At 57.4% G+C, this 57,671-nt stretch carries 50 protein-coding genes and 6 pseudogenes (1 of these 56 running past the window's edge); 31 read left to right on the top strand and 25 right to left on the bottom strand.

The features are described 5' to 3' along the window. The 4 genes and pseudogenes from TM5383_RS16755 to TM5383_RS16995 all read left to right on the top strand — a co-directional run. A protein-coding gene (locus TM5383_RS16755) for an aldo-keto reductase family protein (RefSeq protein WP_143570348.1) crosses the window boundary here: on the top strand, positions 1 to 30 show its end. 306 nt of this gene lie to the left of the window's left edge; 30 of the gene's 336 nt are visible here — the last part of the coding sequence; its start codon lies off the left edge, out of view; its stop codon occupies positions 28 to 30. A gap of 40 nt (positions 31 to 70) precedes the next feature. Further along, positions 71 to 1,744 (top strand): heparinase II/III family protein, encoded by a 1,674-nt coding sequence (locus TM5383_RS11160; protein WP_197407398.1) that lies wholly within the window; start codon positions 71 to 73, stop codon positions 1,742 to 1,744. 146 nt (positions 1,745 to 1,890) lie between these two features. After that, positions 1,891 to 2,004 (top strand): annotated as a pseudogene (locus tag TM5383_RS16745) (IS3 family transposase); the annotation flags it as partial. After that, positions 1,992 to 2,165 (top strand): annotated as a pseudogene (locus TM5383_RS16995) (transposase); the annotation flags it as partial. The pseudogenes TM5383_RS16745 and TM5383_RS16995, both read left to right, overlap by 13 nt. 337 nt (positions 2,166 to 2,502) lie before the next feature. On the opposite strand, the pseudogene TM5383_RS16610 reads toward TM5383_RS16995, so the two are convergent. Together TM5383_RS16610 and TM5383_RS16605 are read right to left on the bottom strand one after the other, a co-directional pair. After that, positions 2,503 to 3,631, bottom strand: a pseudogene (locus tag TM5383_RS16610) (IS3 family transposase). Positions 3,632 to 3,993: 362 nt separating this feature from the next. Then, entirely contained in the window at positions 3,994 to 5,004 is a 1,011-nt protein-coding gene (locus TM5383_RS16605) for an NAD-dependent epimerase/dehydratase family protein (RefSeq protein WP_231725135.1), read from the bottom strand. A gap of 188 nt (positions 5,005 to 5,192) precedes the next feature. Between TM5383_RS16605 and TM5383_RS16740 the strand changes: the two are divergent. Further along, positions 5,193 to 5,357, top strand: a pseudogene (locus tag TM5383_RS16740) (transposase); the annotation flags it as partial. 260 nt (positions 5,358 to 5,617) lie between these two features. On the opposite strand, the gene TM5383_RS16600 reads toward TM5383_RS16740, so the two are convergent. Further along, positions 5,618 to 5,707 carry a transposase gene (locus tag TM5383_RS16600; protein ID WP_082645467.1) on the bottom strand — a complete coding sequence of 30 codons (90 nt, stop codon included), beginning with the start codon at positions 5,705 to 5,707 and terminating at the stop codon, positions 5,618 to 5,620. 67 nt (positions 5,708 to 5,774) lie between these two features. On the opposite strand from TM5383_RS16600, the pseudogene TM5383_RS16990 reads away from it, so the two are divergent. Further along, a pseudogene (locus TM5383_RS16990) lies at positions 5,775 to 6,024 on the top strand (integrase core domain-containing protein); the annotation flags it as partial. Positions 6,025 to 6,238: 214 nt separating this feature from the next. Here TM5383_RS16990 and TM5383_RS11130 read toward each other — a convergent pair. From TM5383_RS11130 to uraH, 3 genes are all read right to left on the bottom strand, one after another. Further along, positions 6,239 to 6,877: a sugar transferase gene (locus tag TM5383_RS11130; protein ID WP_058319127.1), complete on the bottom strand. Its 639-nt coding sequence runs from the start codon at positions 6,875 to 6,877 to the stop codon at positions 6,239 to 6,241. A gap of 1,031 nt (positions 6,878 to 7,908) precedes the next feature. Further along, the gene (locus tag TM5383_RS11120; protein WP_058319119.1) at positions 7,909 to 9,150 is read right to left on the bottom strand and encodes a urate hydroxylase PuuD; all 1,242 of its coding nucleotides are present in this window, start codon (positions 9,148 to 9,150) and stop codon (positions 7,909 to 7,911) included. Positions 9,151 to 9,254: 104 nt separating this feature from the next. Beyond that, positions 9,255 to 9,611, bottom strand: a complete 357-nt coding sequence (uraH, locus tag TM5383_RS11115) for a hydroxyisourate hydrolase (RefSeq protein ID WP_058319118.1) — start codon at positions 9,609 to 9,611, stop codon at positions 9,255 to 9,257. A gap of 163 nt (positions 9,612 to 9,774) precedes the next feature. On the opposite strand from uraH, the gene puuE reads away from it, so the two are divergent. The 3 genes from puuE (at position 9,775) to TM5383_RS11100 (ending at position 13,052) form a co-directional block, all read left to right on the top strand. After that, entirely contained in the window at positions 9,775 to 11,190 is a 1,416-nt protein-coding gene (puuE, locus tag TM5383_RS11110) for an allantoinase PuuE (protein ID WP_058319117.1), read from the top strand. Then, positions 11,187 to 11,669, top strand: coding sequence for an ureidoglycolate lyase (locus TM5383_RS11105; protein WP_058319116.1), 483 nt, complete (start codon positions 11,187 to 11,189; stop codon positions 11,667 to 11,669). The genes puuE and TM5383_RS11105 overlap by 4 nt, the downstream gene beginning before the upstream one ends. A gap of 66 nt (positions 11,670 to 11,735) precedes the next feature. Continuing rightward, entirely contained in the window at positions 11,736 to 13,052 is a 1,317-nt protein-coding gene (locus TM5383_RS11100) for a uracil-xanthine permease family protein (RefSeq protein WP_058319115.1), read from the top strand. Positions 13,053 to 13,119: 67 nt separating this feature from the next. Here the strand turns inward: TM5383_RS11100 and TM5383_RS11095 are convergent, their stop codons facing one another. Continuing rightward, complete coding sequence (locus TM5383_RS11095; RefSeq protein WP_058319114.1) at positions 13,120 to 15,519, bottom strand: GcvT family protein; 2,400 nt, start codon at positions 15,517 to 15,519, stop codon at positions 13,120 to 13,122. Positions 15,520 to 15,610: 91 nt separating this feature from the next. On the opposite strand from TM5383_RS11095, the gene TM5383_RS11090 reads away from it, so the two are divergent. Next, a complete protein-coding gene (locus tag TM5383_RS11090; protein WP_058319113.1) occupies positions 15,611 to 16,510 on the top strand; it encodes a MurR/RpiR family transcriptional regulator in 900 nt (299 codons plus the stop codon). Between the two features lie 16 nt (positions 16,511 to 16,526). On the opposite strand, the gene TM5383_RS11085 is transcribed toward TM5383_RS11090, so the two are convergent. Beyond that, positions 16,527 to 17,366, bottom strand: a complete 840-nt coding sequence (locus tag TM5383_RS11085) for a bifunctional allantoicase/(S)-ureidoglycine aminohydrolase (RefSeq protein WP_058319112.1) — start codon at positions 17,364 to 17,366, stop codon at positions 16,527 to 16,529. A 227-nt stretch (positions 17,367 to 17,593) separates the two neighbouring features. After that, positions 17,594 to 18,628: a replication initiation protein gene (locus tag TM5383_RS11080; protein WP_058319111.1), complete on the bottom strand. Its 1,035-nt coding sequence runs from the start codon at positions 18,626 to 18,628 to the stop codon at positions 17,594 to 17,596. Between the two features lie 643 nt (positions 18,629 to 19,271). Here TM5383_RS11080 and TM5383_RS11075 point away from each other — a divergent pair. The 6 genes from TM5383_RS11075 (at position 19,272) to TM5383_RS11050 (ending at position 26,911) form a co-directional block, all read left to right on the top strand. After that, the gene (locus TM5383_RS11075) at positions 19,272 to 20,471 is read left to right on the top strand and encodes an AAA family ATPase (protein WP_058319110.1); all 1,200 of its coding nucleotides are present in this window, start codon (positions 19,272 to 19,274) and stop codon (positions 20,469 to 20,471) included. Next, positions 20,468 to 21,433, top strand: a complete 966-nt coding sequence (locus tag TM5383_RS11070) for a ParB/RepB/Spo0J family partition protein (RefSeq protein WP_058319109.1) — start codon at positions 20,468 to 20,470, stop codon at positions 21,431 to 21,433. Before TM5383_RS11075 ends, TM5383_RS11070 begins: the two co-directional genes overlap by 4 nt. Before the next feature lie 179 nt (positions 21,434 to 21,612). Beyond that, complete coding sequence (locus tag TM5383_RS11065) at positions 21,613 to 22,641, top strand: trans-3-hydroxy-L-proline dehydratase (protein ID WP_058319108.1); 1,029 nt, start codon at positions 21,613 to 21,615, stop codon at positions 22,639 to 22,641. A 51-nt stretch (positions 22,642 to 22,692) separates the two neighbouring features. After that, the gene (locus TM5383_RS11060; protein WP_058319107.1) at positions 22,693 to 23,970 is read left to right on the top strand and encodes a glycerate kinase type-2 family protein; all 1,278 of its coding nucleotides are present in this window, start codon (positions 22,693 to 22,695) and stop codon (positions 23,968 to 23,970) included. Positions 23,971 to 24,197: 227 nt separating this feature from the next. Then, the gene (gene ilvD / locus TM5383_RS11055) at positions 24,198 to 26,042 is read left to right on the top strand and encodes a dihydroxy-acid dehydratase (protein WP_058319106.1); all 1,845 of its coding nucleotides are present in this window, start codon (positions 24,198 to 24,200) and stop codon (positions 26,040 to 26,042) included. Positions 26,043 to 26,179: 137 nt separating this feature from the next. Continuing rightward, positions 26,180 to 26,911, top strand: coding sequence for a hypothetical protein (locus tag TM5383_RS11050; protein WP_058319105.1), 732 nt, complete (start codon positions 26,180 to 26,182; stop codon positions 26,909 to 26,911). A gap of 111 nt (positions 26,912 to 27,022) precedes the next feature. Here TM5383_RS11050 and TM5383_RS11045 read toward each other — a convergent pair whose 3' ends face one another. The 7 genes from TM5383_RS11045 to TM5383_RS11015 form a co-directional block, all read right to left on the bottom strand. Next, entirely contained in the window at positions 27,023 to 28,162 is a 1,140-nt protein-coding gene (locus TM5383_RS11045) for a polysaccharide biosynthesis/export family protein (RefSeq protein WP_076400298.1), read from the bottom strand. 145 nt (positions 28,163 to 28,307) lie between these two features. After that, positions 28,308 to 28,778 carry an SgcJ/EcaC family oxidoreductase gene (locus TM5383_RS11040; RefSeq protein WP_058319104.1) on the bottom strand — a complete coding sequence of 157 codons (471 nt, stop codon included), beginning with the start codon at positions 28,776 to 28,778 and terminating at the stop codon, positions 28,308 to 28,310. A 57-nt stretch (positions 28,779 to 28,835) separates the two neighbouring features. Next, positions 28,836 to 29,825 (bottom strand): UDP-glucose 4-epimerase GalE, encoded by a 990-nt coding sequence (galE, locus tag TM5383_RS11035; RefSeq protein WP_058319103.1) that lies wholly within the window; start codon positions 29,823 to 29,825, stop codon positions 28,836 to 28,838. 23 nt (positions 29,826 to 29,848) lie between these two features. Continuing rightward, positions 29,849 to 30,718 carry an aldose 1-epimerase family protein gene (locus TM5383_RS11030; protein WP_058319102.1) on the bottom strand — a complete coding sequence of 290 codons (870 nt, stop codon included), beginning with the start codon at positions 30,716 to 30,718 and terminating at the stop codon, positions 29,849 to 29,851. Between the two features lie 140 nt (positions 30,719 to 30,858). Next, positions 30,859 to 31,695 carry a 3-deoxy-8-phosphooctulonate synthase gene (kdsA, locus tag TM5383_RS11025; RefSeq protein ID WP_058319101.1) on the bottom strand — a complete coding sequence of 279 codons (837 nt, stop codon included), beginning with the start codon at positions 31,693 to 31,695 and terminating at the stop codon, positions 30,859 to 30,861. Between the two features lie 3 nt (positions 31,696 to 31,698). Further along, positions 31,699 to 32,490 carry a 3-deoxy-manno-octulosonate cytidylyltransferase gene (locus TM5383_RS11020; RefSeq protein ID WP_058319100.1) on the bottom strand — a complete coding sequence of 264 codons (792 nt, stop codon included), beginning with the start codon at positions 32,488 to 32,490 and terminating at the stop codon, positions 31,699 to 31,701. Between the two features lie 12 nt (positions 32,491 to 32,502). Further along, entirely contained in the window at positions 32,503 to 33,474 is a 972-nt protein-coding gene (locus TM5383_RS11015) for a KpsF/GutQ family sugar-phosphate isomerase (RefSeq protein WP_058319099.1), read from the bottom strand. Positions 33,475 to 33,692: 218 nt separating this feature from the next. Here TM5383_RS11015 and TM5383_RS11010 point away from each other — a divergent pair, with 218 nt between their 5' ends. Continuing rightward, positions 33,693 to 35,294, top strand: coding sequence for a methyl-accepting chemotaxis protein (locus TM5383_RS11010; RefSeq protein WP_058319098.1), 1,602 nt, complete (start codon positions 33,693 to 33,695; stop codon positions 35,292 to 35,294). A 193-nt stretch (positions 35,295 to 35,487) separates the two neighbouring features. Then, complete coding sequence (locus TM5383_RS11005; protein WP_058319097.1) at positions 35,488 to 35,778, top strand: hypothetical protein; 291 nt, start codon at positions 35,488 to 35,490, stop codon at positions 35,776 to 35,778. A gap of 59 nt (positions 35,779 to 35,837) precedes the next feature. Here the strand turns inward: TM5383_RS11005 and rfbA are convergent, their stop codons facing one another. The 4 genes from rfbA to rfbC are packed head-to-tail and all read right to left on the bottom strand — an operon-like array spanning position 35,838 to position 39,167. Further along, the gene (gene rfbA, locus TM5383_RS11000) at positions 35,838 to 36,716 is read right to left on the bottom strand and encodes a glucose-1-phosphate thymidylyltransferase RfbA (protein ID WP_058319096.1); all 879 of its coding nucleotides are present in this window, start codon (positions 36,714 to 36,716) and stop codon (positions 35,838 to 35,840) included. Continuing rightward, the gene (rfbD, locus tag TM5383_RS10995) at positions 36,713 to 37,558 is read right to left on the bottom strand and encodes a dTDP-4-dehydrorhamnose reductase (RefSeq protein WP_058319095.1); all 846 of its coding nucleotides are present in this window, start codon (positions 37,556 to 37,558) and stop codon (positions 36,713 to 36,715) included. The genes rfbA and rfbD overlap by 4 nt, the downstream gene beginning before the upstream one ends. Beyond that, the gene (gene rfbB, locus TM5383_RS10990; RefSeq protein WP_058319094.1) at positions 37,555 to 38,604 is read right to left on the bottom strand and encodes a dTDP-glucose 4,6-dehydratase; all 1,050 of its coding nucleotides are present in this window, start codon (positions 38,602 to 38,604) and stop codon (positions 37,555 to 37,557) included. Before rfbB ends, rfbD begins: the two co-directional genes overlap by 4 nt. Before the next feature lie 11 nt (positions 38,605 to 38,615). Next, positions 38,616 to 39,167, bottom strand: a complete 552-nt coding sequence (gene rfbC / locus TM5383_RS10985; RefSeq protein ID WP_058319093.1) for a dTDP-4-dehydrorhamnose 3,5-epimerase — start codon at positions 39,165 to 39,167, stop codon at positions 38,616 to 38,618. A 201-nt stretch (positions 39,168 to 39,368) separates the two neighbouring features. Between rfbC and TM5383_RS10980 the strand changes: the two genes are divergently transcribed. The 8 genes from TM5383_RS10980 (at position 39,369) to TM5383_RS10945 (ending at position 50,588) form a co-directional block, all read left to right on the top strand. Further along, a complete protein-coding gene (locus TM5383_RS10980) occupies positions 39,369 to 39,854 on the top strand; it encodes a MarR family winged helix-turn-helix transcriptional regulator (protein WP_058319092.1) in 486 nt (161 codons plus the stop codon). Continuing rightward, positions 39,851 to 40,963, top strand: coding sequence for an efflux RND transporter periplasmic adaptor subunit (locus TM5383_RS10975; RefSeq protein WP_231725133.1), 1,113 nt, complete (start codon positions 39,851 to 39,853; stop codon positions 40,961 to 40,963). The genes TM5383_RS10980 and TM5383_RS10975 overlap by 4 nt, the downstream gene beginning before the upstream one ends. A 10-nt stretch (positions 40,964 to 40,973) precedes the next feature. Next, positions 40,974 to 44,018: an efflux RND transporter permease subunit gene (locus tag TM5383_RS10970; RefSeq protein WP_058319091.1), complete on the top strand. Its 3,045-nt coding sequence runs from the start codon at positions 40,974 to 40,976 to the stop codon at positions 44,016 to 44,018. Between the two features lie 249 nt (positions 44,019 to 44,267). After that, positions 44,268 to 45,461 (top strand): acetyl-CoA C-acyltransferase, encoded by a 1,194-nt coding sequence (locus TM5383_RS10965; protein WP_058319090.1) that lies wholly within the window; start codon positions 44,268 to 44,270, stop codon positions 45,459 to 45,461. Positions 45,462 to 45,469: 8 nt separating this feature from the next. Beyond that, positions 45,470 to 46,216 carry an IclR family transcriptional regulator gene (locus TM5383_RS10960; RefSeq protein ID WP_143570335.1) on the top strand — a complete coding sequence of 249 codons (747 nt, stop codon included), beginning with the start codon at positions 45,470 to 45,472 and terminating at the stop codon, positions 46,214 to 46,216. Between the two features lie 45 nt (positions 46,217 to 46,261). Further along, positions 46,262 to 48,322 (top strand): 3-hydroxyacyl-CoA dehydrogenase NAD-binding domain-containing protein, encoded by a 2,061-nt coding sequence (locus TM5383_RS10955; protein WP_058319088.1) that lies wholly within the window; start codon positions 46,262 to 46,264, stop codon positions 48,320 to 48,322. Between the two features lie 16 nt (positions 48,323 to 48,338). Next, positions 48,339 to 49,526, top strand: a complete 1,188-nt coding sequence (locus TM5383_RS10950; RefSeq protein ID WP_058319087.1) for an acyl-CoA dehydrogenase family protein — start codon at positions 48,339 to 48,341, stop codon at positions 49,524 to 49,526. A 3-nt stretch (positions 49,527 to 49,529) separates the two neighbouring features. After that, positions 49,530 to 50,588, top strand: coding sequence for an acyl-CoA dehydrogenase family protein (locus tag TM5383_RS10945; protein ID WP_058319086.1), 1,059 nt, complete (start codon positions 49,530 to 49,532; stop codon positions 50,586 to 50,588). Positions 50,589 to 50,729: 141 nt separating this feature from the next. On the opposite strand, the pseudogene TM5383_RS10940 reads toward TM5383_RS10945, so the two are convergent. After that, positions 50,730 to 51,320: pseudogene (locus tag TM5383_RS10940) on the bottom strand (cytochrome b/b6 domain-containing protein); the annotation flags it as partial. Between the two features lie 208 nt (positions 51,321 to 51,528). Between TM5383_RS10940 and TM5383_RS10935 the strand changes: the two are divergent. The 5 genes from TM5383_RS10935 (at position 51,529) to TM5383_RS10915 (ending at position 56,177) form a co-directional block, all read left to right on the top strand. Continuing rightward, on the top strand, positions 51,529 to 52,974 hold the full coding sequence (locus TM5383_RS10935) for a coniferyl aldehyde dehydrogenase (protein ID WP_058319085.1): 1,446 nt from the start codon (positions 51,529 to 51,531) through the stop codon (positions 52,972 to 52,974). Positions 52,975 to 53,035: 61 nt separating this feature from the next. After that, complete coding sequence (locus TM5383_RS10930; protein WP_058319084.1) at positions 53,036 to 54,247, top strand: iron-containing alcohol dehydrogenase; 1,212 nt, start codon at positions 53,036 to 53,038, stop codon at positions 54,245 to 54,247. Between the two features lie 138 nt (positions 54,248 to 54,385). Then, on the top strand, positions 54,386 to 54,958 hold the full coding sequence (locus TM5383_RS10925) for a TetR/AcrR family transcriptional regulator (RefSeq protein WP_082645464.1): 573 nt from the start codon (positions 54,386 to 54,388) through the stop codon (positions 54,956 to 54,958). A gap of 9 nt (positions 54,959 to 54,967) precedes the next feature. After that, a complete protein-coding gene (locus tag TM5383_RS10920) occupies positions 54,968 to 55,588 on the top strand; it encodes a GDSL-type esterase/lipase family protein (RefSeq protein ID WP_058319082.1) in 621 nt (206 codons plus the stop codon). A 286-nt stretch (positions 55,589 to 55,874) separates the two neighbouring features. Next, positions 55,875 to 56,177: a hypothetical protein gene (locus TM5383_RS10915; RefSeq protein WP_058319081.1), complete on the top strand. Its 303-nt coding sequence runs from the start codon at positions 55,875 to 55,877 to the stop codon at positions 56,175 to 56,177. 65 nt (positions 56,178 to 56,242) lie between these two features. On the opposite strand, the gene TM5383_RS17100 is transcribed toward TM5383_RS10915, so the two are convergent. From TM5383_RS17100 to TM5383_RS16735, 4 genes are all read right to left on the bottom strand, one after another. Beyond that, positions 56,243 to 56,365, bottom strand: coding sequence for a hypothetical protein (locus tag TM5383_RS17100; protein WP_268807788.1), 123 nt, complete (start codon positions 56,363 to 56,365; stop codon positions 56,243 to 56,245). Between the two features lie 44 nt (positions 56,366 to 56,409). Next, positions 56,410 to 57,090 (bottom strand): hypothetical protein, encoded by a 681-nt coding sequence (locus tag TM5383_RS10910; RefSeq protein ID WP_058319080.1) that lies wholly within the window; start codon positions 57,088 to 57,090, stop codon positions 56,410 to 56,412. Positions 57,091 to 57,293: 203 nt separating this feature from the next. Further along, positions 57,294 to 57,461 carry a hypothetical protein gene (locus TM5383_RS10900; protein WP_156415729.1) on the bottom strand — a complete coding sequence of 56 codons (168 nt, stop codon included), beginning with the start codon at positions 57,459 to 57,461 and terminating at the stop codon, positions 57,294 to 57,296. A 110-nt stretch (positions 57,462 to 57,571) separates the two neighbouring features. Further along, positions 57,572 to 57,671 (bottom strand): ATP-binding protein (locus tag TM5383_RS16735; protein ID WP_231725137.1); only part of this gene is annotated, 100 nt, incomplete at its 5' end.

The following is a 57,671-nucleotide window of genomic DNA, read 5'->3' as shown; positions in this document are numbered from 1 at the left end:
ACAAAACGGGAAACTTCACCCCATGGTTGACAGAAACTTTATACGCGCTGCGTCTCGACTATCTCCGAAAATGGCTTTTTATCATTTAAAACGGATAGCACGAAACAAATTCGCTGTAAAAGCACCGAAAATCTACAAATACTATATCGATAGAAAAGTGGCATCGCTTCCGGAGTTTAAATTCACTGGGCGGGAAAACCTATGCCTCGCCAAGAAAGTTGCGGCTTTCTACGCACCTGAGTATCGTCCGCATGCAGCAGATGCCACAACAGGGGCATTCACTTTGTTCGGTCACCGCTTGGATTTTGGCGCACCTGAAAACATTGATTGGAATGCAAAAATTGAGGCTGAACAAGACTTTCATCTTTGGCGAATGAAACTCGGACATATGGGGGTTGTCTGCCCCATGCTAATAGATGGGAAGCCTGAACAACTTGATGCAGTAAGCAGACTAATTGACGGCTACCTCGAAAGCACTAGCTATCAGCAGCCCGGCGCTTTTACTTCATATCTATTCCCATATTCTGTGTCGCATCGCCTCTTGGCTTTAGTCAGCGGGTTTATCATTGCACATAATAACAACAGCATACCTAAAGACCTTGAAATCAAACTCAAAAACTTCTTACGTTGGAACGCTGGCTTTATATTAAATAACATTGAGCATGAACTAAAAAACAACCATGTTGAACGCAACTTAGCGGCACTTTGCCTTTATTTTGACGCGCTGGATAATGTATCTGCGGATCTGGTTTCTAGTCTCGATCGAAATATAAAGGAGATTATTGAGGCTTGTATTCTTCCTGATGGCCTGCTCGCTGAACGCTCGGCCATGTATCAAGGTCTATCGGTGATGGCATTGATGATTTTTTCAGAAAGCCAGATTTTAAGCCAAGCCACCCGCGCTACAGCCAAAGAGCGCTTAGAGAAAGCTATTCACGCCTGGGCAATAATGACCCATCCAGACGGCGAAATCAGCCTGTTCAATGACAGTTGGTGGGGTGAAGTCCCCCCTATTGATCATATCTTCCCCGACCGCCTTCCTATGAGAAGTCTTGAAATACTGGACTCAGCAGGGTATGCGCGCCTCGCAGGTGCGAAAATTTTCGCGATTTTTGATGCCGGTCCAATAGGCCCTTCTTGGAATCCTGGACACGGACACGGCGATTTTTTGTCGGCGGAAGTAGACTTAGATGGCAAACGCTTCATCGTAGATCCTGGCACCTACCAATATTCAACCGGAAAACGGCGGCTCCATGAACGTTCAGTTCAAAGTCACAATGGCCCCTGCTGGAGGGATGTTAACCCTGTACAATACAACGGCTGCTTCAAGGTCGGAAAGCTGGCAGCTGCTTCATTAGTATTTGATCCCGACAGTACAGCGCTGCAAATTGCAGGTAAACTAGAACTACAAGGAGGCATAGTTCAACGTGAAGTACAATTAACCAACAATGACACCCTTAAATTTTTCGACCGATGGTCAGACAAACCCAAAGCTGCGCAAGTAACTTTGATTATACAAGGTGAATGGGCTTTAGCCGAACGAACTTCAAGTTCTCTGAGTTTTCGAGCAGGTTCAAAACGTGGGATAATATCAGTTGAAACTGGTAGCATAGACAGTATCTATGCTGGGCAATGGGCACGCAATTATTTGAAAAGTGAAGCGGCTACCTACATAGTTTTGAAACCAGATCAGACCAGCTCATCGCGCGGTGGTAGCTTAAAGTGGACCGTTAGACATTTATAGAAATTGACCTGGCCCCTGCCGACCCCTCGTTCATTATGAGAGTCTGCAGGTTGGATTTGGGTATTCTGGTTTCCCGTCTGGCGCAAGCGTGCCGGGCGTGGAGCCCTCAAATTGCTCAAGCGCTTAGCGCGCTTGTTGCAGTGTCTGAGGCCCCGAACGAGGTGTGGTCGATGGATCTCATGGCGGACCAATTGGCCGATGATCGACCCTTCCGGACGCTGAACGTGCTGGATGACTTCAGTCGTGAGAGCGTGGCTATTCGGTCAAAGAGGTTGCTTAACGTCTCGGGATCAGCACCAAATCGCTCTACACTTGGATGGCACAATTCTCAAAGCCGCAAAGGCAGACGGACCAAGAAACGGAGGTTCGCCGCCTTAAGAAGGAACTGGCCCGCGTTACTGAGGAGCGCGATATCTTAAAAAACCGTTCTGGGCCGCTGCCCGCCTGTGCGCCGTACAAACAGCTTGTGTTACTTTTGTTACGAAGGGCAGTTGCCGATGGCTTATTGGTGGTTCTGACCCCGTTAAAAAACGTGGCACATGGGCTGATGCGTACTTGAGAGTGGTGACGGCGTAATCGCGACAATCCCGGTTAGGAAGATGACGAACTTGCATGGTCCACGCCCTTCGTCTGGAACGGAGAAAATGCCATGGTACAAGCTAAGACCGGAGACCACCCGGACCTGAAGATGGTCAATCCCAATGCGGCGGCAATTGATATTGGACCTGTCACGTTTTCGTGCCGCTCCGCTTGCTCACTTATGCAGCCTTTGCTTCGAAGGCCAAGGGGCTTTTCCAGCCGAGTGCTGAATGCCTGCGTCGCGGATTGTAGAAGCAATTGATGTATTCAAAGATGGCGATCTCAGCGTCTCGACGTGTGCGCCAGGAGCGTTGCCGCAGCAACTCAGCCTTGATCGTCTTGAAGAAAGTTTCGACCGCTGCGTTGTCGTAGCAATTGCCAGTCCCACTCATTGATGCCTGGAACCCATGCTGGCGCAGGATTTTCTGGTAGTCGTGAGAGCAATATTGGCTGCCGCGATCGGTATGGTGAATGCAGCCCTTCGGTGGCCGCCGCAACGCAATCGCCATGTTTAGTGCCCGGATGGCCAGATCGCGTTTCATCCGGTTGCTGACGGCCCAGCCAATGACGCGGCGTGAATGCAGGTCGAGGATGACGGCCAGGTAGAGCCAGCCTTCGCGGGTCCACACGTAGCTGATGTCGCCAGCCCATTTCTGATTAGGCGCATCTGCGTGGAAGTCCCGGTTCAACAGGTTCGGCGCGATGTTGAAAGCGTGATTGCTGTCCGTGATCGCTTTGAGCTTCTTGTTCCTCTTCACCTCAATGCCATTCTCGCTCATCAGCCTGCCGATACGGCGATGCCCCACATCAAGGCCCAGCTCCTTCAGTTCCTCTGTCATGCGGGGCGGCCATAGCTGCTCAAAGATAGGGCAAACTGCTCGCGAATATGCGCGAGGACCACCATGTCCTTCCGTTGACTCTGGCTCAGAGGGCGATTGCGGTAGGCGCGATATCCTCGTGGGCTGACACCCATGATCTGGCACAGCCGCTCGACAGGGAGCATGTCCGCGTTCTTTGCAATGAAAGCAAACCTCATTTGCTTCGCTCCGCAAAGAACTGGGTGGCCTTTTTTAACACTTCCCTCTCCTCCCGAAGCATGCGGTTCTCTTTGCGCAGCTCAGCAACCTCGCGTTCAAGATCGGATTGGGCAGAAGGCTTCTCTGGATTGCGCCGATCCTGCTGGATCCAACGGCTCAGTGTCGAGAAACCAACGCCAAAATCTGCAGCAACCTGCTTACGCGGCAGACCGCTCGTCAAAGCGAAGCGCACTGCCTCTGCGCGGAATTCCGGGGTAGGGTTCGATGCCATGATGGCTCTCCTTTGTGGCAAAATACCAAGTCAAAGGAGCGGAACAATTCAGGGACAGGTCCAGAATACGTCAGCGGTCGGCTCCAGACATGGGCTGAGAAAGCAGGGATCGGCTTAATCTACATCCAGCCCGGCAAGCCGCATCAGCGCGGAATTCGTCCGTCCGTTTCAGTCCCATAGTCGGTCTCCTCAATTGTAGAGCAGGCTACCCCCAAAGCGCGGGCATTTTAGGGTAGCAGGTCAATACCAGCCTACCGGACTGAGAGAAGGCGAAGAACTCAAGCACTCAGTAGCCTGAGGTTGGCCAGCAGAGTAAACAAGAACAGATTTTACATACGATCGGCCCGGATAGCGGGGCTGGGTCAAAAGAAACGTCCATCAGTAGAGGCTTTCCATTCTGTCAGCGCAATTTTAAGCCTATCTTTTGTGGCTAGTCCCCGCTCCTCAGCCCAACTTGGTAGAATATTAGTAGAAACCATTAACTTGTTCACTCGATCCGGGTGGATGCCTAAACCCACGATCGATAAAGGGCGAAGCGCGGTAGCCACAATCTTCAATACCTCAGCTGGTACCAGAAATGCGCGTGCTTTAGGAAATGCCACTTCACGAAATGTTTCTACGATTTCCTCTATTGTATAACGATTTGTGTAAGCGCCATTCAGAACCGTTTTCTTTTGATTTACTCGTTCAGCCTCTAATATCCACTCAATCAAGTCACCAACGAAGATGCAGGACTTAATTGTGTCCTTTCTTCCAGGATAAAAGAAAAAACCCTTTTCGAGCATACGCGCCAAACGAGTGAAATTGCCTCCTTCACCTTTCCCAAAAACAACAGCTGGACGTACAATGACCAACTGACCAGAAGCATTTTTATCAAGCCACGTCAGATGTACACTTTCAGCAATAAGCTTGGAATGCCCATAGTCTGAATTTGGTGTCGGCTTAGTGCTCTCATCTTTAGCCGTTTCATCGGGGCCATAAACAGAAATAGAACTAGTAAACGTTATATTGCTACAGCCCGCTTGATCGGCAAACTTAGTAATCTCCACCGCTCCGCGAACGTTGGTATCATAGTACTCCCATGGTTCGTGCCCCGGAGTCGTATGTACAGCAGCCAAATTGTAGATTTTGCTTACCGGCTGATCTACGCGAAACCCAGATAGATCACGAACATCTGCCAGAACATACTGGACACCCGGCAGACGTTCTGAGGGCTCTCGAATATCAGCGCAAATTAACGTCGCTTCTTCTTCCAAAAGCCGACGAAGGAGGTGCCCTCCAATAAAGCCCGCACCACCGAAAACTACAATCGTTTCTCGTGCCATATCGATAACCTCAAAAACACAAATGTATGAAAGTGGAATAACCGCCATTAGCCAGTATGCACATCATGATGTTAACCCACAGATGTGAGATGAGAACAAGCCCCAAATGCCTCCACCAGAACTGTTCGTAAGTTTTTGAGCCATTTGCAACATGAAACGGGCATTCACTTAATCTGAGGTTTCCCTAGATTTCTAGACGCTTTGCTTGATAATTTTGGAAGCAAAGGAAGATGCAAATGTCAGGGCAAATTCGTTACTCAGATGAGTTCAAGGCTAAGGTTGCACTTGAGGCGCTGAAGAATGAACAAACGGTCGTTGAGTTGGCGAGCCGGTTTGGCGTTCACCCGACGATGATCCACGGTTGGAAGCCTAAGCTCTTGGAAGGTGCGTCCGGTGTATTTGTGCGTGGCAGCAAGCAAGCCCCCTAAGATCGACCATGAACAGGTGAAGGAACTGCACGCCAAGATCGTGGGGGAAGCCCGTGAACGCCACCAGTTCGAGAGAACGGGCGTAAGCCGCGGCCAACGATTTTTTGTCCAGAAAGCTCAATCCGTGGAGCGGCAAGTGAGGTGGTAGTTGGTTAAGCCAAACAATCCGGAGCTTCCCATTGGCAAGTAATGCAAGTTACTGTCAATCTCGCGGTCGTCGTTCTATTGCACGCCTAGCGCCTGCACACGTCAGCCGTCTTCTCTCCAGCTTCCTGTTCCTTGATCATCTGAATGATCTGTTCGTCGGTAAATCTCGTCTTCATTTGTCCGTCCTTCAGTTGGACTGACTCTACTCAAAAATGGAGGAGATTAAGGGGCTCAGGTCACGGTCAGTTCACATCCTTTGCCTGGACCGACCGGCTGCGCCGAACCGGCGTGCGCATCTCGATGGATGGAAAGGGTGGGCTCCTCGACAACATCTTCGTGGAGCGGCTGTGGCGAAGCCTGAAATATGAATGCGCTTACCTAAATGCCTATGAGACAAGCTCGGAAATGCGCGGGCATCTGCGAGTGGCTAACTTACGACAATTCCGAACGCCCACACTCGACGCGCGGCTTGTTGCACCCCAATGAGAGCTATACCAGAAAACCTCCCACTGTCGTTCTTCGGTCAAACAAAGAAAAAATCCAACCCGATCAGCAGGAGACGAGCGTAGCCTAATTTTCACACGACCTTGGCAAAACTATTTTGACTTCCGACAACCATTTATGCAATGTCAAGCGCTGCCTAAGCAAGCTCTCGGGTAGAATATCCACTTACAGATTTTCGAAAACAGCTTATCAAACTCGACAAGTCAGTGACCGGAACAACCCACCACGACAGCCACAGTTGCAAACATCAGCTTCAGATCAGTGGCCAGCGATTGTTCGCGGGCATAGCCACTGTCAAATACAGCGCGATCAGAAAAACTGCTTTCATTGCGCACAGACACCTGCCAAGGTCCCGTGATACCAGGGCGCAGGTCATAATAGTCGCGACCGGGATACAGGTCCTGCTGACCATCCATCATCGGACGCGGCCCAACCAATGACATATCCCCCACCAACACGTTCAGCAGTTGCGGCAACTCATCCAAAGACGTTTTGCGCAGGATACGCCCTACCGGTGTAATGCGAGGATCTTTGCGCAGTTTTTGATAATGCTGCCATTCAGCGGCGGCTTCGGCGTTTTCTTCCAGATAGCGTTTCAATTGCACGTCTGCATCCTGCACCATCGTGCGGAATTTCCACATCTGGTACAGCTTGCCATTCCGACCGACACGCGCCTGTTTGTAAAACGGGCTGCCGCCATCCATCATGATCATCAGCGCCATTGGAATGCAGACCAACAACACCGCAGGCGCTGCGATCAAGACCAGGAAGATATCCAATACGCGCTTTCCGAAACGGGCATAAATGCCATGTACTATCTGCGCGTCAGCGGTTGACTGCATTCCGGCGCGGGAAAAAACCTGTACATTTTGTGGCGACACATCAATTTGTTTTTCTTTACCTTCGATAAAAGACATTTTACCACTCGAAGCGCAACTTAGGCGCATTAAATTTGCCAACCCACAAATATTAGCAGCGGATTAAAACGATGAATTTTTATACGGAGATTAGAACCGGCTTACGTTTCGCGCTGTGGTCCACTGCCAGAACGCCATGAGTGCCCCGACCAAAGGCCAGGCAATACAAGAGCATGCACCAATGAACGCGAAAAAAGGTGTAACGTGAACACTTTTCTTCTGCTCTTTGTACGTCATAACCAGAGCAAACAAAGCCGTCACAACATAGACTAAAAGTGCAATATGAAGCAGATCCATCACGTTCTCCAAAATCAACTTGCGAGAGCCAAACTCTGAAAAAAACCAAAAAATATTCTAAAATTTTACTCAACACAGTCGTAAAGCATTGATGAGTGACATTTCAAGCTGTGAATTTACTGAAAAGCAGTATTAATCGTTTCGCGTGCGCGCATAAATCGGCAATCTGATCAATACTCCGCCCGCAATCAGCCCACCATTAGCTTCAATCGGCGAACAACCGGAAGACGAGCAGTCGCCAAAACTCTCTTTGCAAGCTTTGCTGAAGGCGATCTGGCCCGCTGATCTACTACGACTAAGGAATCGAATTCACCAGCCATCAATAGACAGCCTTCCTGCGCGAACACAATCTGGAACATTTAATTAACCGCAGGGACAATCGCCATTCCAACGCTGTAGATTAGAGCATCTTTCTGTTTCTGAAGGACGAAAAGGTCAGGCGTACGAAACACCAGACGCGCGAGGAAGTCCAGCGAGATGTCTCTGGCTACCTACATGCTCTACATTACAAAGCGCTATCTACACACGAAACTACATGTTATCGCCCGTTGACTTTGAAAAACGACAGCTCTGATGAAAAATGCATTTGCCCAGAGAACAAGCGAAACCTCCCCCCATCTATAATGCACATTAGCTTGCTAAATTTGGAATGCGACGGCCTACATATCATGCAATTTACCCCCTCGGAACCATTGCACGATCAGACGGCGCTCTTCAGGTTCCATATAGGTGACGTTTGCCGGCGGCATGGCGTGGGTCACGCCCGCCTGCAGATAGATCTGTTTGGCGGCGGCGGCGACGTCTGCCTCTGTCTCCAGCAAAATACCCTTCGGCGCGCGGGCGATCCCGTCATAATAGGGTTCACGTGCATGGCACATGGCGCAGCGGCCAGGCACCACGTTCATCACATCCTCAAAATGCGTCGCCTCGGCATAGCGCAGTTCAGCGGCGCTTAACTCACGCGCCTCCGACTCTTCGTAGGTGTCCTGCATCAAGGGCGCAGTGGACAGCCACATCACACAAATGAACAGCACTGCCGTGACCAGCCATGTCCACCACTTGTAACCCCCACCCGCGTGCGAGGTGTTGAAGAAGTGGCGGATCGTCACCCCCATCAGGAACACCAGCGCCGCGATGATCCAGTTGTATTCCGTCGCAAAGGCCAGCGGGTAGTGGTTGGACAGCATCAGGAAAACTACCGGCAGAGTCAGGTAGTTGTTATGGGTCGATCGCAGCTTGGCAATCTTGCCATATTTGGCGTCCGGCGTACGGCCTGCCTGTAGATCCGCTACCACGATACGCTGGTTGGGCATGATGATGAAGAACACATTGGCGGTCATGATCGTCGCCGTAAACGCACCCAGATGCAGCATGGTCGCGCGACCGGTGAAGATCTGGTTATAACCCCAGCCCATAACCACCAACATCGCGAACAGTAGCAGCATCAACAGCGTCGGCGTGTTCCCCAGCGCGGATTTGCACAGCCGGTCATAGATCAACCAGCCCAGCGTCAGCGATCCGGCGGAAATCAGAATGCCCTGCCACAGCGCCAGATCGGCCTTGCCCGCGTCGATCAGGTACAACTCGCCGCCGACCCAATAGACCACCATCAACAGCGCCGCACCGCTGAGCCATGTGGTATAGCTTTCCCATTTGAACCAGATCAGATGCTCCGGCATGTTCGCCGGGGCCACCAGATATTTCTGGATGTGGTAGAAGCCGCCGCCATGCACCTGCCATTCCTCACCGTGCGCGCCGACGGGCAGGTTCGGGTGTTTGCGCAGGCCCAGATCCAGCGCGATGAAGTAAAACGATGACCCGATCCAGGCCATTGCAGTGATGACATGCAGCCACCGCACCGCGAACCCGATCCAATCCCACATGATCGCCAGATCTTGCATCTGTTGTCTCTCCCTGAGTGTTGCGGTCAGCCTAACGGGGCCGCATTTCCTTGGATAGATCTGCTATTGCCAAGCAGTTTCAAATATTTCCTGATAATCCGCGCTTACGATCCGCGATAGGTCGAATAGCCATAGGGGCTGAGCAGCAGCGGTACGTGGTAATGCGCCTCAGCGTCTGCCATGCCAAACCGGATCGGCACCTGATCCAGAAACAGCGGATCCTCGCCCGCCTGACCGGTGCTGCGCAGATAGTCACCGCAGAAAAAGATCAGCTCATAGGTGCCGGTTTTGAAGGCATCCGCAGGCAGGATTGGCGCGTCGGTGCGGCCATCTGCGTTGGTCACCGTATCGGCGATTTTCTTGTGCGAATTGCCCGACACACGGTAGAGCGCGATCTTGATCCCCTCGGCGGGGCAGCCACGGGCGGTGTCGAGGACGTGGGTTGTCAGATATCCGGCCATGATCAGCCTCCTTTTCGGGCAGTTTGTTCCGTTCCGCCTATTTTGCGGCTTTTGTCCTCTGTGCAACACAACAAATGCCCAAACAACAGTTTCAAAATAATTGAGAAAGTCTTTGCCCGCGCAACCTTTTATAAAGGTTTCCAAAGTAATCAGGAGATCCCGAATGACCCGCTACCCCCGCGACATGCGTGGCTACGGCCCCAATGCCCCCGACGCTCAATGGCCGGGTGGGGCCAAGGTCGCTGTGCAATTTGTCCTGAACTATGAGGAGGGAGGGGAAAATTGCCTGTTGCATGGCGATCAGGCGTCAGAGGCGTTCCTGTCCGATATCCCCGGTGCGGCGCAATGGCAGGGGCAGCGCCATTGGAACATGGAATCCATCTATGAATATGGCGCCCGCGCTGGGTTCTGGCGTCTGCACCGCCTGTTCACAGGGCGCGATATTCCGGTGACGATCTACGGTGTCGCGCAGGCATTGGCGCGCAATCCTGAACAGGTCGCCGCGATGAAGTCCGCAGGCTGGGAAATTGCATCGCACGGCCTGAAGTGGGTTGAGCATAAGGATATGCCCGAGGACGAAGAGCGCGCCGCCATCGCCGAAGCGATCCGCCTGCACACAGAGGTGGTGGGCGAGGCCCCGCGCGGTTGGTACACTGGACGCTGTAGCGCAAATACTGTGCGACTGGTGGCAGAAACCGGGCAGTTTGCATATGTCAGCGACACCTATGACGATGATCTACCCTACTGGCTGGAACTGGGCGATCAGAATCAACTGATCATCCCCTACACGCTGGAAGCTAACGACATGCGCTTCGCCACCGCGCCCGGTTGGATCACGGGCGAGGATTTCTTTCAATACCTGAAGGACAGTTTTGACACGCTCTATGCCGAAGGCGCGGCAGGCGCGCCGCGGATGATGTCGATCGGGTTGCATTGTCGTCTGATCGGTCGTCCGGGCAAGATCGCGGGGCTGATCCGCTTCCTCGACTATATCGCGGGCTTCGACGGTGTCTGGACCCCGACCCGTCTGGACGTCGCCGACCACTGGACCGCCACCCATCCGCATCAGCGGATCGAGCGCCCGTCCGAGATGTCGCGCGACCGGTTTGTTGAGGTCTACGGCGGTATCTTTGAACACTCGCCTTGGATTGCCGAACGGGCGCATGGGCTGGAACTGGGCAAGGCACATGATTGCGCCGCTGGGGTACATAACGCGCTGTGCCGGATGTTCCGCACCGCCAGCTATGATGAACGCCACGGTGTGCTGACCGCCCACCCCGATCTGGCCGGCAAACTAGCCGCCGCTGGTCGTCTGACGGCGGAAAGCACCTCGGAACAGGCCTCCGCAGGCCTCGACATGCTGACGGATGAAGAGCGCGAGGCGTTTACCGCGCTGAATGATGCCTATGTTGCCAAACACGGTTTCCCCTTCATCATCGCGGTGCGTGATCATGATAAGGCGTCGATCATGGCCAACTTCAAACGCCGCATCGACAACGCGACCGAGGTGGAATTTGACGAGGCCTGCAAACAGGTCGAACGCATTGCCGAGTTTCGTTTGATGGACCTGCTGCCATGACGACCCTGCACCTGCAACCACTGACAGCCGCCGCCTTCGCCCCCTTCGGCGATGTGATTGAGGTTGCGGGTGAGGCGGATAAGATCATCAATCAGGGCATGTGCGGCCGTCACCACGATCTGGCCGCCCTTGATTTCGGCCCCGGACGCGCAGGGATCAGCCTGTTTGACGCCAAGGCCCGCGCCCTGCCCTACACCCTCGATCTGATGGAACGCCACCCGCTGGGATCGCAGGCGTTTATCCCGCTGGATAATGTGCCGATGATTGTCACCGTCGCGCCGGATGCAGACGGGCAACCGGGCACGCCGCAGGCCTTCCTCAGCCAGCCGGGACAATCCATCAACATACACCGCAATGTTTGGCACGGTGTACTGGCGCCCCTTGGCGCCGCTGGTCGCTATGTGGTCGTCGATCACATCAGCGATTTGCCAAACCTCGAAGAGCATTGGTTTGAGGAGGGTTATACCATCCAAAACTAGTGCCCATTGGGCCCAGTCTGGCGTCAGATCGGACGGGCCACAGCCAATCAGTAGGGAGATTGCAAAATGGCTGAGACAACAGGGACATATAGTGACCCAAATACCACCCCCCCATTGGCGCAGGCCGTGCCGCTGGGGTTGCAACACGTTTTGGCAATGTTTGCCTCTAACGTGACCCCGTCGATCATCGTGGCCGGTGCGGCGGGTCTGGCCTTTGGTGGGCCGGAACAGATTTACCTGATCCAAATGGCGATGCTGTTTGCCGGTATCGCGACGCTGTTTCAAACCGTTGGCATTGGCCCCGTTGGTGCGCGTCTGCCGATCATGCAGGGCACCAGCTTTGCCTTCGTTGGGGTTTTGGCCGGTGTGGCCGCGACCCAAGGTCTGGGCGTGGCGCTGACTGCCTGTATCATCGGTGGTGTGATCCATTTTTGCCTTGGTGCGTTTATCGGCAAGCTGCGCTGGCTGTTCCCGCCGCTGGTCACCGGTCTGGTGATCCTGGCCATCGGTCTGTACCTGATCCCCGTGGCGATCAAATACGCCGCCGGTGGCGCCGCCAAATTCCAGATGGAGGCAGAAAGCTTCGGCTCGCTCATGCATTGGTCGGTGGCGCTGACTGTGGTGATCGTGGCACTGGGCGTGAAGTTTTTCACCAAAGGCATGCTGTCCAACGCCGCCATCCTGATTGGCCTGATCGCCGGTTATGTGGTCGCCTATGCCCAAGGTATGGTAAACTTCGGCGCGGTGGCCAAGGCGTCTTGGGTCACCTCCATCACCCCCCTGCCCTATGGGTTCGAGTTTAGCCTGGGCGCTGTGATCGCGGTGACGCTGGTATCGATCGTGTCTGCGATTGAAACCGTTGGCGACGCCTCTGCCACCGCCAAGGCGGGCGCAGGTCGTGACGCAACCGACGCCGAGATCCAAGGCGCGACCTACGCTGACGGTCTGGGCACCGCCGTTGCCGGTGTATTCGGCGGCCTGCCCAACACCTCGTTCAGCCAGAACGTCGGCATCGTCGGCATGACCGGCATCATGAGCCGCCACGTTGTGACCATCGCTGGTGTGATCATGATCATCTGTGGTCTGCTGCCCAAGATTGGTGCGGTGATCGCATCCATGCCGCTGCCGGTTCTGGGCGGTGGTGTGATCGTGATGTTCGGCATGGTGGCCTCTGCCGGTCTGAACGTCCTGACAGAGGTGAAGATGAACCGCCGCAACATGGTAATCATCGCCATTTCGCTGGCGGCAGGTCTGGGCCTGAACCTGGTACCGACCGCTGTGCAGTATCTGCCCGGTGTGGTGAAAACGCTGATGACCTCGGCCGTTGCACCGACCGCACTGTGCGCAATCGTGCTGAATCTGGTTCTGCCCGAAGAGGACTAAGCCCCTCAGAATAAACACCAAAGGGGGGCTAAATGCCCCCCTTTTCATTGCATGACGCGCTGTCAGATCACCCGCGCATGCGCTGTCCCTCTGGGTCAAAGGCCGGTGCAAACTGCACCCGCGCGCCATAGCGTACACCAGCGATATCTACCTCAACCTCAGCCCCGTGCGGCGCACCCCCATCAGGCCAATGCACATAGGCCAAGGCCACAGGCCGACCGATGCGATAGCCGAAACAGGCGGTTGTGGTATGGCCGATAATTTGATTGCCCAGCAGGATCGGTTCATGACCCAAAGGCACCGCCGCCGCGTCCTGCAAAATCACCGTCATCAAGCGGCGCTTTGCCTGCGCACGTCGTTCAGTCAGAGCTGCGGCACCGATGAAATCCTTGGTTTTCGCCACCATCGCATCCACCCCAACCTCAATCGGGCTGACATCACTGTCCAGCTCGTGGCCCATTGCGGCAAATCCCTTTTCCACCCGCATCGCTGTCTGTGCAAACATCCCTGCCGGTACAGCCCCCGCGCCAACCAGTGCTGCGTAGACCTGTCGCACATCACCCACACGCATCGTCAGTTCCCAACCCGCTTCGCCCACATAGGACATGCGCACGCCGCGAACCCGGCATCCGGCAATTTCGGCCACCCCATGTTTGAAGTAACCCAGATCCAACAGCCCCCCTGCCCCCAACTCCTCCGCAATCCGCACCGCATCTGGCCCCATCAGACCCAGAACGGCAAACTCTTCGGTCACATCGCTGATCGTGACATCAAATCCATCTGCATGACGCCGAAACCACGCCAGATCCCGCTTGATCGCATTGGTCCCGACAAACAGTCGATAATGATCCTCAGCAATCCGGTGGGCGGTGATATCGCTCTCATAGGTGCCGCGTTCGTTCAGGACAGCGGTGTAGATCGCGCTGCCCGGTGCCTTGGCCATGTTCATCGCACAGGTGTGCTGCAAAAACGCCTCGGCCTCCGTGCCACGCACCTCGATCTTGCCAAAGGGGGAGGCGTCAAAGATCGCCGCGCCTTCATGGGCGGCGCGCACCTCCTCAGCGACATTCTGGAACCAATCGGGCTGGCCAAAGGTCATGCGCGGCTCAGCGGTTTTGCCGAAATACAGTGGCCGTTCCCAGCCATAGACCTGCCCGAAATGCGCCCCCGCCGCCTGATATTCACCCGCCAACGGCAAGGCCCGCAGATTGCGCGCCGTCTTCAGCTGGCGCCCGGGGTAAGCAATTTCATAGTGGGTGCCCAAAATCTCGGGCGCGCGGGCCATCAGATGATCTAAGGAGTTGTAAACAGGCGCAAATCGCTTGGCGTCCGCCTCACCCAAATCATAGGCGGTGTGCCCATGCACAATCGCATGCGCCAGGTTCATCCCCGCCCCACCACCAGAGGCAAGACCGACCGAATTCATCCCGCACCCCAGAAACAAACCGCGCGTTTCGGCGGTTTCGCCCAACATGAACATACCATCCGGCGTGAAGCTTTCCGGCCCATTCAGCAGCATCTTCACCTCAGCCGTTTCCAACGCGGGCAAACGGTGCAGCGCGTTCATCATCATCGGCTCAAAGTGATCCCAATCCTCACCCAGCAGACCAAACTCGAAATTTTCGTCCAGAATGCCCGGTTTGATCGGCTTGCCCATCGGTTCGAAACAGCCCACCAGCAATCCACCGCTGTCATCACGAATGTAGAGGTGGTTATCGTGATCCGACAGCGTGGGCATGTTGCCACTGATCCCGTCTACCGGTTTGGTCAGCAGGTAGAAATGTTCGCAGGCCAGCGCCGGCACCTCGGCCCCCGCCATGGCCCCCACCTCGCGCGACCACAGGCCAGCACACAGCGCAATCGCATCACACATCACCGTGCCTTGGGTGGTTTCAACCCCCACCACCTTGCCCCGCTCCGTCAGGATGCCGGTCACACCGGTCTGTTCAAAAATCCGCGCGCCCAGACCCTTGGCCGCCTTCACCAATGCAGCGCAAACGTCCGATGGGGACACACGCCCATCATCCGGTGACCACACCGCACCAATGACGTCCTCCGCATTCATCAAGGGCCAACGCTCCTGCGCCTCCGCAGGAGAGATCGAGCGCGCCCGCACACCATAGGCATGCGCCAGTGCCTCTTGGCGTTTGATATGGGTCAGGCGATAGGGGTTGGTGGCAATGCTCAGACTGCCCTTTTGGATCCAGCCGACATTCTGCCCGGTTTCCCGTTCCAACTGCGCATATAGGTCCACGGAATACTGGATCATCCGCGTCAGGTTCTGCGAATGGCGCAGCGCCCGTACTTGCGCCGCCGAATGCCATGTTGTGCCACTGGTCAAGGTGTTGCGTTCGATCAGGATCGCATCGCTGACGCCCATCTTGGCCAGATGGTACAGGGTCGAACACCCCATAATGCCGCCACCGATGACGACCACGGATGCGTGTGAAGGAAGGGACATCTGCATATCTCTCTGAATGTCAAAGCTGCCACAGCATGTCTGAAAAAATCAGATGTCCTCAATTTACTTTTGTCAGAACATTTGTTCTTTTCACCTCATGGACCAGAACCACAAAACCCGCCTGCTGACCCGCCTAAGGGGTGAAATCGATACGCTGTCACCGCGGCTGAAGGCGGTGGCGAAATACATCCTCGATAACCCTAGCGATTTCGGCATGGATCCGATCCGCGTCACCGCAGACCGTATCGGGGTAAGCCCAAATTCACTGGTACGATTGGCAGAGCGTATGGGCTACCCGGGGTTTGAGGCGTTTCGCGCCCCCTTTCGCAGTGCCCTGATCACCGACGGCGCCGCGCAACAGGGCGAGGTATGGATCGACGCCCTGCAGGCCGGAACCGATCTGGCCCGCGCGCAGGCGCAGTTTGCCCAGAACGAAATCAACATCGTGACCCGTTCCCTGCGCCTGATGACCGAGGACAAGATCAACGCCGCCCTCACCCGCATGCTGTCCGCGCGGCAGGTGTTCGTCACCGCGACACGGGCCAGCTACGCAATGGCGCACTATTTTCACTATGTCGGACGCATGGCGCTGCCCTCATTGCAGCTGATCCCGCGCCATATGGGATCGGCGGTGGATGAATTGTTAGAGGTGAATGATCAAGATGTTCTGATTGCGATCACCTTTGCCCCCTATTCAGCGGACACCATTCAGGCGATGCGTTTCGCCCGCGACCGCGGCGCGCAGATTATTCTGATTTCCGACAGCGACGTGATCGCCCCCAACGTCGATCCCGATGTCACCTTCGCCATCGCCACCCAGTCGCAACACCAGTTCGGCTGCTACGGCGGCGCGATGGCGGTTTTGGAATGCCTGATCAGTCATCTGATTGCGGCGGGCGGCGATGACGCCCACCACGCAATTGAAACCTACGAGTCGCTGCGCGAAGACACGGGCGCCTACTGGCGCGCGCGGACAACGCCAAAACTACGACGCTGATCCGTCAAGCCGCAAATCAACGCGGCAGCGCCCCCGCTGCCAGCGGCATGTGACGGTTCACGTCTTTGTACAGCAGATAGCGGAACGGCCCCGGCCCACCCGCATAGCAAGCCTGCGGGCAAAAGGCGCGCAGCCACATGAAATCACCGGCCTCCACCTCGACCCAATCCTGGTTCAAACGGTAGACCGCCTTGCCCTCCAACACATAAAGCCCGTGCTCCATCACATGGGTTTCGGCAAAGGGAATGACGCCACCGGGTTGGAAGGTCACGATGGTCACATGCATATCGTGGCGCATGTCCGCCGGATCAACAAACCGCGTCGTCGCCCATGCCCCGTCGGTGTCGGGCATCGGGGTCGGCGCGATGTCTTTTTCATTGGTGACGATCACCTCAGGCCGGTCCAGTCCATCGACCGATTGATAGGCTTTGCGGATCCAATGGAAACGGGTGGGCGCGTCGCTGACGTTTTTCACCGACCAGTCGCAGCCCGCTGGGATATAGGCATAGCCACCTTCCGCCAGATCATGCGCCGCACCATCAAGGGTCAACTGCACCGTGCCATCCACCACAAAGATCACCGATTGCACGCCTGCATCCACCTCGGGCCGATCCGATCCGCCGCCTGGCTGAACCTCTGCGATATACTGGCTGAAGGTTTCAGCAAAACCGGACATCGGGCGCGCAATCACCCAAAACCGCGCCTCCCGCCAGAACGGCAGGAAAGAGGTGACGATATCGCTGAACGTGCCTTTTGGGATCACCGCATAGGCATCGGTGAACATCGCACGATCGGTCAAGATCTGGGTTTGCGGCGGCAGGCCACCGGTCGGGGCATAATAGCTGCGGTCAGTCATGCAACGGGTCCTTTGGAAACTCTTACCCCCCATAGAACCGCGCCGACGCCGCTGATCCAAGCGCTTTCCCATGAGGCAACGCCTGAAGCACTGCTAGGGCTTTTTTGATAATCCCCTGCCCTGTCAATTGCCACGGAACACGCGCGAAATTGCCAATTGGCAACTTTGATTTTTTATGCGCTTTTACAGTGTCTTAGTGAAATTTCATTTGCGCCGATTGCCACGCCTTAGATCGGATTAACCTCGGCAAACTTCTTGAAAAACGCCAGGAACGCACGATCCGGGTCTTTTGCCTCGCCCTTATCCTCGGCCCAGGCGCGCCATTCGCTTTCGACGAAGTAGATGTCATAGCCAGGATGGCGCAGACGTGCGGTTTCATAGGTTTCGGTTTTCAACGGCGCCCCCGCGATCCGTGCCGGGCGCGGTTTCAACGATGGCGCAGTTGGGGTGGCTGGCACCACCTGTTCCACACGTTCTTGCGCCCGCACCCGACGTCCGGTCGATGCAAACTGCAACGCCCGTTCCGCCGCACCCTGCCCTGCACCATCCTTGCGCCACCAGCGGATTTCCACATGGGTCACTGACCGCCCTGTTTTCACCGGCGCCACCTCAACCACGTAATCGCTCAACTCTGACACCTCGGCCACCGCCGGTTCAATCGCCCGCATCCGCAAGTTTGACCACGATGTCAGCTTGCCCTTGGGCACGCCCAAAATGCCGCGCAGCGCCTCAAGGGTGAATTTTTCCGACGATTTCCAACGCAGGTTTCCCCGTTTTTGCACCATCTCATAAAGCGTCAGCGCATATTTGGAGCTGAGCGCAAACATCACCTCGCGCTGCAGACGCGCAAAGATAGTGGAATTTCCGATGATCCGGCGCAGACGTGGCGGGATTTCGTATTCCAGCATCCCGTCCTTGCGCAGCCCCTCGACCGATCCACCCAGCAGCTGCACCCGTTCAATCGCCGGTTCGCCATCCCATTCGACCTGCACCTTCACAATCGCGGACATCAGCCGCTCAATCGACTCGCCCACGCGGTCATTGGAATTGTGCGACCCGCGCAGCGCGGATTTAGCGATCACATGGGTCACCGGTTTGTCGATCGCGTCCCACGCGTTTTCCAACAGCTGATTGTAAATGCGTCGATCCGTCAGCGTCAGCGGCGTGACCTCGACCAGATCCACCAGCTCACCGGGTTTGATCAGCGATTCCGCACTGGGACGGGCATCCATCGTGCGGTATTGTTTCGGGGGTTTTGCCATACTGCGCCTCAGACTCGCGCCCCGTTTGCCGGAGTCGCCTACATTGATTTCTTACTTATGTATCAGAAGTCACGTAAGCCGCCAAGAAGATCGTGCCAAAAGGGGATCACCCAATTTGTAAGCTTTAACGTCTCTACACGAATCATCAGTGATTCGCATCGCCTTCTAAATATGGCTTAAAATAGGGTCTATTTCAGCCCAAAGCGCACCCACCCAAAAGGTAAGTTTTCAGCGCCCCCAATCCGTAAGGCCAGCGATCCCGAAATGTAAGCTGAACCGCCCCAATATGTAACGCCAAACACCCGATCTGTAAGGGTTAAGGGTGTAGTGCGTTGAAAAATAACACTTTTCACTGACTGAACGATAGAATCCTAGAATCTTGAACCCTGGTTTTTTAAATTTGGATTTATGGGATATGGCGCATTCGGCCGCGGTTTCGCTGAAATACTCCACGACAGTGCATTTTGCCCCCGATTTATCCCAACCTTCCCCCCTCGAACGTACGAACCTGACGTGGCAGATCTGCAAGGTTCGGTTTTTTCAGGGGTTTGCCTCAAACTTCGCACTTGAGCGTAGACGCCCCAGCATTCACAATAGCTGCAAAACATAATTGAGGCACCCAAAGGGTAGGCAGGAGGGTAACATGACTAACCCTGATTTTCCCATCACCTTAGACGAAATCGAAGCACTGGCCAGCCGCGCAGACGTAGTGATCGACCGGTTGCGCGAACGTCTCTTTGCACCTGACGCGGAAAAACGGCTGGATGTACGTTTCAACGTCCGCACCGCCAGCGAAATGGTTGGTCGTACGGAAAAAGCAATCCGCGACGCCGAAGCAGACGGGCGCCTGCCCGAGCCGGAGAAGGATCCAAACACCGGACGTCGCACAGGCTATTCGCTGGCAGAGGTCAATCGTATGCGCGAGGTGTTCGGCACCCTGCCCCACCGCGCACCGGGTGATCCGGCAACCGTGCTGGCGGTCCAAAACTTCAAGGGTGGGGTTGGCAAATCCACCGTCACCGTACATCTGGCGCAATATCTGGCACTGAAAGGCTATCGCGTCTGCGTCATCGATTGCGACAGTCAGGCCTCCACCACGTCGATGTTTGGTCTGAACCCCGACGTTGATGTGAACGAAAACGAGGATACGCTTTACCCGTTCTTCCAACATGGCGGTCCGGCGTCGCTGCATTACGCGTTGCGGGCGACCTATTGGCCGGGCGTTGCGCTGATCCCGGCGAACCTTGGCCTCTATGATGCGGAATATGAATTTGCCGCGCGGATCATGCGCGAAGAAGGCTTCGTTCTTGATAGACTACGGGCCGGAATAGAGTCTATTTCGGATCAATTCGACGTCATCCTTCTGGACCCGCCACCGGCGCTTGGCATGATCTCTCTGTCGGTGTTGCGCGCGGCGAATGCACTGGTTGTTCCCGCACCGCCCAACAACATCGACTTTGGCTCTACCGCGCACTTCCTGCGGATGATGAGCGCAACATTGCAAGAGCTGGCCGAACACGGGGGTGCGCGGGGCTATCATTTTGTTAAGGTTTTGGCGACCAAGATGAACGACCAAAAAGGCGCTCATCAGGTGATCAAGCGGATGATGGACGCGGTATTCCCGCAGGACATGCTGCAGGCCGTCCTGAAAGATTCCGCCGAAATCGACAACGCCGCCGCCAACCTGCAGAGCGTTTATGAAATCACCGGGCCAGCGGCGCGCACCGAAACGCATAAACGCTGCCGCACCTATCTGGATGCGGTCGGCCGCGAGATTGAGGTGCTGATCCGCAAAACCTGGCCCAGCCATCACGCCGCCCTGCGCAAGGAGGGGATCCTATGAGCAAGAGACACGACGCCGTTTTTGATGATGTCCTCAGCGGACTGCCCACCGGCAAAAAGGCCGAAGATCGCGCCAGCGCACGGTTCCTGAAACGATCCAACACCATGGCCGAACAGGCCAGCGGGGAACGTCAGGAAAAGGTGCTGCGGCTGGTCGATCCGGCGGATTGCCAGATGTGGGATCGCCACAACCGCGCCTATGAATTGCTGACGCCGGAAAACTGCGCCGATCTGATTGACGGGATCAAATCGCAGGGCCAGCAGGAGTTCCCCGCCATCGTGCGCCGTCTGCCTGCGGGGCAGGGGGCGACCTATGAGGTGATCTGTGGTGCGCGCCGTCATTTCGCTATCAGCTGGCTGCGGGCCAACAACTATCCGCAGTTCAAATACCTGATCGAAGAGCGCGAGCTGACCGACGAAGAGGCGTTCCGTCTGGCAGATATCGAAAACCGCGATCGTGAAGATATCTCGGATTTTGAACGGGCGCGGGACTATGCGCAGGCCATAGCGCTCTACTATGGTGGTACGCAGAAGGTGATGGCCGAACGGCTAGAGGTGTCGGCCGGTTGGTTGTCGCGCTATCTGGATCTGGCGCGGTTACCGCGTGAGGTGGTTGGCGCTTTCCCGACAATCCGCGATTTGAAAGAGCTGCATGCGCGGCAGTTGAAACCGATCCTGAAAACCCACCGCGCCGAGGTGTTGGAAGAGGCGGTGCGCATCTCCGCCGACCGTGTCGCTGGGGCCAGTATTGATGCGGCGGCGGTTCTGAAACGTCTGAAAGCGGTGGCCGCAGAACCCAAAGGCGCCAAGAAGCCGGCGCGGATTTTCTGCGGTGATCGCTACGATCAGGGCGTCAAGATGAAGCGCGCGGGCCGCAAAGTGGTGTTGGAGTTTGACGCCAACATGTCCGATCTGGCCCTGCAGGCGGCGCTGGCGCATTTCATCAAGCATTGGCGCGAGTGACGCGGGGCGTTTTGGCAAGTTGCCAATTGGCAATTCTGCTAAAATATACGGCAAAACAGTTGCTTACCTCGGAAATGTGTAGAAAACGGATTGGCAATTGCCAGTCCGTTTTTCTTTGGCCTCGACCTATGGGATCGGACGGGGCATGATTATTCCCAACGCAGGAGAGGGGGCAGGCCGTGCGATCGAGCAAGACAATTCACGTGATTTCCTGCCATGCAGAGGGAGAGGTTGGCGATGTGATCGTCGGCGGTGTGCTGCCGCCGCCCGGTGACACCTTGTGGGAACAGCGCAACTGGATCGCACGGGATCAGACATTGCGGAACTTTGTCCTGAATGAACCGCGCGGCGGGGTGTTTCGTCATGTGAACCTGTTGGTGCCGCCCAAACATCCCGATGCCGACGCGGCGTTCATTATCATGGAGCCGGAAGACACGCCGCCGATGTCAGGGTCCAATTCCATCTGCGTGGCGACTGTGCTGCTGGATGGTGGTTTGGTCCCGATGGTGGAGCCAGAGACGACCCTGACCCTAGAGGCGCCGGGGGGATTGGTGAAGGTGCGCGTGGCCTGCAAGGGTGGCAAGGCAGAACGGATTACCGTGCAGAACTTGCCCAGCTTTGCTGACCGCCTGGATGCCGCCTTGGAGGTGCCGGGCGTTGGCACGTTGCGCGTGGATACCGCCTATGGCGGGGACAGTTTTGTGATCGTGGATGCGGATGCGCTTGGCTTCACAATTGCCGAGGATGAGGCGGCGGATATCGCGCGTTTGGGGGTGCAGATCACCAATGCGGCGAATGCGCAGTTGGGGTTCCGGCATCCTGAGAATACCGAGTGGGATCATATCTCTTTCTGCCTGTTCGCCGGTGCGTTGCGCGAAACGGCGGAGGGTTACAGCGCGGCGTCGGCGGTGGCGATCCAGCCGGGTAAGGTGGACCGGTCGCCAACTGGCACTGCCGTTTCGGCGCGAATGGCGGTTTTGGCGGCGCGTGGGCAAATGAAGGTGGGGCAGGGGCTGACGGCGCGATCAATCATCGGGTCAGAATTTCAGGGGCGTATTGCCGCCACCACACAGGTGGGCGGTAAACCCGCGATTGTGCCAGAGATTTCCGGTCGTGGCTGGGTGACGGGGGTGCATCAGCATATGTTGGACCCTGCCGACCCGTGGCCGCAGGGGTATCGCCTGCGCGATACCTGGGGCGTGTCATAGGGCAGAAATAGAGTCTATCGGCTGGATTAGAGACTGATTTGAGGGTGTGATATGAGTGATGAGAACGACCGCGCGCTGTTGACCGCGTTGTTTGATGCGGCTGTGGCGGCGGCGGATCCGGTGCAGGCGTTGCGCCCTTATATGCCCGCGCGACCCAAGGGGCGCACGGTGGTGATTGGCGCTGGCAAAGGGGCCGCGCAACTGGCCGCCGCGTTTGAGGATCTGTGGGATTCTGCCGATCATGGCCCCCTAAGCGGCGTGGTGGTCACGCGCTATGGCTACGCTGCGCCCTGTCGGCATGTCGATGTGGTGGAGGCGGCGCATCCTGTGCCGGACGCGGCGGGGCTGGCGGCCAGCGCGGCGTTGCTGGGTGCCGTGTCCGATCTGGGGTCGGATGATCTGGTGGTGGCCTTGGTCTGTGGCGGCGGATCGTCGCTATTGCCCTGCCCGCCGGACGGGCTGAGCTTGGCAGATGAACAGGCGCTGAACGCGGCGCTCTTGGCATCCGGCGCGCCGATTTCGGTGATGAATGCGATCCGCAAACATGTCAGCGGCATCAAGGGTGGGCGTCTGGCCGCTGCTTGCGCGCCCGCGCGGGTGGTGACGCTGGTGGTGTCGGATGTGCCCGGTGACGATCCGGCGCAGGTGGCGTCGGGTCCGACCGTGCCGGATGCGGTCAGCCGCGCCGATGCGCTGCGCCTGATTGAGAGCCACCGGATCGACCTGCCACAGGCGATCATGGACCACCTGAACAGTTCGGCGGCGGATGCACCTTTGCCGGCGGATCCGGTTTTTGCGGGTAACGAGGTGACGGTGGTTGCCTCCGCCTGCCTATCACTCGAAGCAGCTGCGCGCGCGGCAGAGGCGGCGGGCGTGCCTGCGGTGATCCTGTCTGACGCGATCGAGGGCGAGGCGCGCGATGTGGCGCGGGTGCATGGCGCCATCGCTCGGGAGGTGCAGGGCAGGGACCGCCCCTTTGCCAAGCCGGTGGTGATCCTGTCGGGCGGTGAAACCACGGTGACCCTGCGCGGGCAGGGGCGGGGTGGGCGCAATACGGAATTTCTGCTGGCCTTGGCACAAGAGGTTGCGGGGGCCACGGGGATCACCGCGCTGGCCGCAGACACCGACGGCATCGACGGGTCAGAGTACAACGCCGGTGCCTTTGTCGACGCAAACACAGTGGCGCGACTGCGGGCGGCGGGGCGGGATCCGGCGGCGGATCTGGCAAACAATGATGCCTTCAGCGCGTTCGAGGCGTTGGGCGATCTGTTTTCCCCCGGTCCCACGGGCACCAACGTTAATGATTTCCGCGCGATCCTTATCCGCTAATGGGTATTTTGGGCTCAACCATACGGTAGCGTATGGTTTTGGGCAGGGACCGCAAACGTCGCTCTGGCCCACCCGTGGGTTTCAAAACATCCGCCGGGCGGGGCGTTTGGGTTATTTTCGTGCGTTTCCTCCATTGTTTCTGTCGCAGATTCTGCGCTACACCACCTTGAAATGCCCCGGGAGGGGGCGCATTTGCACTAACAAACGCAGTCCAGAGGAAGACCAAGATGCCGCATTATCGTTCCAGGCGTTCCACCCACGGCCGCAACATGGCGGGGGCCCGTGGCCTCTGGCGTGCGACGGGTATGACGGATGATGATTTCGGCAAACCGATCATCGCGGTTGTGAACTCGTTCACCCAATTTGTGCCCGGTCACGTCCACCTGAAGGATCTGGGCCAGATGGTCGCCCGTGAGATCGAGGCGGCAGGCGGCGTTGCCAAGGAATTCAACACCATCGCCGTGGATGACGGCATCGCGATGGGCCATGACGGCATGCTCTACTCGCTGCCCTCGCGCGAAGTGATTGCAGACAGTGTTGAATATATGGTCAACGCCCACTGTGCCGACGCGATGGTCTGTATCTCCAACTGTGACAAGATCACCCCCGGCATGATGATGGCGGCAATGCGCCTGAACATTCCGGTGATCTTCGTGTCTGGCGGTCCGATGGAAGCGGGTAAAATTGACCTCGCCGATCTGGACATGAAAAAGGTCGATCTAGTCGACGCTATGGTCGCCGCCGCGGATGACAAGTTCACCGACGAACAGGTGAAACACATCGAAGAGAACGCCTGCCCGACCTGTGGGTCGTGTTCGGGTATGTTCACCGCCAACTCGATGAACTGTCTGGCAGAGGCGCTGGGTCTGGCACTGCCGGGCAACGGCTCCACGCTGGCGACCCACGCCGACCGCAAGCGTCTGTTCCTTGAGGCGGGTCGTCGCATCGTCGACATCACCAAGCGCCACTATGAGGGTGAGGAAAAGGGCCTGCTGCCGCGTGAAATCGCGACCTTCGAGGCCTTTGAAAACGCCATGTCGCTGGACATTGCCATGGGCGGGTCGACGAACACCGTTTTGCACCTTTTGGCGATTGCCTATGAGGGCAAGGTGGATTTCACCATGGAAGACATGGACCGCCTCAGCCGTCAGGTGCCCTGCCTGTGTAAGGTCGCGCCGAACATTCACAATGTCCATATGGAAGACGTGCATCGCGCGGGCGGCATCTTCTCCATCCTTGGTGAGCTGTCGCGCGGTGGTCTGCTGCACAATGATGTGGCGACTGTGCATTCCTCGACCATGGGCGAAGCGATTGCCCATTGGGACATCAAGGTTGCCAACAACCCCGAAGCGTCTGAACTGTTCAAAGCCGCCCCTGGTGGCGTGCGCACCACACAGGCGTTTAGTCAGGCGAACCGTTACAAAGAACTGGACACTGACCGCGAAGGTGGCGTGATCCGTTCGGTCGAACATGCGTTTTCCAAGGATGGCGGTCTGGCGGTTCTGTTCGGCAATATCGCGCTGGACGGCTGCATCGTGAAAACCGCTGGTGTGGATGAATCGATCCTCAAATTCTCGGGTCCTGCGAAAGTGTTCGAGAGTCAGGATGATGCGGTCAACGGCATCCTCACCGGCAAGGTTGCCGAAGGTGAGGTGGTGATCATCCGCTACGAGGGTCCGCAGGGCGGTCCGGGCATGCAGGAAATGCTCTACCCGACCAGCTATCTGAAATCCAAAGGTCTGGGCAAGAAATGCGCGCTGCTGACCGATGGTCGCTTCTCTGGCGGTACGTCTGGTCTGTCAATCGGCCACGCCTCGCCCGAGGCGGCGGAGGGGGGGGCAATCGGTCTGGTGGAAACCGGCGATCTGATCGAGATTGATATTCCGAACCGGACCATCAACCTTGCCGTTGCTGATGACGTGCTGGAGGCGCGCCGCGCCGCCAAAGGCCCGCTGCCGTGGGGCCCCGCCGAAGAGCGCCCCCGCGCGGTGTCCAAAGCGCTGAAGGCTTACGCCGCCTTCGCCTCCTCCGCTGCAAAAGGTGCGGTCCGCATCCTGCCCGGTGGAGAATAAGCGCTACGTGATATGATGAGCGAAAGCCCCGCCAGATTGGCGGGGCTTTTGTTTTTTGGGGAATGTGGTTGAAAAATGTATCGTAGATTAATGCGTATTTAGGCATTCTAAAAAACACCAAGGACAGGCTGATAGAAATGACGCAATTTTTGGCGAAACAGCTTTCATGGGCATTTATCGCCCTGCTCATCGCATTCCACGGCGCGCTTTCTGCTCAACCGCAAGGCGATTGGTCCTGTGGCGAGGATGAGAAATTTTCCCCAGCAGGAAAAATTATTACCTTAGGCCAACGGAGTTTTCGGTTGTGTGCCGGTGATTTTTCTTCTGACGGAGAAGGCGGCTGGGTATCTCTCGCCATAGAGGATGAAAAACGTATCGACGATCATTTCGCCATAACCCAACCCAATGTGCGCTATCGTGGAAATATTCGTCATCATATTTATGAGGCAGGGCGACCTTATGGCGTAGAGTATGAGGAGCTCACGACCATTCACGTTGACGACGTCATATATGTGGTCCGAGTGCAATCGTATGAAGCGGAGCGAGCGCGCCAAGAATACGCGAATGGAGAGATTCCAAATTCGGCCATTTACTACGCCGCACCAGTGCAGGGCACGCCCGAACATTACCTTGATTGTAACCGTCGACCAGTCGCGCCTTTTGCTGATGACTTATTCTGTCGGCTGAAAGTGATTTACCGGCCGGGTGAGAACCTTTATATTAATCAAATCTTCACCAGTAGTCCTGACTTTGATCCTGACTTTGGCAATGCAGAATTTGGATTGCAGAACCTGCCCAGCCACGTGCGCACTGTCCATGAAGCGTTTGGGCTTATTGACATCACTGGCGTTGAACAACTGAGTGAATGATTTCTGACGTCTATTGTGCGTAGGAGGATGAGAGGTCACTGCGACCGTTTACCCCCGACAATACAGCCCCGCCAATCTGGCGGGGCTTTTGCGTTTCAGAATTAGTTTAGATCAGTTCGCCAGACGGTCTAGCGCATTGCCCAGACCAACAGCGGATCCAATCACACCCAGCACTGTGCGAGCAGAGGTCAGTGTAGTTTCCGTTCCCAAAACGGTGTCTTTGGGATTGATCTGGAATTTGCGCGCGGCAAACAGTCCCTCGGCAGAGGTAAGATCGAACGCAAACACCACTTGTTCTTGCAGTGGCCCGTTGGGTGAATAGGGGGTGTCGGGCGTTTGTTTGATTAGCTGTGTCTTGTCATAGTCCCGCAGGACCAACACGGCCTTTAGATCGGCGCGGGTGTCGGACAGGCCGCCAACCGTTGACAGCGCCTCTATCGCGGTCAGGTTTTCACGTGTGAAGGGAACCAGCTCTTCGCGGCCGGTGGCGCCTAGGGCGGTGAAATACCGATCATCTTCTTGAATGATGATCTTGTCGCCACCGCGTACCGTGGTGTTGAGGCTGGGTTGCGTCATCAGTTTGTCAGCCCGGATTTCGTAGGACTGCCCGCCGCGTTGCAAACGCACCAGCGGGTTTTCCAGACTGTCACGAATGCCACCCCCTGCGGCGATCAGGTTGAGAACCGTTGTATTGCGGTTGGGTAGTGGGTAGCTGCCGGGCTGCGCGACGCCGCCCACCAGATCAGCGGCATTGTTGGCGCCCTGATCGACGGACAGTTGGATCTGTGCGGACGGTGAAATCTGCACCAGAGCATCCTGAACCTTGGTCCGTGCCTCGGTCTGGGTCAGATTGCGCAGGGAAACGTCGCCAGCGTAGGGCAGAAAGATGCTGCCATTGGCCGCCACAGGTATCGCGGGCAGGGTGACTTGATTGCTGGCTGGGCCCGTCAGCAGGGAGTTTTCTTGTGAATCCCAGATGGTCAGTGTGACGCGGTCGCCTGTGCGGATGACCTGACTTTGTGGGCCGCGGGGATTTGAGAGCCAAGTATAGTTGCCAGACCAGCCCGTCACAGGCCAGTTGTGAAAATCACTGACATTGGCGCGGGTGACGGTGATCACTTGGTAGCTGGGGGCGGTTTCTGTTTGTTCGGTCAGGATATCGCTGCTGAGTGCGGCGCCACGAGGCACCGAACAGGCGCTAAGCGCCAGCGCCGATAGGCTGAGAGCCGTCCATGTGACAATTTTGTTCAAACCGATTCCCCTCCACAGTTTGCTTGGCGATAGTCTTAACGGGTGTCGCTGTAGACCGACAGGGGGCAGGGGGTAGGTTGGGTTGGCGACGCGGTGAACGTGGCGCATTGGCCATAGGTTTGGGGCGTTCTTGCGTCGACCGCTGTCACTCGCGGTAGTCCAATGGCGTCATAGTGGCATTGCGAACGCTATTGGTTTCTGCACCTGGGACCACATCAGTGTTATGTGCGGCCAGCACCATCCAGCCAGTGCTGCGCTTTTCGGTGACAAACACCATGACCGCTGTACGGCTGTCCAGCGGGGCACCCTGCGGATCAATCTGGCCGGTCAGCCGCCAGCGGGTATGCACAATCGCCACCGTGTCGCTGACACGGCGCACTTTGACGCCGCGGGCTGAAATCTGGCTGTCTTTGAAAAAGGTGGTGAGGCCATAGTGATGCGCGCGCTGAATGTCCGCGCGGTTGTGCCACCACAGGCCAACGACGTTTACAAAATCCGCATCCTCTACAAACAGCGCGGCCAACGCCTGCGCATCCCGCGCCATCCATGCGGCGGCGAATAGGCGGGGGATGTCTTCGGGCGTCTCAGCGTGTGTTGGTGCGGTTGTGTCTGTCATAGCGGCGTGGCCCCTTTGGGATGGGATACCTTAAGGGGCCAACGCTGCGTGATGCAATCAGCGTTCGTAATGCGCGGCGGTGTTTTGGTGCCAGCGCCAGGCGTCGCGGATCATGTCAGAGAGGTTGGAACGGCTGGGTTTCCACCCCAGTTCGCTGATCGCGCGGGTCGAACCCGACACCAATTTGGTGCAATCGCCCGGACGGCGGTCACCCTCGGTGTAAGGCACCGCTTTGTTGGTGACAGATTGCGAATGTTCGATCACCTCACGCACCGAAAACCCATCGCCGGTGCCGAGGTTGAAGACACGGTTGCCCTTGCCATCCTGCAGCCATTTCAGGCCTAGAACGTGAGCTTCGACCAGATCCATCACATGCACGTAGTCGCGGATGCAGGTGCCGTCGGGCGTATCGTAATCGGTGCCAAAAACGGTCAGCGCGGCGCGTTTGCCCTCAATCGCGTCCAGCATCAGCGGGATCAGGTGGGTTTCGGGCTGGTGGAACTCGCCCACCTCTGCCTCTGGATCGGCACCGGCGACGTTGAAATAGCGGAAGATCACATGGTTCAGCCCGTCACTGGCGGCGAAGTCCTGCAACATCTGCTCAATCGCCAGTTTCGATCCGCCATAGGCGTTGATCGGCATTTGCGGCGTGTCTTCGTTCAGGACCACGTTGTCCTGATCGCCATAGGTCGCGCAGGTGGAGGAGAAGACGAAGTTTTTGCACTCAGCCGCCACCGCCGCCTCAATCAGGTTCAGCGCACCGGTGACGTTTTCGCGCCAGTAACGACCGGGCAGTTGCATCGACTCGCCCACTTGGGACAGTGCGGCGAAGTGCATGACGGCAACGGGTTGATATTCGGCGAACACCTCATCCAGACGGGCGCAGTCCAACAGGTCGCCCTTGGCCAGCGGGCCGAACTTTACCGCCTGCTCCCAGCCGGTCGAACAGTTGTCGAAGGTCACGGGGGTAAAGCCGTTGGCCGCCAGCACCTTGCAGGCGTGCGATCCGATGTAGCCTGCGCCACCTGTTACCAGAACATTGGTCATTCAAAACTCTCCACTTCTTAAATTCACTTGCCCGTAATCGTGACGGTATAGGCAAAACGGGCGCTTTGTCCGGCGTCCAGTGTGATGGTGTCGGGGCGGTCGATCATCGCCGAACCTTGACCTGCTATTGCCGCAGTTCCGTGCCAAGGTTCAAGGCAGATATAGGGCGCACCCGGTTTTTGCCACAGCGCGAAATTGGGTAGGTTTTGCCACTGAAACCGCAGGCTGGCACCTGCCGCGCTGAGGGTCAGACCGGTGCCTGCACCAGCGGGAAACAGCATCGCATCGTCTGCGTATTGCGCCGGGTCCAGCGTCAGGCGGCCATCGCGGAAGGGCGAGGGCAGGGGGGCATCGACCAGCAGCCCGTCTGCGTTGATCCGGTAAAGCGCTGGTTCACCCTGATTGTCCAACTGCACCTCATGCGTGCCGTTCGCGCCGGGCAGGGGCCATGCGAAGGCGGGGTGAAACCCAAAGCCGAAAGGCATCGCGCGGTTGCTGTGATTTTCCACCTCTGCCGTGACAGACAGGGTGGGGCCGTCAAGTTGGTGGGTTAGGCGCAGGGCGAATTCAAACGGGTAGTTCGCGCGGGTGTCTGCGCTGTCGGTCAGTTGGTGGGTGCAGTGTGTTTCGCTGGCCGCAATCAGTGCGAATTTTGACCGACGGGCAAATCCGTGTTGGTTCATCGGGGCGGTGAATGCCCCGATAGAAATCTGGCCATCCGGTGCGGCCCCAACGATCGGGAATAGGATCGGTGACCGTCCCGCCCACCATGTCGGATCCCCATGCCACAACCAGTCGCGGTTTTGATCATCGCGCAAATATTGCGTTTCTGCACCGAGGGGGCTGACGCCCACGCGGATGTGGTCATTCTGGATCTGGGTCACGTCGGTCATCTGCACTGTCCTTGTTGAAACAGATCATTATGCGGCGTCTTGTGCAGCATTCTCATGCTTCAGTCCCATACCGCAGGGTGTCGTTCAACCAAAAAGGGCCGCGATCAACGCGGCCCTTTGGTATTGGTATTTTCGAGATATTACAGGCCCTTCGCCAGCGCATCAAAATCACGCAGACGTTTGATCAGGTCAGCCATTTGATCGACGGGGATCATGTTGGGGCCATCACTGGGCGCGTTATCGGGATCCTCGTGCGTTTCAATGAACAGCGCCGAAACGCCAACCGCACAGGCCGCGCGGGCCAGAACGGGGGCAAATTCACGCTGGCCGCCCGATGTGGTGCCCTGACCGCCCGGTTGCTGCACCGAATGGGTGGCATCAAACACAGTCGGATAGCCGGTCGCCGCCATGGTTGGCAGGCCACGGAAATCGCTGACCAGCGTGTTATAGCCAAACGAAGTGCCGCGATCGCAGAGCATGATCCGTTCATTACCGGTGGAAGCGATCTTTTCCGCCACATTGCCCATGTCCCAAGGTGCCAGAAACTGACCCTTTTTCACATTGATCGCCGCGCCGGTTTTGCCCGCCGCCAGCAACAGGTCGGTCTGACGGCACAGGAAGGCGGGGATTTGCAGGATATCGCACACCTCAGCCGCAGGGGCACATTGGGCCGCGTCATGCACATCGGTCAGGATCGGCACGCCGAACTCTTCTTTGATCTGGCCAAGGATTTTCAGCCCCTCTTCCATGCCCAGCCCCCGCTTGGTCGAGATCGACGAGCGGTTGGCCTTGTCGTAGCTGGCCTTGAAGATGAACTGGGTGCCGGTGGGCGCGCAGGCCTCGGCGATTTTTTCCGCCATCATGCGGGCGTGATCGAGGCTTTCCAGCTGGCAGGGACCGGTGATGAAGGCCACCGGATTGCTGCCGCCAATATTGATGTCACCCACGGTGACGGTTTTGGTCTGGGTTACGTCCATGACTTACAGATCCTTCAGCACAGAATTGATACGGTCCACATCTTCGGGATTGTTCAGCTCCCAGAAGACGCGGCCTTTGCCCTCGACCTCGACGCAGCGCATCTTGGTGTCATTCACGAGGAAGCGCAGCTGCTCCAGCCCCTCCAGCACTTCCAGCTGGCTGATGCCCCAGGAGGTATAGGCCGCCAGTGCTGCCGGACGGTAGGCGTAGCAGCCGACGTGGTGATAGACAGGAATGTCGCTGTCGGGCACCTTGTCGGGGTCAATATAGGGCAGCACTTCCTTGGAGAAGTAGAGCGCGTGGCCCTTGGCGTTGAACACGGCGGTGGTGCCGCCGACGCGGCCGGCTTTGCGGTCTTCGACGAAATGGCTGTAGGTCAGCGGATCGCATTGCAGCACCGGCGTGGCGACCTGCGCCTCTGCGTCCTGTTTCATCGCCGCGATCAGGTCTTCGACGAACCATTCGGGCGTCAGCGGCGCGTCGCCCTGCAGGTTGACAATCAGGTCCGCCTCTACCTGCCCATTGCGCAGCGCCTCGGCGCAGCGCGCGGTGCCATTTTCCGCCTCTGGCGAGGTCATGATGACAGAGGCGCCAAACGCCTTGGCGTGATCCGCGATGCGGTCATCATCGGTGACAACATGCACCTCGGCCACGCCATTGACCCGCTGGGCCGCTTCCCAGCTGAGGCGGATCAGCGATTTCTTTTCGCCCGACGGCAGGGTCAGTTCTGCCAGCGGCTTGCCCGGATAGCGGGTCGAGGCATAGCGCGCGGGGATCAGGATCACGGTTTTCATCAGGGGATCTCCTTAAGCAACGCCAGCGCGCAGCAGATCATGCAGGTGCAGGATGCCGACGGGGCGGTTTGCCTCATCAACGGCAAAGAGCGTGGTGATCTTACGCTCGTTCATCAGGGCCAGCGCCTGAGCGGCCAACATATCCGGCGCGGCGGTCACGGGCGACAATGTGGCCACCTCACCCGCTGTGGCGGACATCAGATGCGCCATATTACGGCGCAGGTCACCGTCCGAGACGATCCCGATCAGCGCCTCACCCTCAACGACGCCGGTGGTGCCAAATCCCTTGGAGGTCATTTCGATCAAAACCTCCTCCATCGCGGTGTCCTTGCTGACGAGCGGCAGGGCGTCCACACCATGCATCAGCTGCGCTACGGTGGACAGCTGCGCGCCCAGTTTGCCGCCGGGATGGAAGGTGGCGAAGTTTTCCGCCTTGAAATCACGTGCCTCCATCAGGGCAACCGCCAGCGCATCGCCGATCGCCAGGGTCAGCGTGGTCGATGTGGTGGGGGCCATGCCCATCGGGCAGGCCTCAGGCGCGGGGGGCAAGAGCAGCTGATAATCCGCCGCCGCCATCAGGGTGGAGCCGGGGCGCGAAGAAATCCCGATCAGCGGGATCGAGAAGCGGCGCGTATGCGCCAGCACATCCGACAATTCGCGCGTTTCGCCAGAGTTGGAGATCAGCACAACGATATCGTCATTGGTGATCATGCCCAGATCGCCATGGCTGGCCTCAGAGGCATGCACAAAAGAGCTGGGCGTGCCGGTGGAGGCGAGGGTGGCGGCGATCTTGTTGCCGATATGGCCGGATTTGCCGATGCCAGAGATGATCACCCGACCCTTGGTGTTGAGGATCAAGGTCACCACCGCCTCAAAATCGGCGGGCAGATGATCGGACAGCAGACGCAGCGCGTCTGCCTCAATGCCCAGCACACGCTTGGCTGCGCTGACCATTTTCGACGGAGAAGAAGCTTGGTTTTCCATGAAGTTTCCAATGTCACAAGCGGCTGAGGCGATCAATGGAAAACGGCTGTGGCCCAGCGTGGGTGGTGGAAGGCTGCTACAACTTGACGTCGTTTGGTCGTTGTTCATTGCAGTAATAGGCTGTGATCCGCTGTGGGTTGCAGAATTTGGTGACCCCCATGCCTCTGTTGCAACCCATCCGCGACAGGGGCGTGACCAACTATGAAGGTGCTGTTTAGATGTTTCAGACAATCCGGTCGCGGCTGATTGCGACGTTCTCTTTCCTTGGGCTGGTTCTGGTGGCGATCGCGCTGTTTGCGGTGGTGGAACTGCAAAATGTAACGGCGCGGGGCGATCAGATGGTCGAGGTCCATTTCGCCGATACCCTGAGCGCTGAGGCGTTGTACAGCCACCAACTGCAGATTCAGACGCAGATGCGGGACTATCTGATGATTGAACGTGGTGATTCCAAAGCGCGGTCGAAGATTTGGCGCAAGATGGAGGCACTGACTGCTGCGCAGGCTGCAGAATTCGAATCCTTGCAGGTCCGTGGCAGTGCTGGGCTGGCCCCTTATTTGGAGCGCTATAGCTATGAAAACGCACGGATGCAGAAACTGCGCGCGGATATTGCTCAGCAGATGATGTTCGGGGTGTCGGATCGTTCAAGCGATGTGTTGCTGCGCAAGGTGGCCCCCCTGTCTGAAGCGATGGAGGCCCTGTTTCACGATATCGAAACGCATCTGAGTGCGGAAATGACCGCCGCTGCCGCGGAGGCGCAGGCGATCTACGACGGGATTGTCACCCGTCTGGCAGTTGTGATTGCGGTTGCTCTGGTGTTTGGAATCGCAGCCGCATGGGGGATCACGCGATCCCTGCGTCTGGGACTGCACAAAGCAAATGTGTTGAGCAGCGATGTCGCACAGGGTCGGCTGCATGTGTGCGATGAACCACGCCCCGGCCACGAGATTGGTGCCCTACTTGGTAATCTTGATCAGATGTCACGTCAGTTGAATGGCGTTGTCGGATCCGTGGTGACCGGCGCAGATGTTGTGTCCAGCAGTGCGCAGTCGATGTCTGAAACAGCCGGTCAGCTGAATGAGACATCGCTGGAACAGGCGCGGTCATCCGAGGCGTTGGCGCAATCTGTGGGGGATGTCACGCAGTCGGTGGATCAGACCGCCCAGCATGCCCGCGAAACCGAAGTGATGGCCCAGAAGTCGGTGGCGCAGGTGCAGCAATCCGAAACGGCCGTTGTTTCGGCGCTGGAGGCGACAGAGGCGATGCTGGAGCAGATCAGCGTGGTGCAGGAAATTGCCCGTCAGACAGACCTGTTGGCGCTGAATGCTGCAGTTGAAGCTTCGCGCGCTGGCGAAAATGGCAAAGGGTTCAGTGTGGTTGCGGGCGAAGTGCGCAAGCTGGCAGAACGCTCTCAGGCTGCATCGGGCGTTATTCAGGGGTTGAGCCAACGCACGATTTCGGCGGCCGAAGGTGCCCGTGAAAGCCTGTCAGAACTGGGGCCAAGCATTCAGCGCACGGCGGATTTGGTTGGTCAGATCAGTCATTCCAATGCCGATATCGCCCAGACGATGATTGAACTGCGTACATCGGTTGTGGGTTTGGATCAGTTATCCCAGCGTACCAGTGCCAATTCCGAAGAAATGAGTGTTACCGCTGAAGAGCTGGCGCAGCAGGTCACTGTGTTGAACGATGCGGTCGGTTTCTTCGATGTGCAGGGCTGTGATAGCGGTTCAGGGGGGATGTCAGCGATCAGTGCGCGACTGCCCGCTGATCAGGGGGCCGATATGGGCGTTTCAGGTGTTGCCGACGCCAAAGCGGCCTAAAGAGTGCTGATCCGGTGCGGGCGTCTTCGTCCGCACCGACCTAGAGAATCGGGGCGATTTCCGGTAAGGTAAGGGCATTCTTTCATTGCTTTTGCTCAACGGACTATGAAACGGTCTTGATATACAGCGTCCTGCCCGCTTCGGTTGCGCGGCCTCGCGCCTCTCAAACTAACAGCTAAGGGACACTAAGCCCATGAAATGGATTGATGTCCTGGACCATGTTTCCACCGCCATGCTTGTTGGAACATTCTTTTGGTTTTGGGGCTGTCTTTTACTTTTGCAAATCAGGGTGATGAGAACGACCAAAGTTCCGTTATGGCGAGTGTATGTGCCATTGGCTGAACGAATGAACGTAGCAAATGAGTTGTTTGTATCAGACAAATGTAAGCGAGAGCGGGCGTGGGTGGGTCGCGCATTAATATGGTTTGTTGTCGCGTTGATCGCTTGGGGTGGCGTGTCTGCAATGAAGGCTGTTTTAGGATGACCGACCCAAAGCGTCTGATCATTGTCCCGTGGTGGCGGAGTTTCGGATCTGACGGGAATTTACCCGTCGGGCAACAGACCGCGCAGGTATGCGCCGTAGGCGGTTTTGCCGTAGGTTTCGACGTGTTTGCGCATCAGCGCAGCGTCGATCCAGCCTTGTTGATAGGCGATTTCCTCGGGGCAGCCTGACTGCATGCCTTGGCGTTCTGACAGCGTGCGGACAAAATTGCCGGCATCCAGTAGAGAGCCGTGGGTGCCGGTATCCAGCCAGGCATAGCCACGCCCCATGCGCTCAACCGAGAGGGTTCCATCGTTCAGGTAGCTTTGCAGCAGGGTGACGATTTCCAGTTCACCACGGTTTGATGGGCGCACGGCGCGGGCGCGTTCCGGCGCGTTGCCGTCCAGAAAATAGAGGCCGGTGACCGCGTAGTTTGACGGTGGCACGGCGGGCTTTTCGATAATCTCTTGCGCGTTGAATTCACTGTCAAAGCGCACCACGCCATAGCGTTCAGGATCCGCGACGTGATAGCCGAACACGGTGCCGCCTGTGGTCTTGGCATTGGCGGCGGCCAGCATTTCTGGCAGGCCATGGCCAAAGAAGATGTTGTCACCCAGCACCATCGCAGAAGGTGCGCCGTCCAGAAAATCCTCGGCCAGAATATAGGCCTGCGCCAATCCGTCGGGGCTGGGCTGTTCGATATAGGTCAACGACATGCCCCATTGGCTGCCATCGCCCAGCAGACGCTGGAATTGCGCCTGATCCTGCGGCGTGGTGATGACCGCCACCTCGCGGATACCCGACAGCATCAACACGCTAAGGGGGTAGTAGATCATCGGTTTGTCATAGATTGGCATCAGCTGTTTCGATACCGCCAGGGTCAGCGGGTAAAGCCGCGTGCCGGACCCGCCGGCCAGAATAATACCTTTGCGCTGTGTCATCGGGTCAGGTCCTCAATCACCTTTTCCAACCCACTCTGCCAGTCAGGGGGCTGGATTGAAAAATCATTTGTTAAATCGTTGCAATGTAATTGCGAATTTAGCGGTCGCGTTGCTGGGGTGGGGTAGGCGCTGGTGGCGATATCCACAACCCGTGTTGTCAGGTTCGCTTTGGCAAAGATCGCGCGGGCAAAATCGGCCCAGTTGACCGCGGGCTGGCCGCTGAAATGATAGATCCCACGGCTGCGGGTGCCCGCCTGCATCTGCGCTGCGATGGACAGCAGCGCCGCCGCGATGGCACGTGCTGGCGTCGGGCTGCCGATCTGGTCGGCCACAACGCTCAACTGATCACGGGTTGCTGCCAGACGCAGCATGGTTTTGACAAAGTTGCCGCCATGGGCGGAAAAGACCCAAGACGTGCGCAGAATCGCATAGTTCGCGCCACTGGCTGCAACCGCCTGTTCCCCCGCCAGTTTGGACCGCCCATAGGCATTGATCGGCGCCACGGGATCATCCGGTCGCCACGGCTGATCGCCGCTGCCGTCAAACACATAGTCGGTCGACAGATGCAGGAACGGCACCTTTCGTTCAGCGCAGGCACGCGCCATGGCGGCGGGGGCATCTGCGTTGATCACGGTGGCCAGCGCCTCTTCTTCCTCGGCCTTATCAACGGCGGTGTAGGCGGCGGCGTTGATCACCGCATCCGGTTTTAATGCCAAGATCTGCGCGGCGCAGGCGGCAGGGTCGGACAGATCCGCGGTATCCCGCCCCAGAAACCGCGCCTCAGGAGCAAGGAGCGCCAACTCACTTGCCACCTGACCGGTTTTACCAAAGACAAGGATCATGAAGCCTTACCCAAACGTTCACCGACACCATCTCGGTTCTGCAACGCACGCCACCACTGTTCGTTGTTCAGATACCATTCTACCGTCAAAGCCAGACCTTCTTCGACAGTCACAGAGGGACGCCAACCCAGTTCATTGCGAATGCGGTTGGGGTCAATTGCATAACGCGCATCATGTCCCGGACGATCGGTAACAAAGGTGATCTGATCTTTATACGATCCCGTGGCCTTAGGGCGCTTTTCATCCAAAATAGCACAAAGCGTTTGCACCAGTTCCAGATTGGTGCGCTCATTCTCGCCACCGATATTGTAGCTGCGCCCCAGCTGCCCCTTTTCCAGCACTGTCAGCAGCGCGTCAGCATGGTCTTCGACATATAGCCAGTCGCGAATATTGCTACCATCCCCGTAGATCGGCAGGGGTTTCCCAGCGAGCGCATTCAAGATCACCACCGGGATCAGCTTTTCGGGGAAGTGGTAGGGACCATAGTTGTTGGAACAATTGGTCAGCAGCACCGGTAACCCGTAAGTTTCCCCCCAGGCGCGCACCAGATGGTCACTGGCCGCCTTAGACGCAGAATAGGGGCTGCGGGGATCGTAGGCCGTTTCTTCGGTAAACATCACCGACGGGTCGGCGGGCAGGGAGCCGTAAACCTCATCCGTCGAGATATGTTGGAAACGGAAATTGTCGGGGCGGCCCTTTGCTTCCCACATCCGACGGGCGGATTGCAGCAGATTGAAAGTGCCCATGACATTGGTTTCCATGAACACCGCAGGCCCGTCGATGGAGCGGTCAACGTGACTCTCGGCGGCCAGGTGCAACACCGCGTCGGGCTGGTGTTGATCAAAACACGCCTCAACCGCAGCGGCGTCGCGGATATCCACCTGCGCAAAGGTGTAAAGCGGGCTGTCCGCCACCTCGGACACGTTATCAAGGCAGGCGGCGTAGGTCAGCGCGTCCAGATTGATCACCTGATGCCCTGCTTTCACTGCTTGACGTACAACTGCGGATCCGATGAAGCCGGCGCCGCCGGTGATGAGCAGTTTCATTGAGTGTCCTGTCATTGATATGGGGTGGTGAAATCGGCCAATGCTGGTGCGGAGGCATCTTTTTCCGACAAAATGGGTGTTACGCCTTCTAATGGCCAGTCAATGCCGCAGCTGTCCCAGGCAACTGCGCGGTCACATTCCGGGGCGTAGTGGTCGGTGCATTTGTAAATAATTTCTGTGTCTGGTTCCAAGGTCATGAAACCATGCAGGAAGCCTGCGGGAATCCATAATTGGCGGCCATTCTTATAACTCAGCTCTTCGCCAACCCACTGCCCATAGGTCGGCGATCCGGCGCGGATGTCCACTGCGACATCAAACATTGCGCCGCGGCCACACCGCACCAGTTTGCCCTGCGCATGAGGCGGGGCCTGAAAGTGTAGGCCGCGGACAGTGCCGCGGTCGTGTGATAGCGAGTGGTTGTCTTGCACGAAGTCGGGCAGTGTCAGCCCAGCATCCGCAAGTGTGGTGCGATTCCAGCTTTCGCTAAAGAATCCCCGATGGTCGCCGAAACGGGCGGGCGTCAGGATCTTTACGTCGGCAATGGCGGTTTCCGAGATCTGCACGAGGCGCTCCGGCTGGTGAAGTCTTTGCAATCTATAGCCTTCCTGCGGGGGCCATCGAAACCCCCTAGTGGTGTAAATGACCGGTAATTGTTGCCTGTTTACTGCGCAGTCGCTGCGGATGAGTGGGAAAATATGCTTTTGAGATTGAATAGTTCAATTTCTGAAGTAAGTAGGGCGCGTGTTAACAAACAGTAGAGTCTCATGGGTTGCGAACAAATTCCCAGCTATGATCCGACCGAGGATCAGACCCTCAGTCCAGAAATTCGGGCCTTGCTAGGGGTCGATGCGATTTACAATCAGGTGTTGGCTGTGGTCGAGCAGATGAGTTTCGCCAAGGACCTGCCCGATCCGGCAAAGCGTCTGGTGATCCGTTTGGATGCGCCTATGCGGCTGGGGGATCTGGCACGGGTGTCTAATGTGTTGCCCTCGACGCTGACGGCGCTGGTCGACCTATTGGAGGCCGAAGGTCTGGCAGAAAGAAAACGCGATCCCAGTGATCGGCGCGCCTGGCTTTTGACCCTGACAGAAAAAGGCCACGCCAGACGGGCCGAAATGGCGCAGAAGGCTGCCGAAGTCTTTCACGCGATCACCGGCTTTGATGCCGCAGAAACCGCCGCTTTTGCCGATTTGACGGACAAAGCGCGCAGAAACTTGCACGAAACGCTCTCGAACAGGAGTCGCAAATGATGTCCCTTTCTCATGTTGTCCCCCTGCGCAAAGGGCGCGCAGCCGCTGCCTTTGGTGTGGCGATGGCCGCATTGTTGATGACACCCGCAGCACAGGCGCAGGAAACGCCCGCCGAAATCATCCGTCCGGTCAAGCTGATGGAACTGGAACGGGGTGACAGTAAGATCACACGCCAGTTCTTTGGTCAGGTAGTGGCGCGTCAAACCGTGGACCTTGCGTTTCAGGTTGGTGGGCAGATTGTCGAATTTCCCGTGATCGAAGGCCAGATCGTGCCGAAAGGTGGATTGATCGCCAAGCTGGACGAGGAGTTGTTTTCCCTGCAGTTGGATCAGGCGACTCTGCAGTATGATCAAGCCAAACGCCGGTTGGATCGTTTCAATCGACTGACGGGGTCTGCCGTTGTGTCCGAGGTGACGGTACAGGACACTGAAACGCAGGTCGGGCTGGCACGGATTGCACGCCGTAATGCGGAATATGCGCTGGAACACGCCACCCTGTCGGCACCGTTTGATGCCTTGGTCGCAACCCGCAATGTTGCGAATTTCACCACTGTCGGCGCGGGAGCGCCAATCGTGCGTTTGCATGACATGTCTGATCTGCGGATTGAAATTGATGTGCCGGAAGTGCTGTTTCAGCGCGCCAGCACGGATACCAACGTCACTTTGTTCGCGCGTTTCCCGACAGGTGACACGCTGTACCCATTGGCGATCCGTGAATATGTCGCCGAGGCGTCTACCATCGGGCAAACCTTTCAGCTGACGCTAGGGTTGGAACGTCCGGTTGGTCTGACTGTTTTGCCGGGTTCGTCGGTGACCGTTCTGGCAACGGTGGACCAAGACGGTGGCAATCCGATTTTGCCAACCACCGCGATTGATCTGGCCAATGATGGCGGCCCGCAGGTGATGGTCTTTACGCTATCCGAAGATAGCGAAGAGTCCGCCGATGGGCTTGGCACTGTTGCGTTGCGTCGGGTTGAGGTCAGAACCTCTCGTGATGGCGAGATCGTTCTGGTGTCCGGTGTGGAACCGGGTGAATTGATCGTACGCTCTGGCCTGCCATCGCTGACGGATGGTCAGCGTGTCCGCCGTTTCGTCGGTTTCCCGGACTAAGGGGCGCGTCATGAACATCGCACGCTTTTCGATTAACGCTCCGGTCACGACATGGATCGTGATGCTGGTCTGCCTGTTTGGCGGAATCTGGGGCTTCTTCTCGCTCGGTCGGCTCGAAGATCCGGCCTTCACGATCAAGACCGCGGTTGTGGTCACCCATTACCCGGGCGCCAGCGCTGATCAGGTGATGATCGAGGTGACGGAACCGCTGGAGGCCGCCATTCAGGGCATGGGGCAGGTTGAACGTATTACGTCATCCAGTCGCCCGGGTGTGTCGCGCATCGATGTGGAAATCCGTCCGACATATGACGGCACCGAACTGCCTGAGGTTTGGGCCGAACTGCGCAACAAGGTGGAAGACGCGCAATTGCGCCTGCCGCAGGGGGCCAGAACACCGATTGTGAACGACAGTTTCGGGGATGTGTTCGGTGTGTTCTTTGCCGTGACCGCCGAAGGGTTCAATGACGCCGAAAAGCACGATCTGGCGCGGTTCCTGCGGCGCGAGATGCTGGCCGTTGATGGTGTTGCGAACGTCGAACTGATGGGCCTGCCGGAAGAAGCGATTTATGTGGAACCGGACATCGCGCTGATGAAGAACCAGAATATTTCGCCTGCGGCTATTCTGAATGCCTTGGCGTCGTCGAACTCTGTCGCGCCGGCGGGGTCGTTGCGTCAGGATGGAAACAAGGTGCGCATTCAGACACCCGAAGGATCTGACAGCGTAGATGAAATCGCAGCGCTGAGTATCGGGGTTGGCGGTGAGGTGCTGAACCTGGTTGATATCGCCGATGTCAGCCGTGGTCGTCGTGTCGACCCGGGCGTGATCATTCGCCATGACGGGCTTGATGCCTTTACCCTTGGGATTGCGGGGCTGGCGTCTGAAAACATTGTGGAGGTCGGCAACCGTATTGATGCCCGCTTGGCTGAGCTGCAGGCGGAAATTCCCGTCGGGGCGAAGCTGCACCCGATCTATCAACAACATATCGTAGTGGATGAGGCGTCGACCGCGTTCTTGTGGAACCTTGCCATGTCTGTGGCCATCGTTGTGGTGGTTCTGGGCCTGTTTATGGGGCCGCGCGCCGCGATTGTTGTCGGGGCGACGCTATTGCTGACCGTGGTGGGCACGTTGTTGTTCATGGCGATTTTCGGCATCGAAATGGAACGTATTTCGCTGGGCGCGCTGATCATTGCGATGGGGATGCTGGTGGACAACGCCATCGTTGTGGCCGAGGGCATGCAAACCGCTATGTTGCGTGGCAAATCTAGTCGTGATGCCGCGACAGAGGCCACTGCCAAAACCCAGATCCCGCTTTTGGGGGCGACGGTGATTGGTATCATGGCCTTTGCCGGGATCGGCCTTAGCCCTGATGCGACGGGTGAATTCCTCTTCTCGCTATTCGCTGTGATTGCGATTTCGCTGCTGTTGTCGTGGGTGCTGGCGGTGACGGCGACGCCTCTGCTTGGGCATTACTTCTTCAAGGTGGGGCATGCAGACAATGCGGACGCGTATTCTGGGCCGTTGTTCAGAATGTTTGCATGGTCGCTGCGGCTGGCTCTGAAACTACGTTGGTTGGTCGTTGCGGGTCTCTTGGTGGTCACGGTGGGGTGCTATTACGGCTTTACCCATGTGAAACAGCAGTTCTTCCCTAACTCGAACACGCCATTGTTCTTTGTGCATTACACCATGCCGCAGGGAACGGCGATCAACACGACCGCAGAACAGATGGCCGTGCTTGAAGAGTGGTTGCTGGAACGTGAAGAGGTTGTGGATGTTGCAACCTTTGTCGGGCAGGGCGCGACGCGGTTTCTGCTGACCTACGCCAGTGAGCCGAGCAATTCGGGCTATGGGCATCTGGTGATCCGCACGCAATCGGAACCGCAGATCGCGGCGCTGCGCGCGGAATTGGATGCTTATGCCGCCGAGGTGATGACCGATGGCGAGTTCCGGTCGGCGCGTCTGGTGTTCGGCCCCGGTAGCGGTGCCCAGATTCAGGCGCGGATTTCCGGCAAGGATCCAGAGGTGCTGCGCGATCTGGCCGATCAGGTGATGACCGCGATGACCGGCGCGACGCCGAATGCCCTGTTGCCCCGTACCAATTGGCGTGAGCAGGAGCTGGTTTTGACGCCGAATTACGTGACCGAACGGGCGCAGACGGCGGGTGTAACCCGTGATGATGTGGCCAATCTGTTCAACTTTGCCACAGATGGCGTGACGGCAGGTGTGTATCGCGAAAGTGACCGCCAATTGCCTATCATCGTGCGCACAAATCCTGACGCGGGGTTGAGTGTGATGGATCAGGTTGTGGCCACACCTACCGGTGCCGTTCTGCCAGTTGAGCAGGTCATTGATGGGTTCACCCTCGAAGCGCAAAATACCCTGATCCAGCGTCGGAACCGGGTGCCGACGATCACCGTTGGTGTGGATGTGCCTGTGGGCTTTACTGCGGCACAGGTGTTTGCAGAGCTGCGTCAGCAGGTCGAAGATATTCCGATGCCTCCTGGCTACAAGATGGAATGGGGCGGAGAGCATGAGGATTCCGCCAAAGCCAACGAAAGCCTTGGTCGTCAGTTGCCGATTGCGTTGTTGATCATGGTGCTGATTTCGATCCTGCTGTTCAACGCGCTGCGTCAGCCGCTGATCATTTGGCTGTTGGTGCCGATGTCGGTTAATGGTGTGGCCTTCTGGCTGTTGCTGACCGGCGTGCCGTTTTCCTTTACCGCGCTGCTGGGTCTGTTGTCGCTGTCGGGGATGTTGATCAAAAACGGGATTGTTCTGGTGGAAGAGATTGATCTGGTCCGCGCCGAGGGTGTGGCATTGGATCAGGCAATCGTTGATGCGTCGGTCTCGCGTCTGCGCCCTGTGGCGTTGGCGGCGGCGACGACGATCCTTGGTATGATCCCGTTGCTGACCGATCCGTTCTTTGTGTCGATGGCCATCACCATCATGGGCGGTCTGGCCTTTGCGTCGGTGCTGACGCTGGTGGCGGCGCCGGTGTTCTACGCGATTTTCTTCAAAAAGGATGAAAAACGTAGGCTGGCGGCCTTGGCTGCGTAACACAGACCATGACCCTATGAATTGAAGCGGCGCCCAAACGGGCGCCGTTTTTTTGCGTGGGTGGGGCAGGAGGTCTTGCGCTTTGTGATGATACCATCTAGTTGTTCCGCAATGCGGAGCACATATCCGCATGTTGACGCATTGCTATATTGACGATACGCATTGGGCACCCGCCGATCGGGTGCGCAGGATTCTTTTTGGTGCGCCCTGATCAGCAGGGTCGAAATACGCGGACGAAGGAGAATGAGCATGCTGTACGCCTATATCTATGATGGATTGCGCAGCCCGTTTGGACGCCACGCAGGTGGTTTGTCGACGGTGCGACCGGATGATCTGGCAGCGAAAGTATTGGCCGATCTGGTTGCGCGGTCTGAATTTGATGCCAGCGAAATCGAAGATGTCATCCTTGGCAACGTCTGCCAGTCCGGCGAAGACAGCCGCAACGTTGCGCGTTTTTCATCATTGCTGGCGGGATTGCCGATTGAACTGGGTGGCCTGACGGTCAATCGCCTGTGTGGGTCTGGTATGTCGGCGGCGCTTGACGCTGCGCGCTCTGTTACCGTTGGTGAGGCGCCGCTTTATGTTGCGGGCGGTGTCGAAAGCATGACCCGCGCGCCGTTTGTGGTGGCCAAATCCGCCAGTGCCTGGGGTCGCCAGCCTGAAATGTATGACAGCACTATCGGTACCCGTTTCCCCAACCCGCAGATTGCCAAGATCTATGGCGATTATTCAATGCCGCAAACCTCTGACAATGTGGCGGCGGACTTTGATATCAGCCGTGAGGCGGCAGATGAATTTGCCTTTGGCTCGCAAACCAAATTTGAAGCGGCGCGCCAGCGTGGGTTCTTTGCCGGTGAAATTACCCCGATCGAGATCAAGGGCCGCAAGGGCGCTGTGCATCAGGTGAGCGAGGACGAACACCCCCGTCCCGACGTGGCGCTGGAAAAAATGGCGTCGCTGCGAACCCTCTTTGAGGGGGGCGTTACAACTGCTGCCAACGCATCAGGGGTGAACGACGGGGCTGCGATGTTGATGATTGGTGCGCGCAGTGAGCGTGCCCAGCCCCGGGCACGTATCGTTTCGGGTGCCATCGCGGGTGTGCCGCCGCGCATCATGGGGATTGGTCCGGGCTTTGCCGTTCCCAAAGCGTTGGAGCGTGCGGGCCTGACGATGGCGGATATGGATCTGATTGAAATCAACGAAGCCTTTGCCGCGCAGGCATTGGCCTGCTGTAAACAGTTGAACCTTGATCCCAAAGACAGCCGTTTGAACCCCAACGGCGGCGCGATTGCCGTGGGGCATCCACTGGGCGCGTCGGGCGCGCGGATCATTTTGACTGCGATGCGTTATCTTGAGGAAACCGGTGGTCGCTATGCCTGTCTGTCTATGTGCATTGGCGTCGGGCAGGGGATCGCCATGGTGATTGAACGCGTAGATGCGTGAGGTCTGCTGTGTCTGAAAATATAGGGACTGAATCCGAGCTACCCGATCTGAATGAGGATACGCGCGATCGCCGATTTGCATCGACCCTGGCGAAAGGGTTGCGCGTTATGCAGGCGTTCAAACCTGGTGACGCCTCTGTCGGGAACCGCGAATTGGCGCGGCGCACGGGGATGCCGCCGTCGACCGTGGCGCGGATGACCTTCACGCTGACCTCGATGGGGTTCTTGGAACAGTTGCCTTCTGAAACCTACCGTTTGGGGCCTGCTGTTATGGCGCTGGGATACACAGCGCGGGCGAACCTGTCGTTTCTGCCAATGGCGGAAAATATCATGCAGGCCTTGGCGGATGAGGTCGGGGCATTGGTGGCGTTGTGCATGCGGGATGGGGATGCGGTTATGTTGACCCGCTGCTGGCGACCGCGCGATGCCTCGTCGCTATGGCTGAGTGAGGGGCACCGGCTGCCATTGGATAGCAGCGCGGCGGGCCGTGCCATTTTGGCCGCTGATCCCGCGACCGATGCCATTTCAGATCGCGACCAACTGGAGGTGAAGGGTTTTCTAACCTCGTTCGGGGGTTGGAACAGTGCGGTCAATGCCTGTGCGGTGCCGTTTCAATCGACACCGGGCACCGCCCCCTTGGCGTTTCTATGCGGTGCAAATGCGGCGCAGCTGGATGGTGACACATTGGAACAAACCGTGGGCCCAAAGTTGCGCGACACGGTTCAGACCCTGCGGTTGAGCGTCGGGCAACTATAGGCCGCCGCAGGATCAAGGTCGAAATTTACAGAGCAGGAGAGAGTGATGACAGCGGTTCATATAACCATTGAAGGAGCGATTGCTCTGGTTGCGATCGACAATCCACCTGTCAATGCAGCTGGGTTTGATGTGCGCGCAGGGTTGGTTGCTGCGGTACAAACGGCAGCAGACAATGACGCGGTTAAGGTGATTGGCCTTTATGCTGCGGGTCGCACCTTTGTGGCGGGGGCTGATATTCGTGAGTTTGGTCAACCGCCCAAGCTGCCGTTGTTGCCAGAGGTTTGTGATGTGCTGGAAGCCAGTGCCAAACCCATCGTTTGCGTGCTGCACGGCACCACACTTGGCGGTGGTTTGGAATTGGCACTGAGCTGTCAGGCCCGTGTGGGTATCAAGGGGCTGAAGCTTGGCTTGCCAGAGGTCAATCTGGGACTGTTGCCGGGTGCTGGCGGAACGCAACGATTGCCGCGTCTGGTCGATGGCGCGACCGCGTTGGGCATGATTACCTCGGGCAAGCCGATTACTGCGCAGGCAGCATTAGAGGCTGGTCTGTTAGATGATCTGCAGGACGGCGCCCCCGAAGATGTTGCGCGTCAGGCAGCGCGGCAGGTGCTGGATGGGACCCTAACCCCGCGCGTGACAGCCGCACAGCCCAATCGCCTGACCCAAGAGCAGTTGGACAGCTTCCGCGCCAAGGCCAAGGGTGAGGTGATGGTCCGCGCGCTAAAGGCCGCAGAGGCAAGTAGCCTACCGATGGCAGAGGGGCTGGCGATAGAAAGAGCGTTGTTTGTCGAAGCCCTGCAAAGCGATGCCCATAAAGGGATGAAACATGCGTTTTTCGCAGAACGCGCCGTGGCTCATATCCCCGAGGCACAGGCCGAGGCGCGTGACCTAGCGACGGCTGGTGTGATCGGTGGTGGCACGATGGGATCAGGCATTGCGACGGCGATGCTGTTGGCAGGTATGCCGGTGACGTTGATCGAAATGCAGGCGGATCGGGTTGAGTTTGCCCGCGAAACCATTGCCCGTAACCTCGACGGGGCTGTTAAGCGTGGCAAGATGAGCGCTGAGCAGCGCGAGGCCACATTGGCCACGCTGACATGCACGACTGATATGGGCGCATTGGCGGATGTTGATCTGGTGATCGAGGCCGTGTTTGAAAGCATGGATGTTAAACGCGATGTGTTTGGGCAACTGGATCAGATTTGCAAGGCTGGGGCGATCCTTGCCTCGAACACCTCTTATCTGGATGTGAATGAAATCGCGGCCTGCACGAAAAGGCCGCAGGATGTGATCGGGCTTCACTTCTTTTCGCCGGCTCATGTGATGCGTTTGCTAGAGGTTGTGGTCGCAAAAGACACAGCGCCAGAGGTGGTCGCGACAAGTTTCAAGTTGGCCAAGAAGCTGCGCAAGATCGCGGTGCGCTCCGAGGTGTGTGATGGATTTATCGGGAACCGCATTCTGGCGTACTATCGAAAGTCCACGGCCTATATGCAGCTGGACGGCGCCCCGTTTGAACAGATCGACAGCGCGTTGGAGGCGTTTGGTTTCGCTATGGGACCGTTTGCGGTCTCGGATCTTGCCGGGCAAGACATTGGTTGGGCCACCCGCAAACGTCTGGCTCCTACTCGCCCCGAGGAGGAGCGATATGTTGAAATCGCCGACCGTGTTTGTGAACAGGGCTGGTTCGGGCGTAAATCTGGCAAGGGGTTTTATGTCTATGACGGTAAAACCCGCAGCGTGAACCCAGCGATTGCCGAATTTGCGGATGCTGAACGCGCGGCAAAAGGGATCACCGCCCGCAGTTTCAACGATCAGGAAATCGTCGATTGCTACATGGCTGCGATGGTGGCCGAGGCCGCCCGCGTGGTCGAAGAAAAGATCGCTTTGCGACCCATCGATGTGGATGCGGTGTTCCTGTTTGGTTACGGCTTCCCGCGTCATTGGGGTGGGCCGCTGCAGTACGCAGATATTACAGGCCTAGATGTGATCCTGTCGCGGATCGAAAACTACGCCAAAGAAGATGCCCATTACTGGCAGGTGCCGGCGCTGCTGCGCGAACTGGTCGCTGCGGGCAAGTCCTTTAACGATCTGAACAAAAATCACTAACAAGGAGGCGTTGGAAATGGAACTACGTTTCACACCCGAAGAAGAGGCCTTTCGCGCCGACGTGAAGGCGTTTCTGGCCGACAATCTGTCTGCGGAAGTCGCCCGCAAGGGCCGCAATAGCGAAGGGTTGACCAAACAGGACATGGAAGACTGGCACGCGGCGTTGAATGCCCGTGGTTGGCTGGCTGTGACATGGCCCAAGGAACACGGTGGTCCTGGCTGGACTGCGGTAGAACGTCATATTTTCGAGGAAGAATGCGCATTGGCCTATGCCCCGCGCATTGTGCCGTTTGGTCTGAACATGCTGGGGCCGGTTTTGCTGAAATTCGGCAATGATGCACAGCGTTCCGAGATTTTGCCGCGTATTTTGGACGGCTCGGACTGGTGGTGTCAGGGATATTCCGAACCGGGTGCGGGATCGGATCTGGCCAGCCTGAAAACCCGCGCTGTGCGGGACGGCGATGAATATGTGATCAACGGCCAGAAAACCTGGACAACGCTGGGTCAACACGCCAACAAGATCTTTTGTTTGGTGCGCACCTCGACCGAGGGCAAGCCGCAGGAAGGCATTAGTTTTGTTCTGGTAGATATGGACACGCCCGGTGTCGAGTTGCGCCCGATCAAGCTGCTGGATGGCGGTCATGAGGTGAACGAAGTGTTCTTTACCGATGTGCGCGTTCCGGTGTCGAACTTGGTCGGTGAGGAAAACAAAGGCTGGACGATTGCCAAATACCTGCTGACCCATGAGCGTACCAATATCGCTGGCGTGGGCACATCGACCCGTGATTTGGAAAAGCTGAAATCCCTATCGCAGCAATTGGTGCGGGGCGGGCGGCCGTTGTCGCAGGATCCGCTGTTCGCCGCAGAGATGCTGGAAGTGGAAATCGACCTCGAGGCGATGCGGGTGATGAACCTTGCGATGTTGTCTGCGGCCAAAGAGGGGGCCGCGCCGGGTTTGCAAAGTTCGATGCTGAAAATCAAAGGTACGGTCATTCGTCAACGCATTCAGTCGCTGATCAAAACCGCCCTTGGCGCCGCAGCAACCCCGTTCCCTGCGCACGAATTGCCAGATAACGCGCGGTCTGTGCCCGAAGACGCAGCAGGGGCAACCGCTGCCTATTTCAATAACCGCAAACTCTCGATCTTTGGCGGATCGAACGAGATTCAGCGCAACATTATCGCCAAAGACATGTTCCGGAGCTAAGCCATGGATTTCAAACTGACCGAAGACCGTCAGATGCTGTCTGACACTCTGCGCCGTTATCTGGCAGATCAATACACCTTTGATTTCCGCAACAGCGTTATTGATACCGCGCCGTATCATTCTACCGAAAAATGGGCGGAACTGGCGGGGCTGGGCCTGATTGGTGCCTTTGTCACCGAAGAAAAGGGTGGTTTTGGCGGTGCGGGTTTCGACCTGACCTGTGTGTTCGAAGAGGTGGGCCGCGGCCTGTGCGTGGAACCTTTGCTGGGCGCGATGATGTCTGTGCGTGCCACGGCGGAGTGCGGTGCCGAGGATCTGGTCGAAGCCCAGATTGGCGGCGCGCAACGTTTGGTGTTGGCTGTGTTCGAACCCGAGGGCGAAGCGCTGGATCTGATCCGGACCACGGCCACCAAATCCGGTGATGCGTGGGTGTTGAACGGACGCAAATCTGTTGTCTACGGCTTGCCCGGTGCTGATGGGGTGCTGGTCGCGGCGAAAACAGATGCTGGTCTGGGCCTGTTCCTGACCAAAGACGCGGAAACGCTGGACTATGCCATGATTGACGGTGGCGGTGCTGGTGAGGTGATTTTGGATAACACCACAGCCACTTGCCTGTCCGAAGATGCGACCGCGATCATCGAGGCGGCGCTGGATGCTGGTCGTCTGGCGCTATGTGCCGAAGCCGTTGGCGTGATGCAGGTGCTGACCGACATGACCGTCGACTACCTCAAACAGCGCAAGCAGTTTGGCCGACCAATTGCCAGCTTTCAGGCGTTGCAGCACCGCACCGTCGATATGGCGATTGAAATTGAACAATGCCGCGCCATCACCATTCTGGCAGCCAGCAAGCTGGAAACGGCAGAGGCAGGTAAATACGTTGCGATGGCGAAAAACCTGATTGGACGTACGGCCAATCTGATCGCCGAAGAGGCAATCCAATTGCATGGTGGTATTGGCATGACCTGGGAATATCCCGGATCGCACTACGCCAAACGCCTGTCGATGATCGATCATCAACTTGGCGATCGTTACGCACAGCTATATCGTTTGATGGCCGCCTAAGCGCGGGCCAGCAGATAAAACAGTCAGACGGGGGGCCTATGGCGTCCCGTCTTTTTCTTGCGTGCTGTCCTGCGTTGGGGGGGATGCGGGGGTGTTCGTTTCCAGAATGCGATCAGCCGGAATATCCCGCGTTAGGACACCCTGCACGGTTTTACGTCCGTGGATCATGGCGGGGACTAGGTTTTCGTGTTTCCACAGTCGATAAAACAGGATCGCTGCCAGATGTAGCCCAACCAACGCTAAAACTGCCTTTGCCAGTTTGACATGCCAATGTGACGCAAAGGCCACCCAATCGTCTGAGACATAATCCGCCAATGGTCCGCGGTTCAGGAAATCATCTGGATCTGTGAACAGGCCCGTTGTTGCCTGTAGCCCCAAAACAGCCAGCAGAGCAAATACCGCCAGTCCGCCAATGGGCGAATGTCCTGGCCAGTGGCTGGGCCTGCGGTGAGGTAACCGTCGCAGATAGCCAAGCAGCTGAGCTGGACCATAGAGAAAGTCACTGAACCGCGCGGGCCAGCTGCCAAACAGCCCCCAGATCAATCGGAAGGCCAGCAGCGCAATCACCCCATAGCCCGCATAAAAGTGCAGTGTCATGATTCCCGGCCCGAATTTCCCCAAGCCCCAACCGGTCACAACGCAGGCCACCAGTGCCCAATGAAACAGCCGCAAGGCAGGATCCCATAGGCGAACGGTGTGCAAGGGCTCTTTTTCTTGGGGTCTATTGGGCACGCGATTTACCTCACTTTAGCCAGCATACAGGTCAGGGCGTCATATGATTTTGCACGCTTTTTCCTCTGCGCCAAGGGTGCAGGGCATGTTCACTGCGCCTTGGGCCTGCGGGGCACTCACGTTCTTGTGAATATTTACATTGTTTACAAATAAAACCCAAAATGTAAATAACAACACAAGACGAACACAACCAACCAAGGTAAAACCCATGCCGCTTGATGCACAAAATCCGATTGCCGTAGTCCTGAACGAAACCCTTGCCGCACAGCGCGCTGCCTATGCGCAGGCCCCCGCACCGTCGATTGCAGAACGTACTGAACGCCTGAACCGTCTGCACAACGCAGTGATTGATTATAAAGACCGGCTGGTCGCCGCAGTTGACGCCGACTTTTCCGGTCGCGCCTCGGCCGAGACCGAGCTGATGGAAATTCTGCCGGTGCTGGAAGGCATCGCCTACAACAAGAAGAACGTGAAACGCTGGGCCAAACAGTCCCGCCGCCATACGCCGCTGATGCTGTTTGGGTCGAAAACCAAGGTGCATTATCAGCCGCTGGGTGTGGTTGGCATCGTGGTGCCGTGGAACTTTCCCATTTTCCTTGGCCTGTCGCCTCTGGTGGGTGCGCTGACTGCAGGCAACCGCGCGATGATCAAGACATCGGAATTTGCCGAAAACACCGGTGCCGTTTTGAAAGAGATGATCGAGGCAACATTCACCGCCGAAGAGGTCACCGTTCACACCGGCGGTGTTGAGGTTGCAACCGAATTTACCAAACTGCCCTTTGACCATCTGGTCTTCACCGGCTCCACCCAAGTGGGCAAAATCGTGATGCGCGCTGCGGCGGAAAACCTGACGCCGGTAACGCTGGAACTGGGCGGCAAATCGCCCGCGATCATCCATGACAGCTTCCCGATTGAAGAGGCGGCCAAACGTATCGCCTTTGGTAAGGGGCTGAACGCCGGACAGGTCTGTGTGTCGCCGGATTACATCATGGTGCCGCGCGCCAAGCTGACCGCCTTTACCGATGCCTTCGCCAAAGAGATGGCACAGCAATATCCGACCCTGCGTGATAACGACGACTACACCGCGATCATCACCGACCGTCAGCGCGAACGCCTGTTGGATAACCTGCAGGACGCCCGCGACAAAGGCGCTACCATCCGTGAGGTGAACCCAAACGGCGAAAGTTTTGAAGGCACCCGTAAACTGCCTATCCACATCGTCACCGACGTGACCGAGGACATGCGCGTCCTGCAAGAAGAGATCTTTGGCCCGATTATGCCAATCGTGCCCTATGACACGATTGACGAGGCGATCGCCTATGTGAACGCCCGCCCGCGTCCGCTGGCCCTCTACTATTTCGACTGGGATCATGCCCGTGGGGAACACATGCTGAATGCTACGCATTCCGGCGGTGTCTGCATCAACGATGTGATGACCCATGTGGCGGTGGATGACATGCCCTTTGGCGGCGTTGGCCCGTCGGGCATGGGCCACTACCACGGCAAGGAAGGCTTCCTCAACTTCTCCAAGGCGAAGGGCGTGGTGGTGAAGGGGCGCTTTAACCCGACCTCCTACATCCGCCAGCCGTGGGGCAACCGTATGCACACCGCATTCATGCGCTTCCAGTTCAACCGCTTCCGCAAGATCGGCTGATCGACCTGATCCGGTCGCCCCATAGGGCGGCGACCGGCCCCCCTTTGACCGGAGAGTTCCGATGTTTAAGAAAACCCCGATTTCCTACGCCCTGCGCCTTGTGTCCACCTTTATGCCGATCCCGAAGCCTGTGCTGTTTTCCGGCCCCGGATCGACGACCAAACTGGCTGAATTTATGATCGACAGCAGCTACCGCCGCCCGCTGCTGGTGGCTGATAGTTTCCTTGTGCAAAACGGGATGCTGGATGGGTTGCTGGCCTACCTGAAGGATCAGGGCTGTGAGGTTACCGTTTTTGACGGCATCATCCCCAACCCCACCTTTGCTGTGGTTGAGGCTGGGCTGAAGCTGAGCCGTGACAACAACTGCGACAGCGTGCTGGTCATCGGCGGCGGATCTGCCATCGACGCGGCCAAGGTGATCGCCGCCACGCACGCTGCGAAAAAACCGCCGCAGAAACTGGCGGGCAATTTGAAGGTCAAAGAGGCACCGCTGCCCTTTTTCGTAGTGCCCACCACTTCTGGTTCAGGTTCAGAGGTGACTGTGGCCGCAGTCATTTCAGACAGCGAAACGCATCAAAAGCAGTTTGTCGTCAGCCCGAAACTGATCCCGATTGCCACTGCGCTGGATCCTGAATTGTTGAAAACCCTGCCGCCAGCGATGACGGCGGCGGTAGGTATGGATGCGCTGACCCACGCGATTGAGGCCTATACATCCACCAACACATTTACCGACACGGATCGCGATGCCGCCACTGCTGTGGCCCTGTTGATGCGTTATCTGCCGACCGCGACCCATCATGGTGACGATCTGGCCGCGCGGGAAAAGGTGGCGTTGGCCTCTTTCCTGGCGGGCACAGCCTTTACCAAGGCGGGGCTGGGCTATGTGCATGGCATTTCGCACCAGATCAGCGCCCATTACAACACCCCGCACGGTGTTGCGAATGCGGTGATCCTGCCGCGGGTTCTGCGCTTTAACCTGCCCAAAGTGACCGACCGTCTGGCGGCACTGGAACGCCGGATTGATCCCGCCGCCACTGGTAGCAATGCAGAATTGGCGCAGCGGTTTGTGAAACGTGTGGATGATCTATCAGACACTTTGGAGATCCCCGCAAAGCTGGAGGATCTGCAGGCAAGTGACTTTGCCAAGATCACCCGCGATGCTTTGGCAGAGGCGCGCCGGTCCTACGCTGTGCCACGGGTGATGAAGCCCGCCGATGTGACCAAGATCCTTACCTCGGTCGCCGAAGGGCAGCGCGATATTGTCTTTGCCTGACCCTTTGCGGGGCGGTTTTCGCCGCCCTGCCTGACGTTCCTACCTGACTTTTCGCAGGCCACTGCGCTCTGGCATCTTGCCTTGGCGGGCCTGCGGATACACAACACCCTAACGACCCAAGATCTGCGAGACCCCCAAATGACGTCCCAAAATTACCAGATCCCAGGCATCGACCCCAAAGGGATCATGATGGCCTTTGCCCAATACGGGTTCCGCAAAACCTCGATGGAGGATATTGCCCGCGCCTCTGACCTGTCGCGTCAGTCGATCTATAAGAAGTTCGGCTCGAAAGAGGCTTGTTATGATCAGATCCTGCTGGCCTATATGTCCGGCATCTATGGCGAGGTGTTTGCCATGCTCGCGGCCCCTACCGACACACCGGTCGCCGTGCTGGAGGCGGTGTTTGAACGCATCGGCGAAGATGCCGTTGCCTTTGCCAACACCCCCCACGGCCCCGAGGTTATGGAAGACGCCCTGCGCCATGCCACCAAAGCGCCCGAACGCTGGCCCGCAGTGTTTGAGGAAAATCTGGCCCAATTCTTTCACCAACATGGCTTTGCCGCGTCGCGGGCGCACGCGGATGACATTGCGTTTGTGATGGTGACAGCGTCGCGCGGGTCGCTCATCCATGCTGAAACCGTCGCCAGCTATTGCGCCGACATGCATCGTGTGTACCGTACGATCACGCAGGGCAATCCCGCCGGTCATTGAGGTCTGATTATGAAACGCATTCTGTGCTTTGGCGATTCACTCAGCTGGGGTCTGGTCCCCGGCACGCGGCAACGGCATGGGGCAGATTGGCGTTGGGCCAAGGTCTTTGCGCAGCACACTGGCGCCGAGGTGATGGAAGAGGCGCTGAACGGCCGCACGACGGCCTATGATTTCCCCGGCCGCCCCTACCGCAAGGGGTTGGACACCCTGCCGATGATGCTGGAACAGCACGCGCCGCTGGATACGGTGATGATTATGCTGGGCACCAATGATTTTTTCGCCGTCCCAGGCGCGACCGCAGAACACGCCCTATCCGGTCTGCGCCAATTGGCCGAGGTGGTGCAATCGCCATCCGTGGAACCAGGGATGCCGATTCCGAAACTGGTTTTGATCGCCTCGCCAATGGCCCGCGTGGTGCGCGATAGTCCCTATCCCTTCGCCGAAGTGTCTGAAGAGATCGAAACACAGGCCGCCCGCCTGCCCGCGATGGTGAAAGCACTGGCAGCGGAGATCGGCTGCGGCTTCTTTGATGCGTCCTATCTACCCACAGATGACGCTGACGGCATTCACCTGTCACAGGAAACCACCCGTGAACTGGGCTTTGCACTGGCAGAAGCGGATCTGATCTAGGGCAGGCAGCGGGGCCGTGAGCGGATGATTTGCCGCTCAGTGGGAACTGGGTTGTTTGATTGTGATGTTGGGTGGATCGATCGCTATGATCGTGGCTGGCCGTAACGTTACCTATGCCCATGTTGCGGTGCGCATAAAGGCGAAGACATTTAGATTGAAGGATTAATCGGATCAGCCTGCAAACCGTGCTGCGCACTTGGGCGCAGCGATGGGTTGGGCTGGGACATGCGCACAGCTTTCATTCTGAACGACCTTTATCTCCCTATCTCAAAGAACAGGAAATATTATGTTCAAGACTTACTTGGTCTCGCTGACCATTGCCGCTTGTGTGTTCAGCACCGCTGCAACCGCCCAAACCGCTGCCACTGTTGTTGCCAAAAACGGCAGCTGCCCCAAAGGCTTCAGCGCCAAAGGCAGCAGTTGCGCGTCCAATTCTGGCAAGGTTGCTATCGCGCGCCTGGGTTCCTGCCCCAAAGGGTTCAAAACCTCGGGCAAGTACTGTGTTGGCGACAGCGACAGCTTTGCCATGGTGAAATCGGGCAGCTGCCCGTCCGGCACCAAATCCTCCGGCAAATACTGCATCAAATAAGCACTTCCCCTAATCGGCGGGGCCGGTTGGGGGGTATGTTTGCGTAGGGCACCGTGCCCTCAGCTCTACTGCCAACGCCGGTTTCGCGTTGACCAATAGATCATCGCCAAGAGGATCACCTGCACCACCAACCGCAGGGTCAGCTGTGTTTCCGTCACCTCAGGAAACAGATGGGGATTCAATGACATGTAGGGGTCGGTTGCGGATAGGGGCGAAATCCTGCGCTAAGGGATTATAGATTGTTTTTTAGATAGCTCATGAACTTGTTATCTGATCCTATACGCAGCCTCTGCAAAATGTATTGAGCATCATCGCGATCAATTTCACCGTAAGCATCATTCAGACAACGAGCCAAACACTCTGCGAGAAGCTTATGGTCTTCCGGATTTTCTAGGAGTTCATGATAGTGGTGCCGTTTTGCAATGTATGGTACCGGGCCCGAGTTAATCAGCAAACGGGCTTTTGCTTTTTTGCCGGGAGTAGCGACCATCAAACCGTTCCAGGCTCTTGCCGAGATTGATTGGTCTTCGAAGAAATCGACCCATAGCACATACTCTATTGCTTCACGGTACAGCCGGTCGTGATGCTCGAGCGCTTGCAACATCTCTTGCCATAGATAGATTTCTGCCGCGGTACTTAGGTCGCTCCTATACAGTCTTGGCAGAAATGAAGCGGTCGAGTAGCAGGGCCATAGCTGAATGATATCGAAGATTTGCCGAAGTTTATCTCGGTCTGTCATAGCTCCCCATCGTTCTTGGAGGATGCCCTCGCATAAATCGTCGTTTAGCTCCCAAAATTGACCTTCAAGAATACCCCCTTTGTTGGCCCTAACCCATGCCGAAATGTCATCGGCATACACTCCGTGGTCGCCAAGGTCGTCTAACATCTGTTGAATAGTAGGTTCTAATTTCATGAGGCTTGGGCCTTTAGTCTCTTTGCAATTGCCAGCACTGTGTTTTGGAGATGCCGAGGTCTCGGGCGATCCATCTGTAGGAGCGGCGGGGTAATGTTCACATAGAACGCAGGCGCGATGAAATGGGTGATCCTACCACCCATGAACCACAAAAACACAACCGCCAGTGCCGGATAATGCCACCGCATTTTGGCCCCCTCAGATCAGGCGCGCAGTTTCGGGCGCGGGCGCACGATGGATTTCCAGATGATCGACGCCGCCACCAGCTTCGGCGGCAGTTTGGTGCTGGGCTGCTGACCTTTGGACAGGCGCCACAGCTGGCCTTCGTACCAGGTGAGGTTGATGTCAACGGCGGAGTAAAATTCGGCCATTGTGGCGGAGCAAAAGTCGGCCAGTTTGGGGCGAGCGCCTTGGAGCGTGCGGCCCTCATATAGCAAGCCCGGTCCAAGGCGCATTGGCCGTCAGGCCAATTCTGTGAGGTTCATTTGTTAGCGGCGGCGAGGCGGGCGCGGCTTTGATTGAGGCGGTAGCTTTCGCCGTTCATCTCGAGGATGTTGACGTGGTGTGTCAGCCGGTCCAGC

It is taken from the genome of Thalassovita mediterranea (assembly GCF_001458435.1).
Classification (GTDB): domain Bacteria; phylum Pseudomonadota; class Alphaproteobacteria; order Rhodobacterales; family Rhodobacteraceae; genus Thalassobius; species Thalassobius mediterraneus.
Note: the sequence above shows the minus strand (reverse complement) of the source record. Positions and strands in the feature narration are given on the sequence as shown.

Coding starts and splice junctions, on each gene's coding strand:
- TM5383_RS11160 (WP_197407398.1), top strand. CDS start 71: ATGGCTTTTTATCATTTAAAACGGATAGCACGAAACAAATTCGCTGTA.
- TM5383_RS16605 (WP_231725135.1), bottom strand. CDS start 5,004: ATGGCGGTTATTCCACTTTCATACATTTGTGTTTTTGAGGTTATCGAT.
- TM5383_RS16600 (WP_082645467.1), bottom strand. CDS start 5,707: ATGAAGACGAGATTTACCGACGAACAGATCATTCAGATGATCAAGGAA.
- TM5383_RS11130 (WP_058319127.1), bottom strand. CDS start 6,877: ATGCAGTCAACCGCTGACGCGCAGATAGTACATGGCATTTATGCCCGT.
- TM5383_RS11120 (WP_058319119.1), bottom strand. CDS start 9,150: ATGCAAGATCTGGCGATCATGTGGGATTGGATCGGGTTCGCGGTGCGG.
- uraH (WP_058319118.1), bottom strand. CDS start 9,611: ATGGCCGGATATCTGACAACCCACGTCCTCGACACCGCCCGTGGCTGC.
- puuE (WP_058319117.1), top strand. CDS start 9,775: ATGACCCGCTACCCCCGCGACATGCGTGGCTACGGCCCCAATGCCCCC.
- TM5383_RS11105 (WP_058319116.1), top strand. CDS start 11,187: ATGACGACCCTGCACCTGCAACCACTGACAGCCGCCGCCTTCGCCCCC.
- TM5383_RS11100 (WP_058319115.1), top strand. CDS start 11,736: ATGGCTGAGACAACAGGGACATATAGTGACCCAAATACCACCCCCCCA.
- TM5383_RS11095 (WP_058319114.1), bottom strand. CDS start 15,519: ATGCAGATGTCCCTTCCTTCACACGCATCCGTGGTCGTCATCGGTGGC.
- TM5383_RS11090 (WP_058319113.1), top strand. CDS start 15,611: ATGGACCAGAACCACAAAACCCGCCTGCTGACCCGCCTAAGGGGTGAA.
- TM5383_RS11085 (WP_058319112.1), bottom strand. CDS start 17,366: ATGACTGACCGCAGCTATTATGCCCCGACCGGTGGCCTGCCGCCGCAA.
- TM5383_RS11080 (WP_058319111.1), bottom strand. CDS start 18,628: ATGGCAAAACCCCCGAAACAATACCGCACGATGGATGCCCGTCCCAGT.
- TM5383_RS11075 (WP_058319110.1), top strand. CDS start 19,272: ATGACTAACCCTGATTTTCCCATCACCTTAGACGAAATCGAAGCACTG.
- TM5383_RS11070 (WP_058319109.1), top strand. CDS start 20,468: ATGAGCAAGAGACACGACGCCGTTTTTGATGATGTCCTCAGCGGACTG.
- TM5383_RS11060 (WP_058319107.1), top strand. CDS start 22,693: ATGAGTGATGAGAACGACCGCGCGCTGTTGACCGCGTTGTTTGATGCG.
- ilvD (WP_058319106.1), top strand. CDS start 24,198: ATGCCGCATTATCGTTCCAGGCGTTCCACCCACGGCCGCAACATGGCG.
- TM5383_RS11050 (WP_058319105.1), top strand. CDS start 26,180: ATGACGCAATTTTTGGCGAAACAGCTTTCATGGGCATTTATCGCCCTG.
- TM5383_RS11040 (WP_058319104.1), bottom strand. CDS start 28,778: ATGACAGACACAACCGCACCAACACACGCTGAGACGCCCGAAGACATC.
- galE (WP_058319103.1), bottom strand. CDS start 29,825: ATGACCAATGTTCTGGTAACAGGTGGCGCAGGCTACATCGGATCGCAC.
- TM5383_RS11030 (WP_058319102.1), bottom strand. CDS start 30,718: ATGACCGACGTGACCCAGATCCAGAATGACCACATCCGCGTGGGCGTC.
- kdsA (WP_058319101.1), bottom strand. CDS start 31,695: ATGGACGTAACCCAGACCAAAACCGTCACCGTGGGTGACATCAATATT.
- TM5383_RS11020 (WP_058319100.1), bottom strand. CDS start 32,490: ATGAAAACCGTGATCCTGATCCCCGCGCGCTATGCCTCGACCCGCTAT.
- TM5383_RS11015 (WP_058319099.1), bottom strand. CDS start 33,474: ATGGAAAACCAAGCTTCTTCTCCGTCGAAAATGGTCAGCGCAGCCAAG.
- TM5383_RS11010 (WP_058319098.1), top strand. CDS start 33,693: ATGTTTCAGACAATCCGGTCGCGGCTGATTGCGACGTTCTCTTTCCTT.
- TM5383_RS11005 (WP_058319097.1), top strand. CDS start 35,488: ATGAAATGGATTGATGTCCTGGACCATGTTTCCACCGCCATGCTTGTT.
- rfbA (WP_058319096.1), bottom strand. CDS start 36,716: ATGACACAGCGCAAAGGTATTATTCTGGCCGGCGGGTCCGGCACGCGG.
- rfbD (WP_058319095.1), bottom strand. CDS start 37,558: ATGATCCTTGTCTTTGGTAAAACCGGTCAGGTGGCAAGTGAGTTGGCG.
- rfbB (WP_058319094.1), bottom strand. CDS start 38,604: ATGAAACTGCTCATCACCGGCGGCGCCGGCTTCATCGGATCCGCAGTT.
- TM5383_RS10980 (WP_058319092.1), top strand. CDS start 39,369: ATGGGTTGCGAACAAATTCCCAGCTATGATCCGACCGAGGATCAGACC.
- TM5383_RS10975 (WP_231725133.1), top strand. CDS start 39,851: ATGATGTCCCTTTCTCATGTTGTCCCCCTGCGCAAAGGGCGCGCAGCC.
- TM5383_RS10970 (WP_058319091.1), top strand. CDS start 40,974: ATGAACATCGCACGCTTTTCGATTAACGCTCCGGTCACGACATGGATC.
- TM5383_RS10965 (WP_058319090.1), top strand. CDS start 44,268: ATGCTGTACGCCTATATCTATGATGGATTGCGCAGCCCGTTTGGACGC.
- TM5383_RS10955 (WP_058319088.1), top strand. CDS start 46,262: ATGACAGCGGTTCATATAACCATTGAAGGAGCGATTGCTCTGGTTGCG.
- TM5383_RS10950 (WP_058319087.1), top strand. CDS start 48,339: ATGGAACTACGTTTCACACCCGAAGAAGAGGCCTTTCGCGCCGACGTG.
- TM5383_RS10945 (WP_058319086.1), top strand. CDS start 49,530: ATGGATTTCAAACTGACCGAAGACCGTCAGATGCTGTCTGACACTCTG.
- TM5383_RS10935 (WP_058319085.1), top strand. CDS start 51,529: ATGCCGCTTGATGCACAAAATCCGATTGCCGTAGTCCTGAACGAAACC.
- TM5383_RS10930 (WP_058319084.1), top strand. CDS start 53,036: ATGTTTAAGAAAACCCCGATTTCCTACGCCCTGCGCCTTGTGTCCACC.
- TM5383_RS10925 (WP_082645464.1), top strand. CDS start 54,386: ATGACGTCCCAAAATTACCAGATCCCAGGCATCGACCCCAAAGGGATC.
- TM5383_RS10920 (WP_058319082.1), top strand. CDS start 54,968: ATGAAACGCATTCTGTGCTTTGGCGATTCACTCAGCTGGGGTCTGGTC.
- TM5383_RS10915 (WP_058319081.1), top strand. CDS start 55,875: ATGTTCAAGACTTACTTGGTCTCGCTGACCATTGCCGCTTGTGTGTTC.
- TM5383_RS17100 (WP_268807788.1), bottom strand. CDS start 56,365: ATGTCATTGAATCCCCATCTGTTTCCTGAGGTGACGGAAACACAGCTG.
- TM5383_RS10910 (WP_058319080.1), bottom strand. CDS start 57,090: ATGAAATTAGAACCTACTATTCAACAGATGTTAGACGACCTTGGCGAC.
- TM5383_RS10900 (WP_156415729.1), bottom strand. CDS start 57,461: ATGGCCGAATTTTACTCCGCCGTTGACATCAACCTCACCTGGTACGAA.